Here is a 57,049-nt window from a genome sequence, read left to right on the forward strand (position 1 = left end):
GGTGCCTCCTATTGGGTGACTGCTACGGATGGCCAGCAGTTTCTTTGGAGCCTGACCGGTAAGCAGGCTATTCAGGAAATAGACAGTTCCCAGCAAGCATGGACAATCTATTTTGGCCGTCTGGATGATCCGACTATAAAGGCAAGATCAGAAGGAATTAAGGATTTCTATGGTAAAGCGGTGCCTGGGCAAGGCAGCGACTGATCAGTGTATTTTTAATACCCCATCTGGATTCGGCTTTACTACTTAAAGAACTATAACTGCACTACAAATGCGCTATAAAAATAGTGCGTTTGTAGTGATAAAAAGTGCTAATTTAGAATCTTACTTGCCGTCCAGGGTTCATTGTTACTCAGGTCAGTGCCGGTCATGGTGTTATTGGTGATGGTGTGAATGGTGTATTTTATGCGGCACTCTGTGCGGTGTAGCCCAGAGAAACCATAGGTGCAAAATGTATGCTCACCATTCTCTGTGACATCATGGTTCACGATGTTATAGAGGTCGTTATTCTCAGTCTCTATTATCCCTTTTCCGCCCTCCGTCGTATTAAATGTCACCCACTTATACCTGTTGTTATTGGTATACACCATCTTCCATCGCGTCCCCTCCAGGTCCTCAAAGTTCTGCAGAACCCTGTTTTCCTGCAACCGATACTTAACATCACCGGCTCCCTCCAGCCAGATTAAATCCACCCGGTAATCCCCGTTCAGGTCTTTCAAGTCAAACTGCCGCACATTCTCTCCTTCCAGCAACACCTGCGCCTCTCCAAACACCGGCTGGGTCTTATCCTCACTGGCAGACACACCACTGACAGCCCCCAGCAAAACCACAGAGGCCAAACCGCTAACAACCGTTCTTATCATTATTCATTTCCTTATCACCACTGAGCGGGCTTTGCCATTGTTTCACAAAAAGCTATTAACGCAACTGATGTAACAGGGATGCCCGGAATCAGCCCGGCATCGCCTTAGAGAGAAGCAAGAACGGCAGGTATCGTCGGTATTGCTGTCAGAACAAGCAAAAAGGCACAAACACAAAAAGCGGTTTTGGGGTATTCGTGGCTAACTTTGATCAACTTGGGTAGATACTTGATCATGGTCTATTCCTATCCTGTTTCTGGTGGTCTCGGTCGGAGATTAATTGCGATCTCCTGAACTGTGTGATGATCATCCCTTCAGTCAGAAGATCTTTCATTGATATTTTTTTGTTGGTTTCTTATCAGGTTTTTCAGCTTTAAAAATGCGGCAAAAAACAAAAAAATGTTATGGATTTTTTTCTGAAACCGGAGAAATCAGAGTAAAGGCGGGGTTCTGATTTCGCATAGCAGAAATGGCATCCGAGCTATGGGAGCAATACGACACATCCAGGACAGCAATGGCCATGAAGATTATTTATAACGACTGGACAGCGACTTCTGGGGGCAAGGCCGGTACTCACTGACAGAAAAAGCGGATTAATCAGTAAGGTGATGCTGATTAATCCGACTTCACTGGCAGGCCAATGAGTAACAAACTGATAGCTATCAAGGCGGGCAGTGCAACTTTCGCCGGAGCCTTTCGCTATGCGGCCTATGCCCATTTTTCCTGTGCTCTTTCCCCTATAGAATATATGCCTTTGAATCAGGAGCGGGCATGTAGTCTTCATCCTCCAAAGCCGTCAGGACCTTTTTGCCCCGAAATATCCGATAACGCCGCGTACGCGGTCTAATAGCTGTTATATCCCTTCAACTATAGAGGAACTAAAATGAAAATTCGCAATTCAGTATTTATCATAGGACTTATGATCTTCAGTTGTTCAATCTCAGCTGATGATATTGAAATATACGATCAAGATGGAAACTATTCATATGGTGAGGTTGATCGTAGCGGAAACATTGAAATATACGATCAAGATGGAAACTATTCATATGGTGAGGTTGATCGTAGCGGAAACATTGAAATATACGATCAAGATGGAAACTATTCATACGGCGAGGTTGATCGTAGCGGCAACGTGGAAATCTATGACCAAGATGGGAATTATTTATATGGTGAGCTTGACTAGACATAACAAGTAGCTTTTCCGGAAAAACAACGGAAGCTGGGGTCATATGGTTCGCCCCGCGATGCAAGGAAAAGTTTTCAGTAATAGCTAAAGAGCGTGAAACCGGGGTCGCGTGAAACCGGGGTCGGGTCTTGATTCTTGAATCAACTTCTATCAAGAGGAAAGACCTGCCCCTGATTTCCGACCCAAATAACTAAAGTCAGTGTGATTTACCTATAGAAAACAAGCAACTCGTACTGCTATTCTGCCAATTTACATAAACCTGACAAACATGAAAAGATTTATAATTGCTGCTATTGCCACGTCAATGTTTTCCAGCACTGTTTTTGCAGGTGCAGAACAATACTCAAGTAAAAGATGGTTATCATTTGGTAGCTATTCTTCAATAGTTTTACCTTACGAAAACAGTCAGGATGACTCCAAGTTTTATGGTTTAGTTGTAGATTGTTCTCCGTCTCAAGGTACATACAGAATTTTTGTAAAAGATATATATTCGAAACCAGGAGAAATGATTAGGTGGGAAACAGATAAGGAAATGGGAAGCATTTCTAATAAATCAAGTATGGTACTTAACTTTAGAGTTAGTATGACATGAACGTTTGGTTATATTTTAAAAATTGTGTGCAAAAATACATCCAAACGTTTTTTCAGATTCGGTATTATTCTTGATTATTGCGTTGTTGCCGCTATTTATGCCGCTTTTTTCTTTTCTTTGACTATTCCGTCAGTCAAACTATTAAAATTGAACTCATATTTTTGGCTATATCGGTTCCAGCCCTCACGAATAGGTAATCTGGGGATAATTCCTGCGAGTGCAAATCTTAGCATGCCAGCGGTGGTTGTATCCTGATCCCGCCAAGGAATCCTTGAAATGCCCACGCTTGCTTGATTTTTACAGACGGTCAACAGTTGCAATAATGCGTATCCAGCCATCTTCAGATGCATCCACCGCAACAGAGTTCTCAGCTTTTGCTGCCATAACTGGCGGCAACCAAATGAATGTTTAATTTGCTGAAACATGGGTTCAACCGGCCATCTTTTCGCATAAATACGAAGGATGTCTATACCTTCAAGTCCAGTATTGGTTGCAATGAATATACGGCTTTCTGTCAGTCCTTTATCATTTTCAAACCGACCCCAGACAACCCGAACCTTGCGGCCTTTCAGGAAGCGAGCCCGACATACCCGGGTGCGATAACGTATCTTTCGAAATCTGCCGTATATTCTTACGGTTGTTTGATATTCCGGTAGCTTCTCCACTTCCGGGGGCGTCATTTTGATGCCATACTTTTTGGGTCGCCCACGTTTTTTTGCAGTGGACTCCAACGGTAAGGCATACAATGCCCGGTTTAACGGGATTTGCCCTACTACTTCATAGCCCATTTCCAGAACGGGTTGCATTAGCGTCCAGTTCATATACCAACAGTCTGTCAGCAAGCGCAGTCCTTGCACCTTCACCTCTTGCCTCACTACTTTTAGCATGGCAACAGCGATTTTTAGCTTACTGGCATTGCCTGAAGCAGGAGATGGAAAGGAAAGCACAGGGATGGCAGTAAATACTTCATCTTTAGCCCGCTCAAATACAACAGCCAGGGATACCCAGCATTGTCCCCAGATATACGTTGGCCGGTTCCTTTTTTTACTGTGCTGGTGATGGGTTCGGCAAGCGGGAGCCTTGTCAGAAAAACGCTCCACCACCCAATCATCAAGACCAATGTTGATAAGTTCACCCCGTGGTACTTTTGAGCATACCAGCTGAATGAGCCGGCATGCGAGGCTCCTCCACCGCCACTTGCCTTGAGAGAGCCAATGGTGGTAACTGCTCCATACGCATTGAAAGTTATTAATAGATAACAGCGCCTGAGTGACAAAGCCTTGCCCGGATAGCATGCAGCCAAAAAGAAGTTCGCAGAACGTAGGTACTGCTGTTGGGGATAGCGCTGAAGCAAGAAACGTTGTATATAAGGCAAGCTCCCGGAGGATCTCTTTATGATCTGAAGTGAGCATAGCAACCATCTTTGTATTTTGTTTGGAGATGGTTGCTATTAACCGATTTCAGATGAAAATCGTACTATTGTTCTTTGGTAACTCTAAAGTCGAGGTATGGTAGTAAGAACCAAAAACCAAGATGTTGCTCTCAACAACCGTATCGTTAATGCAATCAAAAGTGGCAACTGGATAGAATTTGAAAATACTGTTACAGGAAGTAGAGCTAAATACACATTAAAAGGTTCTACAAAAGCAATAAACAGTATTGTTTCATGTAAATATTAAAAAATAGAGTTGCATCGGGGAAGCTAAACCGCGCCCATTTAGAAAACCGTAGTTTGATAGATCAGTGTAAGGGCGCGCTTTAGTATAAAAAGTATGTCATTCTATCTCGATAAATACGACCTGTCAGTCAAGTTAAAATCAGTAATATAGCGCTTTTTGCCTGCTTGACCATGGTATTGAAAGTCTCTCCAGAAAAGTGGAATCAAACCAGGGATTGCCTGCTTCAGCAATCCATACATGCTTCTCATCCCCGTACACGTGAGCGTTTTTCGGCGCTTTATCAAGTTTCTCAGGGAGACTCAGCCTCTAACGTCGCTAAGCAACTGGGGCGTCGCCTTGATACCGTCACGAACTGGATTCACCTCTACCATGATAGCGGGCCTGAAGCCATGACTTATAAACGGACAGGTGGCCGCCCCCCTTTTGCCAAATAATCAGTAAAGCAGCCGCAGGCCTGATTGACAGAAATTTAGAAAAAGCTGCTTCTCAGGAATACTCTCCCATCCGCCCTCGCTGGACTTTAAAGTATCTGGTTCAGTGGTGCTGGGATCAATTTCAGGTACGGTGTTGTCGTGAGACCATACGACAAGCACTCAAACGACTGGGATATTCATGGAAGAAAGCCAAAAAACTGCTTAATAAAGCCGATACCGGCAAGCGGGCTGATTTTTTGGAAACATTGAAACCACTGCTATCGAAAGCCATGTTCCAGAAACGCCTACTGGTTTACATTGATGAGGCTCATATACATCAGGAGACGGACATTGGATATGGCTGGTCTCGCAAAGGCGAACGCTTCTGGGTCAGCTCTCACTCGCCAAAACTGGCTGATAAGATTACGTTCTATGGTATTTATTACTACAACCTGGGACAGGTTAGAATCTGGCCTTATCCCTGTGGACGAAAAGAGCACACAGTCAATGTACTGGAACGCATCAGGCAAGAACATCCTGACAGGGAGATTGATATTGTTTGGGATGGTGCCTCCTGGCACACCGCTCATGTTGTGAGAGATGCAGGGCTTCGCCTCAACCTGAATATTATCCAGATGCCGGCGTATAGCCCCGACTTTATGCCTGTGGAAGCACTGTGGCGCTGGTTACGAGAAGATATCACTTATCACCATTGCCACAAAACGGCAGAAGACTTACTTAAGGCAGTCAATAGCTTCACTCACCGTATGAATCAGAACCCTGAAGAAATTGCTGATAGATTATGGGTCAAAGACAGCCTGAATGATGAGGAGGAGTCCATGAGGTCAGTCAGGCTGTCAGCCGTCTCATAAAAGTCCGGTTTTCTAAATGGTTGGGGTTTAGCTAACAAAAAATTCCAGCGGACGCCTACGGCGACCGCTGAATTAGGCGTTAACACTACAAAATTGAGGTCATCATCTATTGGACATAAGAAAAGATCTAGAACCTGTTGATACTTATATTTATAGGCTGCTCGAGATTGCAGACCAATTCAATAAAAATGTTGAATATTGGTCTCACCTGAAGAATAAGGAAGACTTTAGAGAAGTTATGCAAATACCAGAATCCGAACGCTACAAAGTTGAAAAAGTGTATTCGGATGGAAAAGATATGGCTCTTTTTATGAAAAGTGCTCTATTTGGAATAAATCATGACTTTAGTGAATACCCAACTCTGACCTCTATAACTCGACTTTAGAGTTACCAAAGAACAATAGTACGATTTTCATCTGAAATCGGTTAATAGCAACCATCTCCAAACAAAATACAAAGATGGTTGCTATGCTCACTTCAGATCATAAAGAGATCCTCCGGGAGCTTGCCTTATATACAACGTTTCTTGCTTCAGCGCTATCCCCAACAGCAGTACCTACGTTCTGCGAACTTCTTTTTGGCTGCATGCTATCCGGGCAAGGCTTTGTCACTCAGGCGCTGTTATCTATTAATAACTTTCAATGCGTATGGAGCAGTTACCACCATTGGCTCTCTCAAGGCAAGAGCGCGAACAGGGGTCGGGTCTTGAATCTTGATCAGTCTGCCCCTGCTGCCATACCCTCGCCGGGTGGGGGTATGGCAAGTTTCCTAACTAAGAGACATTTCCGTCCCTCTCATCCCTGCAAACCCAATTAAAGGAGTTATCAAAACCTGATGGCCAGAGTCAGGTCAGGCAGGCACGATGCCGCGCGGGGATTACCCTGCTTTGCCGTCAGTGGTCACGGTTGCCGCTGATGCAGGCATGCAGCCGGACAACCGTGACCACTGACGGCAAAGCCCATGGCCCACCGTTGCTTGTGGGGTTGGGTGGCGCGCCTCCGCAGCCAGCCCGCAAAAAATGCCGGAAAATCCTGTGCCTGCGCAACATTCCTAATCCCTTATATTGCTCGTCCCTCACAAAATAAGGGATTAGGAATATTGCTTCATCCAGTGTCGTGCAAAAGCATTTTTTGCACGCTGGCACTCCGGCACTGCCACCCAACCCCACAAGCAACGGTGGGCCATGGGCGCGGCATCGTGCCTGCCTGACCTCCAACCATCGTGCAAGCTGAGGGAACGGAAACCGGTAAATACGGATAAAACCACAAACCTGATTTATCCGTTACCCTGCTTACGGTTTAAACCGCATCCCCCCGAAACATAATCCCAGCTAAAAACGGTGGTCGAAACCAGGGTCGGGTCTTGGATTTTGAATGGCATAGGTGTTTGAAGATTTAAGACCCGGCTCCCAACATTTACAAAGTTCAGCGCAATGCTCGGGGCAGTTTATGAAATATTCGGGTTAGGTGAGTGATTTTTACTCAGGGGTTTATAGAGTAGGATTTATAGGATGGATACTTATAAAATAGACTGTCGTTGACAACGAATATTTGTCAGGAGTCAGTGATTTTACTTTATCCATTATGCATGAGAACCAACCCTGATGTTTGATAACATAGAAGCACTAAAAGCCCAGCTGGATGCCATGCGGCCTTTACCCCGGCATACTGTCAAATCTCTCAGGGAGAATCTCGTTCTTGAGTGGACTTATAATTCCAACGCCATAGAGGGCAATACGCTTACCCTGAATGAAACTAAGGTGGTGCTGGAAGGGATAACGGTGGGTGGCAAGAGCCTTAGGGAGCATTTTGAGGCTATCAATCATAGGGAGGCTATTTACTGGGTAGAGTCGCTGGTGGCTCACAGGGAGCCATTGTCAATATACTTAATCAGGCAAATCCATCAGATTGTATTAAAAAATATTGACGATAATAATGCCGGAAAATTCAGGAGTGAGAATGTTGTTATTTCTGGCGCAAGTCATACTCCACCGGACTTTACAAGGGTTTCTGAGCTTATGGAACTGTTGGTGGCTGGCTACGGGACCAGCGGCTTTCATCCCATAGAAAAGGCCTGTAGGCTCCATACTGATTTCGTAAATATACATCCCTTTGTGGATGGTAACGGCAGAACAGCAAGGCTTCTTCTCAATTTGTCACTGATTCAGGATGGCTGGCTTCCTGTTGTCATAAAAGCGGTGGATAGGGCCAGTTATTATGATGCCTTGGATGTAGCCTGTATCTCTGATGATTACAGTCAGTTTGTTGGGATGGTTGTGGCTTTGCAGGAAGAGACCTTAAAAAAGCACCTCTCACTTTGTGTGTAAAAAGGAATTTAATGTACTCAGTATGCCGGGATAAAAGAACAGGCTGGGTATATTGAATACGTCAATGCCTATGACAAAGACTATGTCCCCCAACGACTGATTACTGTCTATTTGGTCATGAACCCAGAGCCGGATCTTGAATTTTGACCGGCGCTGGTCGTGGCAGTTAATGGCCGTTCTCGCTATCCGACACTGGACGGGTATACCAGGCGATAATCGCTGACAGTATGAATGAACTCTACCGCATAAGTGCCTTTTCCATCAGGTGTTCAAGGCGCTCAAAACGCTGATTTATCTTCTCTTCCATGTGCTCAAAACGCTGGTTTATCTTCTCTTCCATGTGCTCAAAACGTTGGTTCATATTTTCTTCCAGTTGTTCAAAACGTTTATCCACTTGTTCAAAACGATGGTTCACCTGGTTAAATCGTAGCTGGACTTCATCACGCAACCCTGTCAGGCCATCGTGGTTTTTCTGGCACAGCGCATGGATGCCTTCCTGCATTTCGTTCCAGACCTGGTGCTTGATCTCATCTTTCTTATGGACAAGCTGGCGCAGGGCAAAGACTTCTGTTTCCAGCTTTTCAACACGGGCTTCAATTTGACTCATGGTAAATGCTCAATGGTGATATTTTGCTTATTGGTCAGGGGATTATAGCCTACGATGCCGGGGTTGCTTGAAGCCGGAGTCAGGTTTTGAGTTTTGACCGGTATAGGTGTTTGAAGATTCAAGACCCGACCACCAAAACGCTTTGACCAAGAGAGCCATTCTGGCTTTGGAAGATGATACCATCTTCCAGGGCACTGCCATCGGAGCCGATGGCGAAACCTGTGGGGAAATTGGTGGATGTCCTATAAACCCGTCCTTAAACCCGAAATTGAGCTATGGTGCTTTGGTGACTCTAAACTAGAGTTGATAGTATTCGTAAGCAGTAAGACCGTCTTTATCTTTTATGGTGCCATCGGCCCCTTGATCAAGCCACCATTGGAGAAGCTCATCGTCACCGTTTATTCCTGCATGGTGAAGGGGAGTTCTGCCTCTATCGTCAGGAGCGTTGGGAGACGCTTTGTGAAATACCAGTCTTTCCAGTATTTCAGAATAGCGTGCTTTAGTAGCGACTATAGCGGCTGTTTCACCTTTCTGGTTTTGACTATTGATTTTACCCCTGATGACCCCTTGGTTTTCTGCGTTAAGTAACATATTCGTTATTTTAACATTACCTTGAGAAACGGCTGTATGAAGCAGTCGAACATCGATTGTCGTATGGGGGTATAGTGCAGCCCTTTTTTCAAGGCATATCTGAACTGCTCTTTTATGACCATTTTCAACTGCTCTTTCTAATAAATGGAGCAGATTGTGTTCTGTGATATCCTGATCAACAATCAATTTATAGATATCATTTTTTTTGTCTTCATTTGGTGTTAGGAGGGCGTCAATGATTCTTGGTTCTAACCTGTCTAAGCCACTAGCTAGGAGTGGGTGTTTTAAAAGCTGCTTTGCTTGATCTATTTGATTGGAGTTGATTAAATGTTTTAATAGCTCTACTTGTAGGTAATAGTTTCCGGCCATATCTTTGCATTTGCGTACGATATTTCTTATTCGCTTGCTTTTTGAAAAAAGTAATGCGTTTGCTGAAACTTTAGCGTCTAGAGTGGATGCCCCTATAGAAAGGAAAGTTTTGGATAATAAGTCTGTCAGCTCTCTGATCTCTTCTATACCCCTATCAGTTATTATTTCCTTTAAGGCTCTAATACTTGTATTTGGTTGCCTTACTTTAAGTGGATTGACTCTTTTAATCCATGCATTAGCAGGATGATCTAGAAGCATGGATCTTGCTTCTCTAGTCATAAAGCCCATTGTATCTTCAGGGGATGTGAAACCTTCATCATCTTCTATAGGTGGCGACATAGTGTGATCTTTGCCAAGTAGTCTCAGGAATTTAAAATATCCATTTTGTGCAGCCAGGTGACAAACGGTCGTATTGTTTTCATCCTTTATTCTTGCGTTAACATCTGCCTCGGCCTGAACTAGAGAGGCCAGTGCTTGAAACTGAGGGGCTGAAAGATCTGTACGTTTAATATGTTGAGAAAAGTACTCCCAAAGATAATAAAGAGGGGGGAGATTCGTTTTTACATTTCACATTTGGGTTTGCACCACGGTTTACTAACAAAGTAATACAGTCTGTGTGCCCGAATAACGATGCATAGTGTAAAGCTGTTCGTTTTTTGCAATCTTCTTTGTTAAGGTTTTCAGGAAACAATGATAGGTATCTTTCTATTGTACTGGGTTTATTTTGCACTGCTAAAAAATGCAGGATAGGCATGGTTTCAAAGGTTTCTTCCTCATCAAAAACATACATGCTCCATTTTTTGTTAAAATTAATTTCGTTAGGAGTTATGCTTCGTAAAATCTTACGATCGTACTGATGAATACAATTAAGTAGGTCATAGTTTGGTTTCAAATAAACTGGATGTTCGGCCAGTACGAGAAATCTACTTCTTGATCTAACGATCAGATAGCTATTGAATGATACATTTACTCTATTATAAAGAGAGTACTGGTCTTTAAATCCCTCTCCCTAAGTAGGTCATAGTTTGGTTTCAAATAAACTGGATGTTCGGCCAGTACGAGAAATCTACTTCTTGATCTAACGATCAGATAGCTATTGAATGATACATTTACTCTATTATAAAGAGAGTACTGGTCTTTAAATCCCTCTCCCTATGAAGTACGTCACTACAATCACTGATGAAGCTGTTTTATTAACTTTGAAATTCGCCAAACACTACGGACCTCTGAGATGTATAAGGGAAAGAGCCCATAGCCTTTTATTGAGCAATCGTGGCTTTACCCTTGAGCAAATTGCCGAAATACTTGAAATTAGATATCAAACTGCTTCTCAGTGGATTGATGATTGGGAAGAATATGGTATTCGTGCCTTGTACAAGGGGCATGGTGGCGGTAGGCCGTGCATATATGACGAATCCGAAGTGCAACGCATAAAAGAATTAGTGGCTGAAGAGCCTCGTCGCTTATCGTATGTCAAATCCAAGATCGAGGATGAAACCGGTAAATCTTCATCAAAAATTACTCTGGCAAACATTGTAAAAAAGCAGGGCTGGTTTACAAAAGACTCCGTAAATCATGCAAACATAAACGGGACGAAGAGCAATTCCATGACTGTAAAACTGCTCTGAAAGATGCCCAGGAAGCCGAGAGCAAAGGGTTAATCAATTTATTTTATTTTGATGAGTCCGGCTTTACCCAGGAACCTTGTGTGCCATACGGTTGGCAGGAAAAAGGAAAGCAGCTCAGAATACCATCAGTCAAAAGTAAACGCATCAACGTACTGGGGTTTATGAACCGAAGCTGTGAGCTATTTCATTATCCTGTTGTGGGTTCAGTGAATAGCGATACGGTGATTGCGGCCTTTGATGACTTTGCAGAGAAAATGGCAGATGAAAAATACAGCTCAAATGATCGTTACACGGTAGTTATGGTGGATAATGCCAGCATTCACACCAGCAAAAAGTTTTGTGCCAGAATTGATGACTGGATGATTGAAAAGAAATTGCTGGTCTGCTTTCTGCCAACATATTCACCTGAGCTCAACCTGATTGAAATCCTGTGGAGGAAAATAAAGTATGAATGGCTCAACCTCTTGTCAATCAAGAGCTTTGCGGAATTTGAAAAAGAAGTTGAACGGGTGCTTTTTTCATTTGGAGAGGAGTATATGATCTCATTTTCTAATACTGTCCGACTGGATGGTTAAATTATTCGAAAGCAATCTATACACTACTTATCTATATCTTTTTCATCTGTTTGGAAAGGTTCCTGCCAATCTTCGTGATCGAGTGCTAACTGAATGGTAGCTAGTACTATGCAAGTATCACAGCCTTCAGCAGCTGATAGCGTCTGTTGGTTTTGATATTGCTTCTTTTCACAGCTTTCACAAAGGATAGCCTTTGCCTGATGGCAGATGATTAATAAAATTGGGAATATTATTGTATATAATGAAAATAATTTGGACATGTGCTATTTACTCAGCCTATTTGTACGTGTCATTAAGAATTTTATGATTTTCTATGGGGTTGTCATATGCCTGAAAAGCTTTAACTTCATCATGAGTATAGCGGGGTTTGGATCTACAGTTTGTAATAGAAAAACGCAGAAGTCATAGAGTGGGAGGAACCTTTGAGCAAGAGCAAATTGATGGCTGTCCTATAAACCCACACCCATCAAATACACATTATTAGCTGTATACTTGCAGTTTTTTGTCATCCATCAATTAGGTGTTGATATTTTTGAAAAAAGTTGGAGGGTGTCCCCAACCCCTTTCTCTGAAACTCACAAAGGAATATCAGCAAAGCTTGCATTCGCCCAACATATCTATCAATAGTTAACTGGTCAAAATTAAAATAACCGGGTTTAAAAAAACAACACGCAAATCCATTGAAAGAGAACGAAACACCAACAAAATGACAATTAATTACATCTTCAGCTCCCTGAATATAAAGACTGTTTTTATTATAAACAAAATACATCGAAATTCCTCCAGACCCAAGATCAGTCACCAATGAGCGACAAACAGGCATTGCAAACTGTATACAACTCATACCTGCCCTCTGACAATAATCATGCAAAAAATTCGTGCAATTATTAATATTTAAAGTTGTATGCGATTTTAAGTACAGTTTTATTTCAGATGAAGCGTGAGGTAACAAAAAACAAACACGTGATTCATTTTTGCTTTCTGAACTATGCATGGTCTGTTCTACTATATTTTTTTCCATACCATTTATCAATCTCATAATGTCTAAAAAGGCATATGACCGTTCTTCATCGCTACTGTCATGAGAGTGGATTTCTAAAAAAAAAGGACAGCGCTTATTCCATGGAGAACCATCAGCACATTGGTAGCCATAAAATAAAATGTTTTGTGGAAAGTTTCTAAAAAATAATGATTTTTTAACCTGGTTATAATTACCTAACTCTTTTCTCCAATCAGTAATAACAAATTTATCAGGGTACACAGTAGCTAGACGCAGACATCCCTCACATAGCACTCCTATAGAGTTTGGAAATATTGGGATAACTCGATTGGAAGGTTTAATACAGTAAGCTTCCCAAAAAACACCAAAAGAAAGGGGAGTCCAAAAATAGAAAACTAAAATTAAAAGAATTGTAAATTTTTTTAACATCACACTTTCCCTACCTCATTCATATGAACTACTTGATTGCGCAGTAAGCGGTAGATATAGAGATAGATTTCTTGCCTTCAGCTACTATAGATCAAGCAGCACCTTTTTCTCCAGAAGAGGTTTGGAAACCGGGGCGGGTCTTGAATTTTGACTGGCATAGGTGTTTGAAGATTCAAGACCCTACCCCTAACATGTGTTTTGGAAAGTGGATTTTTTGGGATGTTCATGGGATTGGATTGGTTGCTAGCCCCAGGGGAAATCCTGTCAAATGATGATATTTTTATAGGTATGGAAAGGGCTAAAAACCCGCTAAGATAGTCAAAAAGGCACTTTAGGCACGGAATTAACTTGAAAAATCATATCTACTTCCTGAGTCGATTGAGGCTCAGGCGGTCATTCGAAGGAGTGGCCACCTGGTTAGAGTTATCTGATCAGGACACAATCATTGAAGAATGCAAAAAGGTCTACCCGTAGACACCATCGCAACCGTTTAAAAAAGGCCAGAAAGAAATACTGGGGAGGCATGGCATCGAGAAATTCAAAGTCGATCAGTTCATGCGCTAGAACCCCCTGCCTATGCTCTTGCTGGATGTGTGGAAATCAGAGAAAGCTCTGTGGGCTGACCAAGCAAGAAAAAGTGGCAAATGAAGTTTTCTGTTCCTACTATTCGGAATTGAAACCCTAACATTCAGAGAATCACATGAAACTGATAGAGGGCTATTACAGCAAAGACATTTTCTAGTTTATTTCAAACTGGAAAATGAATATGTCTACCTATAACAAGATAATAGATAGAGACAAAAATAGCTGAATCCGGAGAAAGTATAGAAGAAAGGATCAATACTGGCCTGGCACTGGAAGTACTCCCAAGTGGTGGGTAAAGCTGTATATGACCAGACCAAAGCGCAGAAAAATCAAAGCTCTTTGTAAGGAAATAAATCGCGGAGCTGATCCTGATAGCTTGATTTTTCCTTTAGGAAACCGTAAGCCTCATGAGTACTACTGGTGATAGCGGAAACCGGGGGCGGGTCTTGAATCGTGCAAACCATATTCTGACCCTTAACTCGCCTTCTAAATCGCCTATTGCGCTGGCCATCTGAACAGAAGCCCTGCGTTGAAGTTCCTTGCCATAACCAGGAAGGCATATCGCTGCTGCGGCTATGCCTCGTCACTTTGTCCGGTGTAACTAAGCGTTAATATCTATATAAGATAAGCACCTCGTTCCCAGCGTCCCGAGGGTTTCGCGACAACCTCTCCCCGCTGGGAATGCATACGGGTATTTCAACTTATTCAATAACTGCATGGATATTCACGCTTCCCTACACTAGGGGCTTGTCTTTTCCTTCAGCTAGCCGTGCTTATAGCGGGTTGGAATGTTTGATGGGTGAAAGCCACTGGTGGCAAATAAAAGTTGATAAAGGTTATTTATTTGTGCTGAAATAGCAAAAATTTGCATTATAATTGTTGCGTTGGCGGCGACAAACAAGCACATAAACATAATAAATAAATGTAAATGTGCCAGAAAGCGAGATAGCTGCACCTGCATTATCTCGCTTTTTTTGGATCTACAGTTTGTAATAGAAAAACGCAGAAGTCATAGAGTGGGAGGATCCTTTGACCAAGAGAGCCATTCTGGCTTTGGAGGATGGTACCATCTTCCAGGGCACTGCCATCGGAGCCGATGGCGAAACCTGTGGTGAAGTGGTTTTTAATACAGCCATGACAGGCTATCAGGAAATACTCACCGACCCTTCTTATTCCCGTCAGATCGTCACCCTTACTTATCCCCATATTGGCAATACCGGCACTACTCCTCTCGATCAGGAGTCAGAGTCCGTGCATGCCGCCGGCCTTGTTATCAGGGATCTGCCCCTGGTGGCCAGTAACTGGCGCAATAAACAGCCCCTTGCTGAATATCTTAAGTCCAGAAATACCCTTGCTATTGCCGGTGTTGATACCCGTAAATTAACGCGTATTTTACGGGACAAGGGAGCGCAGAAAGGCTGTATCGTTGCCGGGAATGCCATTAACCAGGAGGAGGCCATAAAAAAAGCACAGGCCTTTCCGGGCCTTGAGGGAATGGACCTGGCCAAGGAAGTTACGACGGCAAACAGCTATGACTGGCATGAAGGGATCTGGCAATTGGAATCTGACAGCCATCGAAGGGGTGGGCAGTTTGCCTGGCATATTGTGGCCTATGACTTTGGTGTGAAGCGCAATATTTTGAGGATGCTGGTGGAAAGGGGGTGTCGGATCACGGTGGTACCGGCACAAACGCCAGCCAAGGATGTGTTGGCAATGAACCCTGATGGTGTCTTTTTGTCCAATGGTCCTGGAGACCCGGAACCCTGTAGCTATGCTATAGAGGCCATTCAGCAAATTCTGGAGCGGCGGTTGCCGGTATTCGGTATTTGTCTCGGGCATCAATTGTTGGCATTGGCCAGTGGTGCCACAACAGAAAAAATGAAATTTGGTCATCATGGTGCTAACCACCCGGTGCAGGATCTTGATACCGGTGCTGTGATGATAACCAGCCAGAACCATGGTTTTGCTGTGTCAGAGCACTCATTGCCTGACTGCTTAAGAGCAACCCATAAGTCACTGTTTGATGGCAGCCTGCAGGGGATAGAGCGGGTGGACACACCGGCCTTTAGTTTTCAGGGACATCCGGAAGCCAGCCCTGGCCCTCATGATGTGGCGGTTCTCTTTGACCGTTTTGTGACCATGCTTCAGTGTGGCTCCAGAAGGGGTTAACCCGAATATTTCAGGATTGATGCGAGAATAACCATGCCAAAACGAACTGATATCGACAGTATCCTGATATTGGGTGCGGGTCCTATTGTCATAGGTCAGGCCTGTGAGTTCGACTACTCTGGAGCCCAGGCCTGTAAAGCCCTGAAAGAGGAGGGATACCGGGTTATTCTGGTGAACTCCAACCCCGCCACCATCATGACAGACCCCAGTATGGCGGATGCCACCTATATTGAGCCAATCCGCTGGGAAACCGTTGAAAAGATTATTGAACAGGAAAAGCCAGATGCCATCCTTCCTACCATGGGAGGGCAGACTGCGCTGAACTGCGCCCTGGATTTATTCCATAAAGGGGTTTTGGAAAAGCATCAGATCACAATGATCGGTGCTAACCGGGATGCCATTGATAAGGCTGAAGACCGGGAGTTGTTTGACCGGGCCATGAAAAATATTGGCCTTGAAACGCCGAATTCTGGCATCGCCCATTCTATGGATGATGCCTTTGCCGTGCTTGAGCTGGTAGGCTTTCCCTGCATAATCCGCCCCTCTTTTACCATGGGAGGTTCTGGCGGGGGCATCGCTTATAACAAAGAAGAGTTTGAGGAGATCTGCAAAAGAGGGTTGGATCTTTCACCCACCAGTGAACTGTTGATTGATGAATCCCTGATCGGCTGGAAAGAGTACGAGATGGAGGTGGTTCGTGATAGAAACGACAACTGCATTATTGTTTGCGCCATTGAGAACTTTGACCCAATGGGGGTTCATACCGGTGACTCAATTACCGTGGCGCCCGCGCAGACCTTAACGGATAAGGAATATCAGATTATGCGCAATGCCTCCATTGCGGTATTGCGTGAGATCGGTGTTGAAACCGGGGGTTCTAATGTCCAGTTCGGGATATGTCCTGATACCGGTCGCATGGTGGTGATAGAGATGAACCCCAGAGTTTCCCGTTCCTCTGCCCTGGCTTCCAAGGCAACCGGGTTTCCCATTGCCAAGGTGGCGGCAAAACTGGCAGTGGGGTACACCCTGGATGAGTTGCGCAATGATATCACCGGTGGCTTGGTGCCGGCTTCCTTTGAGCCTGCCATTGACTACGTTGTGACTAAAATTCCCCGCTTTGCCTTTGAGAAATTTCCCAGGGCAGATTCACGGCTGACCACCCAGATGAAGTCTGTGGGTGAGGTAATGGCTATTGGTCGTACGTTTCAGGAGTCCGTTCAGAAAGCGCTACGTGGGCTGGAAACCGGAGCCACCGGTTTTACACCCAGGGTGGATACAAAGGCAGAAGATGTGCTGGACACTATTCGGGCTGAACTGGTGACACCCAGGGCTGACCGGATTTTCTATGTGGCAGATGCTTTCCGGGCGGGTATGTCTGTGGAGGATATCTTTCAGGCCTGCCAGATTGATCCCTGGTTCCTGGTTCAGATTGAAGACCTGGTCAATGAAGAACGGAATCTTGCCGGGTTAGGGTTGATAGAGCTTGATGCAGAGTTGCTGTTCAGGCTCAAGCAAAAAGGCTTTAGTGATGCACGCCTGGCGCAGTTGCTAAACGTCAAGGAAGCGGACCTTCGTCGGCACCGCCTTGAGCTGGGTATCAAGCCTGTCTACAAGCGAGTGGATACCTGTAGTGCCGAGTTTGAGGCCACCACGGCTTATATGTATTCCACCTTTGAAGAAGAATGTGAATCCCAGCCATCAGATAACAAAAAAATTATGGTGATTGGTGGTGGGCCTAACCGGATTGGCCAGGGGATAGAGTTCGATTACTGCTGTGTTCATGCGGCCCTGGCGGCCCGGGAAGATGGTTATGAAACCATCATGGTTAACTGTAATCCGGAAACTGTATCCACAGACTATGACACCTCTGACCGGCTCTACTTTGAACCGGTTACCCTGGAGGATGTGCTCTCCATTATTCAGGTGGAAAAACCTTTTGGGGTCATCGTTCAATACGGCGGGCAGACGCCATTAAAGTTAGCCCGGGATCTGGAGGCAGAGGGTGTGCCCATTATTGGCACCAGCCCGGAGGCCATTGATCAGGCAGAAGACCGTGAGCGCTTTCAACAGATGATCTCTCGTCTTGGACTGTTGCAGCCAGATAACGCCACGGCCCGATCCGCTGAAGATGCCATTAAGAAAGCGGCAGACATTGGTTATCCGCTGGTGGTGCGGCCCTCCTATGTTTTGGGTGGCAGGGCTATGGAGATCGTTGCAGACAAGGCAAGTTTAAATCGCTACATGACTGAGGCGGTTCAGGTTTCCAATGACAGTCCGGTATTACTGGATTATTTCCTGAACCGTGCGGTGGAAATTGATGTGGATGCCGTCTGTGATGGCAAGCAGGTGGTGATCGGTGCCATTATGCAGCATATCGAGCAGGCGGGTATTCATTCGGGAGATTCCGGTTGCTCATTGCCTCCCTATAGCTTAAGTCCCGGAATACAGGATGAAATTCGCCGACAAGTCACCAGCATGGCACTGGAGCTGGGTGTTATTGGATTGATGAATGTCCAGCTGGCTATCCAGGATGGCAAGATCTATGTTATTGAGGTAAATCCCAGGGCATCAAGAACCGTACCTTTTGTATCCAAATGTATTGGTCGTTCACTGGCAAAAGTTGCGGCCAGGGTCATGATGGGGAAAAGTCTGGAAGAGGTGGGGTTTACGGAAGAAATTATTCCACCCTATTACTGTGTCAAAGAGGCTATATTTCCATTCAATAAATTCCCGGGGGTTGACCCTGTCCTTGGGCCAGAGATGAAATCCACCGGTGAGGTGATGGGGGTGGGTGCCTCTTTCCCTGAGGCTTATCATAAAGCGCAGCTTGCTGCTAAAATGCAATTGCCAAAAAAAGGGCGAGTGATTATCAGTGTTCGGGATTTTGACAAGCCTGAAGTGCCGATGTTAGCCCGGCTACTCATGGATACTGGTTTTGAGTTACTGGCCACCAGGGGGACTGCCAAGGTAATAGAAGAAGCGGGTCTGCCTGTGAAAGCGGTCAATAAAGTGAAGCAGGGACGGCCTCATCTGGTGGACATGATTGTCAATGGTGAGATAGCCTTTGTTGTTAATACCACTGATGGTCGCCAGGCCCTATCGGATTCCTATACAATCCGTCGCTCCGCTCTCACCAACAAAGTGCTTTATACCACCACTATGGCGGGTGCGGAAGCTATTGCCAGGGCCATAGCCTTCGGTTCAGAGAAGGTGGTCAGGCGGCTTCAGGATTTACATGCCAAATATGGTTTCTGACCTCAAGGTAAGATTGGATGAATCGAATTCCTATGACTGTGGAGGGCGAAAAAGCCCTCCGTGAAGAGCTCACCCGACTGAAAGGTGTTGAGCGTCCCCGTATCTCCCAGGCTATTGCCGAGGCGAGAGAGCTGGGTGACCTGAAAGAGAATGCTGAATATCATGCTGCCCGTGAGCAACAGGGGTTTGTTGAGGCGCGCATCAAGGATATTGAAGGCAAGCTCTCCCATGCCCAGGTTATCGATATTACCACTATCACCAAAACCGGTAAGGTTATTTTTGGTGTGACTTTACAGCTGGTTAACCTGGAAGATGACCAGGAAGTGGAGTACAAAATTGTCGGGGATGATGAGGCTGATATTAAAGCGAACAAAATCTCTGTGAACTCTCCCATTGCCCGTGCGCTTATCGGCAAGGAAGAAGGTGATGTGGTGGTTGTGAACACACCTTCTGGCCAGGTTGAGTATGAAATTGATGAGGTTCAGCACGTCTGATTGAAGCTGGCAGCTGCTACTTGCTGTGGTAGCTGTCTAAGTCAAATCACGCCACACTGCTTCCCGGTAAAGTGACTGCACATTAACCTTCTTATTGAGCTAATAATGCATTGACTACTTCAAGCATGTGGGCGAAGTCTTCTTTTCCGTTTACTTTTGGTAGCATTGTCCGGTCTATAAGGTATCGTCCATTGACTAACATGGCAGGGATTCTGGTCACTTGAGCCTTTTCAGTGAAATCTGCTAATGATTGAATGGTGCTGTCCTCAACGGGGTTAATCCCCTGGCTTGACAGGTACTCTTTGCAATGGTGCCATTCTTCCAGTGACCCAGGCATAAGTTCGCTGGAGCTGGCCATCATGGGTGGGGCAGTACTACTGGAACCTGTCACTTCTTTCCAGCATTGTATAAATGTACTTGCTATTTCAGTACGTTTTGATTTCACTAACTCTTTCTCATTCCTCCCACATTGCGTTCTGATATTTTGCAAAAACTGAGACCATTGAACATCTTCTATGCTCGCTCCTCTTTGATAATAAAAATCAAGACTGTGATATAAAAGCGCAAAGGGTGAATCATATTTATTATAGAAAGCAGAATTAGTCTCATCACGCTGAAGCCGGTGCACCTTTATTACTTTTGCCTGCTGAAATAAGTTTTTCCAAACTTTTGCTTTTGACAGACCTTGAGTCTCACGCTCTAACTCCTCATCCAGTTTTGAGCAAAGAGGGCAGTTAAGAGAAGTAAATTGAATGACTGTCGACGTTTGAGTTGAACTGCCTGAACCCAGTAAATAATGAAGGGTTTTTGGCAACGCTACTCTGGTCTCAAGCCCCCTGTAGTCTCTGCCTTTTACCGGAATAAGTGCAAAGGTGAGAGATGAGGACAGTAGAGAGATAGTGAAAGCCAAGGTGAACGCTAACCCATGTGTTGCAAACATAGCCAATATCTCTGATGCTTCTTGAAAGCTATTTTATCGGTATAGCTGATGTGGGTTTTTTGGTTAGACTGATTCTTCAGGAAAAATTAAGTGGAAATATCTTCGGGTTAACTTGTTTTTTTGGTCGATAAAAATAGATCATATCTGATGTTATCAGGAAGAAAGTCCACTGATAATCCGCTACCAGTCAGGTAGCGGATAAGGGTTCGTTTAAGAAGGGCGGGTTAAATTGGACAGCATAGGGTTCGGCTCTGCCGCTGACTTGTAGATCAGGGCGATCTTGCCAATGGTCTGTACCACTTCAGCTTCGGTTTTTTGGCACAGTTCTACAATCAGCTGCTGTTTCACTTCCCGGTCACCCACAGCAAATTTAACCTTGATCAGTTCATGATCGTCGAGGGCGCGAAGGGTTTCGGTAATAACCCCCTCAGTGAGTCCCTTGTCAGCAACAATGACAACGGGTTTGAGGTTGTGGCCAATGGCACGAAACTGCTTCTTTTTTGCGGCGGTAAGACTCATTTTTTGCAATCCTGGAACGAAAACGGGCGATTTTACGCTGATCTGGCTAAAATTACAGTCCGGGTTGGCAGGCCAATCTCATTTGGCGCTTCAAATAGATTGGGTGAAAGTCTCATATTGACCACAACTAAACACTGCCACCTTTCTCAGGGAATGGTATGACATTGCTTGTAGCAGCCTTGGTGACTTTCTCGCAATAAGTTGCAGCAAATAACTTCCAGCCATTTTCAAACCAGTGGCTCTGAACTAATGACCGAAGCGTCAATATGCCCTGACCACCCGGATTTCTCCAGCGCATACCTGAGCACTTCATCCGCTGGGTAACCAAGGTTTTACAGGCTGCCTCTACCACACCAGAGCCGATCGGAAGGTTATTCGACAAGTGTTCAGCATAGCGCATACGCTGGCGATTTTTTCTGAAATACTCCAGCTCGGTCTTTAATTTTGAGCGGCGCGGATGCTTTTTATGCTGATAAGCCAGGGCTTTAATAATGCGCTCAACCCCATCAAGTTCCTCTTTGAGGACGTGTCGGTAAGTGACAAACTTTTCTTTGGACTTGATGCTGTTTTCTCCATAAGCCTGGTCAAATGCTTTCTTCAGGTGATCGGCTGCGTGGTAGTAATCAATAACCTCAACACCCGCTGGTAGTTCCCGGGAAAGGTATGACCAGTTGTCCTTGGCGCCATCAGCGACTTTGACCAGTGACAGCTGTGGCTTTTGTCGCAACGCTTCTTGCAATAGTGCTGACAAAGACTGCTTGAGTGTGAGTTTTTTAGTTTCTGGCATTCGTCCTATGCGGACTGTTGATAAACGCTCCCCCTGTTGATCGTAAAACGACAAAGTTCCGCAACTGGCCTCCTTGCAACCTGTTGGCCCTTGAGTCCGTTTGCCTTCAGAAGCGCTCCTGGCTCGCTTTTCTACTCGTTTGCCATCTTTCATGGGCAGCATAACGCCATCCAGGGAGGCGGCTACTGTGACCGCATTGGTGGGCACGTTAAGTTTCTCAATAAGCATCTCTTCAAAAGGCTCACGGTGCTGTTCCCACTGAGTATTAAATTGCCTGGGGAAACGAGCAAGACTGCTTTCTGAGGGAGACATACCTCCCATGAGATCAAGGAGGCTTTTTGCTTCACCGGGAGACATTTGAGCAACAACCCAGGCAGCTTGCTTTGCAGCCCGAGGCGTCCAGAAGCCTTCCACGATCCCGGCTTTCAACTCCATGGGCACGATACACGGCTCTTTGCCGTTACGGTAAAGTGTTCGCATAACCCGGACTGAACCAACCGCTGTCTGGTAGGTTTTATAACTGCGCAACACCTGCTTATAAGTGATCCCGCTGACCTCAATAGCTGGGGTATCAATATCAAGCTCAGCCAGCGCCTCTGCTAAAAAATCTTGCTGAGCTTGATTAAAGAGAGCATTAACGGTCTGCTCAAACTCTTCAAAGTGCCTGATAGGATTGCCAGACTCTCGCAGAGCCTGCAATTGGTGGCCTAACCGTTGAATCGCATCACAAGAAATGGTGGCGGCTTCAGTCCGTAGCTGACATACTTCCATGGGGCGGCCTCTCACTGGCAAGGTGTTGTGTGCTATCAACATCATACCTGTGATTGGCTGCCTTCTGTTTAAGCATTGAAAAAATAGCTGCCTACTACTTTCCCCGGTTGGCAAGCTGAAGAAGCTCGGTCAATTTGAGACTTTCACCCAATAGATTCCTTTCGTTGTATAAATTTCAGATCTTTGGGCTTTATAAGCTTATGGGAAAATAATCTAGTACATTGGTACAAATACTGATTTCTGAATACGTGGTGATACTCCAATAATCATCGGTGATAAAGTCCTTTTGATGTCGCGGAAAAACAACACAATTTTTCTATAGATATCTGTAATGTAAAAAGACCCAGTGGAATAAAGTAAATGTCTTTTGCAGTTATTGCCAATATCCTGATTATGGTAGGACTTATAGCCCTGCTTTATCGTTTCCAGAAACAGTATATGCCTTTTACCAGGCGGGTATTTATTGCCCTGGGCATGGGTATTGGCTTTGGTGCCTGTTTACAGATGTTCTATGGCTCTGGCTCTGATGTGGTAACCCACTCCATAAGCTGGTTCAATATTGTTGGCAATGGCTATGTTGGCTTATTGAAAATGATCATTGTGCCACTGGTCATGGTATCGGTTATCTCGGCCATTCTGAAACTGAAAGGTGCGGGTACCTTAGGTCGAATCAGTGGCTGGATTCTTACGTTACTGATGGTGACGGTCTCTATTTCTGCGGTGATAGGCATACTATCAGCATTAGGCTTTGGCCTGAGCGCTGAGGCAATCACGTCCGGTGCCCGAGAGGTTTCCCGTGGCGAGCATCTGATTTCTACGGCAGCTACCATTCAGGATCTGTCTATTCCCAATATGCTGATCAGCCTTATCCCCTCCAATCCCTTCCTGGATATGACCGGAGCGCGTAGTACATCCATTATTGGTGTGGTTATTTTCTCTGCTTTTATCGGTGTTTCCGCTTTGGGCTTACATCGCAAAAAGCCTGAGCTTGCCGCTCGTTTTGACAGTACCGTTGAAGTGGCCCATGCCCTGGTTATGCGAATGGTGACTCTGGTTTTAAGGTTGACGCCGTTTGGTGTCCTGGCCTTAATGACCAAAGTGGTTGCGGGCAGTAATATCAGTGACATTATGCAGTTGATTCGGTTTGTGCTGGCATCCTATGCCGCCCTGTTTGCCGTATTTGTTCTTCACCTGGTGATGGTTGCCATGACCGGAGCCAGCCCGCTGCAGTTCGTGAAAAAAATTCTGCCGGTGTTGACCTTTGCTTTTACGTCTCGCAGCAGTGCCGGCACTATGCCGCTATCTATCCAGACACTGACACAACGGTTGGGTGTTTCTGAAGGTGTGGCCAACTTTGCGGCATCTTTTGGTTCAACCATCGGCCAGAATGGCTGTGCGGGCATTTACCCGGCAATGCTGGCAATCATGATTGCACCTACTGTGGGTATTGATCCCACCAGTATTAGTTTTATTGGTACTTTGGTGGTCACTATTGCCATTGGTTCTTTTGGTGTTGCCGGTGTGGGCGGTGGTGCAACCTTTGCCGCCTTGATTGTGCTATCAGCCCTTGGAATGCCTGTGGAGCTTGCTGGCCTGTTAATTTCCATTGAACCTTTGATTGATATGGGGCGAACAGCCATCAACGTCAGTGGTGCCATTGCTACCGGTTTTGTGGGTGGCCGGGCCATGGGCGAGGTGGATATGGATGTGTTCAACAATAACGACTCCTTTGAACTGGATATGGATGCTGTTGCCTGATGACTCTACCTAACCATAATCAAAATGCCCCTCTTGAAATTGTGATTGTGGGTGCTGAGGCGGCAGGAATGAGCGCCGCAGCCAAAGCGCGCCGGGTGGCCAAAGATGCCCGCATTACGGTTTTTGAGCAGTCTACGGTTATCTCCTTTGGTGCCTGTGGACTGCCCTACTATATCGGTGACTTTTTTACCGATGCCCGTGAGATGTCAGAGTTTTCTCCCGATGATTTTGCGGCTAAGGGCATCGACGTCAAGGTTAAGCACAAAGTGCTATCCGTTGATTCTGAAAGGCAGCGGGTCAAAGTCTGTAATTTGGCGGACGATACTGTTTTTGAGCAGCATTATGATCGCTTGTTGCTTGCTACAGGTGCGACACCTGTGGTTCCTCCAGTACCTGGCTTGGATGAAGGGTTAAGGCAAGGCCGGGTGCATTGTGTCAAGACTATGGAGGACGGTATCCACCTGAAAGAAATAGTCGGCAGTGACCAGGTGACAGATGTGGCTGTTATTGGGGCTGGTTACATTGGTCTGGAAATGGCCGAAGCTCTAGTCAGGCAGGGAAAAAGAGTTCGTATTATAGAAAATGCCAGCCAGCCTCTGGCGGGTAGCTTTGACGCTGAGGTTACCGATCTGGTGGCTAACAGCCTGGAAAAGGCGGGTGTTGATTGTTGCTGGCAAGAATCACTGCAGCATTTGATCATCAATGATCACGGGGATTTGCAGCTGATTACCGATGGGGCAAGTTATCGAGCCGATCTGGTTGTACTTTGTACAGGTGTCAGACCGAATACTCACTTTGTGGCTGACCTTGGTCTTGAGAAGCTGGGTAATGGCGCCATTATAACTGATGACCAGTGTCGTACTAACGTGTCCAATATTTTTGCAGCGGGAGATTGTGCCACTGTACCTCATGCCCAGCTACAGCGGCCAGTATGGATTCCATTGGCAACCTATGCCAACAAAATGGGACGGCTGGCTGGCGAAACCATGGGCGGATTGGCTAAACAGTTTCCCGGAGCCTACGGTTCAGCCTGTTTGAAGGTCATGGATCTGGAAGCGGGACGAGTGGGTTTGACTCAGGCAGAGGCTGAAAGGGAAGGGATTGATGTCAAGACTGTGGTTATTCGCGATAAAGACCATACCAGCTATTATCCTGGCCAGGCAGATATTCTGGTTAAGCTCGTTTATGAGCCTGATTCCAAAAAACTGCTCGGTGGTCAGGTGGCCGGTGGTCAGGGTGCCGTACTGAGGGTTGATGCTCTGGCAGCGGCCATAAAAGGCGGACTGACAACCGAGGATCTGGGGATGATGGATTTCTGCTACGCGCCACCCTTTGCCAGAACCTGGGATGCCCTTAATGTGGCAGGGAATGTTGCCCGGTAGGGGAGGCTTTGTTGTGTCTCGTTCCCAGCGTCCCCGCTGGGAATGCACACGAGCAAACGTCAACAGCCCCTAGCCTGGCAAATTTGTATAATTCCAGCATGAAATCGTACAATTGCTCACCTATAGTTTCTTTGCTGTCAGTTAGCACGGCATTATTTTTATCGGAATTTTAGCGCTCTTTCGGGCTTTTTCTCCTAAAGAGATAGTATGATGGGCGACTCAGGGTTATACAGGCAAGTACAGTTTTTATATGGCAAGATCAAAAAGCAGTGGTCAGTGGCTCAGGGAACATTTTAATGATCAATACGTCAAGCTTTCCCAGAAAGATGGCTGGCGTTCCCGGGCTAGCTACAAACTACTGGAAATACAGGAGAAAGACCGGGTTATCAGGCCAGGAATGAAAGTGGTTGACCTGGGAGCCGCGCCAGGTGGCTGGTCTCAGGTGGCGGTTAAGCTGGCCGGTGACAAGGGGCGAGTGGTGGCTTCTGATATTCTGCCCATGGATCCCATAGCGGATGTTGACTTTGTTCAGGGTGATTTTACGGAAGAAGCGGTACTTGACAGTATTCTTGAAACCATCGGAGGTGATCAGGTAGACCTTGTAATTTCAGATATGGCCCCCAATATGAGTGGTATGCTGTCAGTGGATCAGCCCAAATCCATGTATCTGGCGGAGCTGGCTCTGGATATGGCCAGGCGGGTGCTCAGGAAAAATGGAACTTTTTTAACAAAAGTTTTTCAGGGGGAAGGCTTTGATGCCTACCTTAAGGATATGCGTTCTTCCTTTGGTCGGGTGCAGACCCGTAAACCAAAAGCATCCCGTCCACGGTCAAGGGAGGTTTATCTCCTTGCCAGGGATTTTAAGGGGTGAGAATGGTAGTCATATAAAATATTGATGTTTTCTACTAAAAATAGACTGACGACTGTCGCCTTAGCAACCATTCGTGTATGGTTACGGGTGAGTATTAACACGCATAAATATAGCCAGGCCGTGCCGTGCCTTCCCCGAACGATCACCTCTGGCTAAAGTAGGCTCAAGAGAGGGTAGCCCCTTGAATGATATGGCAAAAAACTTGATTCTCTGGGTCATCATCGCTTTAGTGCTGTTGACCGTATTCAAAAATTTCGACGGGATGCAAACGTCTACCCAGAAAGTTAGCTATTCCGAGTTTGTCAACATGGTTGAGAATCGTCAGGTCAGCAAGGTGGTGATCGACGGCTTTACAATTACGGGCATGCAAAATAATAGCGAGCGGTTTGAAACCAACTTGCCCCCAACTATTCCTGATAACCAGTTGATGGATGAGCTGCTGAGAGGCAATGTCCAGGTTGACTCCAAGCCCATCGAGAAGCAAAGCATCTGGACTCAGTTGTTAGTTGCCAGCTTCCCGATCCTGGTGATTCTGGCTGTCTTTATGTTCTTTATGCGTCAGATGCAAGGTGGCGGTGGCGGCCGTGGTGGCCCCATGAGCTTTGGTAAAAGCAAGGCCCGCTTGTTACCTGAAGACCAGATTAAAACCACCTTTGCTGATGTGGCAGGTGTAGAAGAAGCCAAGGAAGATGTACAGGAGCTGGTGGATTTCCTGAAAGATCCCGGCAAGTTCCAGCGCCTGGGTGGCCGCATTCCCCGTGGCGTACTGATGGTTGGCCCTCCGGGAACCGGTAAGACCCTGATTGCCAAGGCCATTGCGGGTGAAGCTAAGGTTCCTTTCTTTACCATTTCCGGCTCCGACTTTGTGGAAATGTTCGTGGGTGTGGGTGCATCCCGTGTACGGGACATGTTTGAGCAGGCCAAAAAGCAGGCGCCCTGTATTATTTTTATTGATGAGATTGATGCAGTGGGTCGTCACCGGGGCGCAGGTCTCGGTGGTGGTCATGATGAACGTGAGCAGACTCTGAACCAGCTGCTGGTTGAAATGGATGGTTTTGAAGCAAACGACGGTATTATTGTTATTGCCGCCACTAACCGTCCTGATGTCCTTGATCCTGCCTTGTTGCGTCCCGGACGTTTTGACCGTCAGGTTGTGGTGGGTTTGCCGGATATCCGTGGTCGGGAGCAAATCCTGAAAGTGCACATGCGTAAAGTACCGGTTTCCGGTGATGTACAGCCTGGTGTGATTGCCCGGGGTACCCCAGGGTTTTCCGGTGCTGATCTTGCCAATTTGGTTAATGAGGCGGCTCTTTTTGCTGCACGCTCTAATAAACGCACAGTGGATATGCGAGAGTTTGACCTGGCAAAAGATAAAATCATGATGGGGGCTGAGCGTAAGTCCATGGTCATGAGTGATAAAGAAAAGAGCAATACCGCTTATCATGAGGCAGGTCATGCCATTGTTGGTCGACTGGTTCCGGATCATGACCCGGTCTATAAGGTGAGTATTATTCCCCGTGGGCGAGCGCTGGGTGTAACCATGTTCCTGCCCGAGGAAGACCGTTACAGTCAAAGCAAGCAGGCGTTGATGAGCCAGATCTGCTCACTGTTTGGTGGTCGTATTGCTGAAGAGATGACGCTGGGTAAGGGGGGTGTAACAACCGGTGCCTCCAATGATATCCAGAGAGCAACCCAGATCGCCCGAAGCATGGTGACCAAGTGGGGACTTTCTGACAAGCTTGGTCCGCTGCTTTACGATGAAGACGATGGTGAAGTCTTCTTGGGTAAAAGCTATGGCAGCAGTTCAAAAATGAACGTTTCCGGAGATACTGCCAAGAAGATTGATGACGAAGTACGTCATATTATTGATGACTGTTATCAAACGGCTGAGAAGCTGCTTCGGGATCACCGGGATAAGCTGGACTTGATGGCAGAAGCCTTGATTCAGTACGAAACCATTGATAGTGACCAGATCGACGATATTATGGAAGGTCGTAAACCAAGGGCACCAAAAGACTCTTCAAATGGAGATGGTCAGGGAGGGGCTAAGCCTGCTTCTGCAGACGATTCCCAGGATGAAAAAGAGGATGGGACTATTGGAGGGCCTGCCGGAGAGGTTTAAGCTAAGCTAGTTGGCAGTAAAAAACGGGCAGGTTTATCTGCCCGTTTTTTGTTTAAAGCATCATACCAATCAAACGACGTCAGGAGTATTTGATGAGCAAGGGCTTTGAGCTGAACTGTGGTGGCAAATTACTGGATCTAAGTCGACCCCGGGTAATGGGCGTTCTTAATGTGACACCGGATTCGTTTTATGCAGGCAGTCGCTGTAGCAGTCTTGATCATACCTTGCAGCGAGCTGAGGACATGATCAATAGCGGCGCTGATATTCTTGATGTGGGGGGTGAGTCAACCAGTAAAATGGTTCAGCGTTTTGGTTATGTTGGTGACAATAACCGCTATGTGGGTGGCCAGCTTGCTGAGCAAGATCAAGCGGATACGGCTTCCTGTCAGCAGGAACTGGAGAGGGTGATACCTGTGGTTGAGGCGCTGGCAAAACGATTTGATTGTGTGGTTTCAGTGGATACCAGTTCAGCCCTTGCTATCAAAGAAGCAGCCCTGGCAGGTGCTGGTATGATTAATGATATCCGTGCACTTCAGCGGCCAGGTGCCCTTGATGCGGCGGCGGCAACGGAGCTGCCGGTAATCCTTATGCACTCATTGATTGATCATCCTGAGCCGGGTTTTGTACCTCATTATAATGACGTGATGACTGAGGTGCTGGACTATCTTAAAGAACGGGTTCAGTGCTGTGAGCAGGTGGGCATAGACAAACAGCGACTGATTATTGATCCCGGTTTTGGTGGGGGGCTTTTTGGTAAGAACCCCGGCTATGACCTGAGTATGCTAAAGCACTTTGAAGGTTTTCATGAGCTTGACCTTCCGGTTCTGGCAGGAATGTCGCGAAAGTCTTTTATCGGTGCAACCCTTAATAAAGGCCCTGATGAGCGCCTGGCTGGTAGTTTGGCTGTGGCACTAATGGCTGTTCAGGCAGGAGCTCATATTCTCAGGGTTCATGATGTGGCTGAAACTTGTGATATTCTTCGGATGGTCGAGGCGGTGAGAATGGCTGTATAGATTTTTAAAGAGACCATGACCTGTAAGTATTCCTGTATCACTAAGCCAGGTTATAGAAAAAATGCTGGCTTTGGATTGAGGGGCGGGAACCCTTTGGGTTTTGTTGTCTGTTATACAGAGTATTTTTTAATGTGTAGACTCGTTCCCAGGCTCCAGAGACTGTCGCGAAACTGAATGCAGCGTGCACAAAACGAGATTGATTCTCTTTTTTTTAACCACGGAGACACGGAGGCACAGAGTTTTTATAACTTTAAACTATAAATCTCCGTGCCTTTGTGTCTCCGTGGTTAATAAAAATAACTTTTGCGACATCCTCTCCAGCCTGGGAATGTATACCTCTCAAGGCCGGAGCAGTTAGAGATATCCGTATGCATTCCCAGCGAGGACGCTGGGAACGAGGGGTTCCCTAATGGTCTGCTAGAGCATGTGATTGGTATAAAACTCTTATCTTTTCAAAAAGGAATTTGCCTGATAATAGGCAAGCTTCAGGAGTAGTTCTCAGATGGCACGTAAATATTTTGGTACTGATGGTATCCGGGGTAAGGTGGGGGAGTTTCCCGTGACTCCAGATTTTGTCCTCAAGCTGGGCTGGGCGGCGGGTAAAGTTCTCGCTGCTGAAGGCCAGGGAAAGGTAGTGATTGGCAAAGATACCCGTATCTCTGGATATATGTTTGAATCTGCTCTGGAGGCGGGGTTGTCAGCTGCCGGGATTGATGTAGTGCTTACCGGGCCTATGCCTACTCCAGCCATTGCCTATTTGACCCGAACTTTTAATGGGCAGGCGGGTATTGTGATTAGCGCTTCTCATAATCCTTATTATGACAACGGCATCAAGTTTTTTGCTGGTGACGGAACTAAGTTGCCTGATGATGTGGAGTTGCGCATAGAGGAACTGCTGGAAGGAGAAATCGATGTGGTTGAATCAGCACAGCTGGGCAAGGTAAGTCGTTTAAATGATGCAGCAGGACGCTATATTGAGTACTGCAAGGCCAGCACTGCGCCGCAGCTGGATTTGTCAGGACTCAAGCTGGTTGTGGATGCCGGGCATGGTGCAACTTACCAGGTGGGTGCGGCCGTATTCAGGGAATTAGGAGCAGAGGTCATTGCCCTTGGTTGTGAACCGGATGGGTTGAATATCAATAAGGGCTGTGGTTCAACCTGTCCTGACCTCTTGGCGGAAAAAGTGCGTGAAACCGACGCAGATCTCGGCATTGCTTTTGATGGTGATGGCGACCGGGTGATTATGGTGGACAACCAGGGTTGTATTGTTGATGGCGACGAGTTGCTGTTTATTATTGCCGTGTGTCGTAAGCAGCGGGGCGTTCTGAAAGGCGGTGTTGTTGGTACCTTGATGACTAACCTGGGGATGGAGAAAGCGCTGGAGAGACAGGGTATTCCTTTTGCCCGGGCCAAGGTGGGAGACCGTTATGTTAATGAGCTGATGCTTGCCAGGGATTGGGAGCTGGGGGGCGAGTCCTCCGGACATATTATCTGCCGCGATGTATCTACCACAGGAGATGGCATTGTTGCGGCACTTCAGATTCTTAAGGCAATGAAATTAGCGGATAAAAGCCTGAGTGAACTAAAACTGGGAATGAGTAAATACCCACAAACCATGATTAATGTACGGGTGGAAAAGCATCAGGATATTTCCATTATTCCGGCAATTAGCGAAGCAGTGAGTGCATCAGAGGCTGAGCTTGCCGGACGTGGTCGGGTATTGCTGAGGCCTTCTGGCACAGAACCCGTCATCAGGGTTATGGTTGAGGGTGAAAATGCTTCTGAAGTACAAAAGCACGCCCGGCAGCTGGTTAAAGTGGTAGAAAAAGAGCTTGCTTGATTTCGCTTGTCCATAGCCAGGAAATGATTGCTATGGATTATGTCAGTATCTTCTCGTTTCTAGCGCCCTGAGGGTGTCGTAAAAGATGTTTTGATTCACCACAGCACTCTAAAGGGCGTAATAAAGGGACAGAGGACACAGAGTTTTCATACTCTTAAAGCATAAACCTCTGTGTTCTCTGCGCCTCTGTGGTGAAAAAAAGAGTACAAAACCAACTTTTTATTTACAGAATTGAGTTTCGCGACAGCCTCGGGACGCTGGGAACGAGATGCTTATCTTGTATAGATGTTAACGCTTAGCGACGCTAGTAATAACCAATTCCTCCTTCCACTTTAGCTTCAACAAATGTGCCTGAATCGCGGGTAATAATTTCTGCCGCTTTGTCCAGTGCGCCTATTGCTGCAAATTTTCCTCCAGAGCGAACAAAACGACAGACGGACTCTACTTTTGGGCCCATACTGCCAGCAGCAAACGGGAACTTCTCAAAAGCATCAGGTGTGGCTGAACGAATTTTCTTTGAATCCGGCTGGCCATAGTTGGTTTCCACGGCGGGCACATCGGTTAATAGAATCAGACCATCGGCATTAAGGCCTTCAGCCAGAACTGCCGAAGCCCTGTCTTTATCAACCACAGCCTCCACGCCAACCAGTTTTCCTGTTGCATCCCTGGTGACCGGAATACCACCACCTCCTCCGCATATAACCGTAATATCACCAGAGCCAACGATATGTTTCAGTGAAGGTAGTTCAAGCACTTCCTTTGGCTGCGGGGAGGGAACCACCCGGCGGTAATAGTTGCCGTCTTGCCTAATAGTCCAGTCGGTATGGGATTCACTGAGTACCTCGGCCTCTTCCCGGGTATATACCGGCCCTACAAATTTATCCGGGTTCTTAAAGGCGGTGTCGTCTGTGTTGACAATAGTTTGAGTGGATACTGTGCATACCTTGCGACCAGGCATATAGTTTCGAAGTTCCTGCTCAAACATAAAGCCAATCATTCCCTGGGTTTGCGCGCCCAAGGCGTCAAGGGGATAGGCCTGAACCTCTTTATAGGCCTGATTCATAAGTGCTAACAACCCCACCTGGGGACCATTACCATGAGTTAATACCACCTGATGCTTGAGGGCAACCCTGGCGATTGACTCGGCGGCAATACGGATATTTTCCCGTTGTAGGTGGGCTTCCAGAGGTTGGTTTCTTTGCAGGATAGCGTTGCCACCGAGGGCGATTACAAGCAGCATGGTTTAATCTCCCAGGGTTGCAACCATAACTGCCTTAATGGTGTGCATTCGGTTTTCAGCTTCGTCAAAGGCAATACAGTGTTCTGACTCAAAGACCTCTTCAGTGACTTCAAGCCCGTTTTTCATGCCATACTCTTCACCAATCTGTTTTCCCACTATGGTTTCATCATTGTGAAAGGCGGGGAGGCAGTGCAGGTATTTGACCTTGGGGTTTCCGGTTTTACGGATGGTGTCCATATTCACCTGGTAAGGCTTCATAAGATTAATGCGTTCTTGCCAGGCTTCCTTGGGATCACCCATTGAAACCCAGACATCGCCGTATAGATAGTCAGCACCCTTGACTGCCTCTGCAACATCTTCAGTGAAGAGAAGCTTTGACCCGCTTTTTTCGGCAATCTTACTGCATTGGTCAATAAGCCTTTGCTCAGGGTAATAGCCTTTAGGCGCAGCAATTGCGAAATCCACCCCCATCTTTGCACTGCCAACCAGCAGTGAGTTACCCATATTGTTTTTACCGTCTCCAAGGTAGCAGAGCTTCATTTGATTCAGGTTTTTGCCCTGGCCATGTTCAACCATGGTCAGGAAATCAGCGAGGATCTGGGTGGGATGCCATTCGTCCGTTAAACCATTCCATACCGGGACTCCGGAATATTCTCCCAGTTCCTCAACGGCTTTTTGTGAAAAGCCCCTGAATTCAATGCCATCATACATTCGCCCTAAAACACGGGCGGTGTCTTTTACGGACTCCTTGTGCCCCATCTGCGATCCACCGCTGATAAAAGTGACATTGGCACCTTGATCAAAGGCAGCCACTTCAAAGGCGCAGCGGGTTCGGGTTGAGGTCTTCTCAAATATCAATGCAACATTCTTCCCTTTTAGGTGTTGCTGCTCTGAGCCTGCATATTTTGCCCGTTTCAGATCCCGTGAGAGATCCAGTAAAAACTGTATTTCTTTGGGGGTGAAGTCCAGTAGTTTCAGAAAGTTTCGGTTACGAAGGTTATATGCCATGACCTTAGCCCTCTGGCTGAAAAACTTGGATAGGTTATTGGTAAGGACAAACAGGGAATAGAAACCCAAACCATTTTCTATTTTCCTGCTAAATTCCATCTCTCAGGATTGGGCAGCTCATGCAGCGGGCGCCACCACGCCCCCTACCAAGGTCCTCTCCGGGAATGGTGATTACGTCAATGCCGGCGGCTTCCATTTTCTTCAGGGTATGGACATTCCGCTCATACCCAATCACTTTGCCGGGGCTGATTGCCAAAACGTTATTGGCGTCATTCCACTGCTCGCGTTCCGCTTCAAAAACATCGCCTCCGGTGGGGATCATTCGGAGACTATCGATGTCCAGGGCTTTTGCCAGGGTCTTGAACAATCCGGCTTTCGTCCGTTCAGCAACAACCCTGCCTTCATCGCCAGGACGAAGCTCCCAGCATGGGCTGGTATCCAGGTTGACTCCGGGGTAGTAGCTGAAGCAGTCATGGGTCATATGGGTGAAGACAGTATCCAGATGCATGCAGCTGCGGTCTTTGGGGAGCATAACGGCAATCACTTTTTTTGCCTGGCCGGACTTAAACAGTGCCTGGGCAAGATTTTCTATTCCCTGCGGTGAAGTTCGCTCGGATAAGCCTATGAGTACCGAGCCTTTGCCTATTACCAGGACATCCCCGCCTTCGATGGTTGCGTGATCATAATTAATATCTTCATCACCATAATAGGTAATGAAATCCGCATTTCTGAACTTTGGATGAAAGCGGTAGATGGCTCTTAAATGGACGGTTTCTCTTTGCCTGGCCACTTTAGCCATTGGGTTAAGGGATACACCGCCATAAATCCAGCAGGATGTATCCCGCGTAAATAGGTGGTTAGGGATGGGGTCAATGACAAAATCTGTTTCTTTAAGGGTATCCAGGGTCAGGCTGTGACTTTTATGGTCCAGTTCGCTCACTGTCATGCCGCCGATAAGGTGGAAGGCCATGTCGTCAAGGTCCATGTCATTCAGGCTGGTAAGCACCTCCCTTTGAAGAGCTTGTCCATAGCGCCACGGGCTGAATTGCCTTTCCATGATCCATTCTTTTCCTTCAGGGGTGGCAAGGGTTTCGGCCAGGAGAGTATGTAGCAGCAAGACTTCTACGCCATTATCCCGAAGGGCCTTCTGGAACGCGTCATGCTCCTTGCCCGCACTTTCGACACGGAGTACGTCATCAAAAAGCAGGTCTTCACAGTTGGATGGAGTCAGTCGTCTAAGGGCGAGCTCAGGTCGATGTACTATGACCTGTCTGAGTTGCCCGATTTCAGAGCCTACGCTGAGTTGTGTCATTACACACCTCTCATTAAGGGAAAGTAGGGGACGGTTAAACAAGGCAAATTAGATAATCATCAGTAGTGTAGGCAGGGATTTCAGGCTCAACAAGTGTGGGCATTTCTTTTTTAATAAAAAGGATGGTTATGGCTATCCTATAATCGTTTCCGTAGTTGTCATTTTTTCTATTGCCCTCTCCGGCATTATTTTTTTGCAAGACTTGCGAAGGTGGATTGATTATGAAGACGTTCAGGTTTCCATCTGCATATACGATTCTGTTTTTAATTATTGTATTTGTTGCGATTCTCACCTGGATCGTACCTGCAGGTAAATACCAGGTTGAAACCAATGAAGCGTTGGGGAAAGAGGTGCCTGTAGCGGGTACTTATCATGAAGTGGAGCCTAATCCTCAGGGAATTGAAGAGGTTCTTTTGGCCCCGGTCTCCGGTTTCTATGACCCGGACTCCTACCAGGCCAACGGGATTGATGTGGCTTTTTTTATCCTGGTTATTGGTGGATTCCTCGCCGTAGTGACAAAAACAGGGGCTATCGATTCGGGTATCGCCAAAGTGACTGCGGCTCTTGAGGGGCGAGAGCAGTTAATGATTCCCATCCTGATGTTTCTGTTTTCACTGGGTGGCACTATCTATGGGATGGCAGAAGAAAGCCTGGCCTTTTATCCTCTTATTTTACCGGTGATGATTGCTGCCGGGTACGACTCGATAACAGCCGTATCCGTTATATTGGTGGGTGCGGGTATTGGTACGCTTGCCTCTACCGTTAATCCTTTTGCAACAGTGATCGCGTCAGATGCAGCGGGGGTCAGTTTTACTTCCGGTATGACCTTGCGTTTTATCCTTTATTTCCTAGGGCTTGCCATTTGTATTGTTTATGTCATGCGCTACGCAGCCAGGGTAAAAGCGGATCCTGAACGCTCAATTGTTGCCGAGATGCATCAATCCAATCGCGACCATTTTCTTTCCCAGCGTGATGAAACCATTTCTTCAGAGTTAACCGGTTCCCAAAAATTGATTTTGCTGCTATTTCTCGCTGCTTTTGGTGTGATGATATATGGCGTTTCTGTGGCAGGCTGGTGGATGGCCAGAATGTCTGCCCTGTTTCTGGTGGCCTCAATTTTAACGGCGTTTATTGCCAGGATGAGCGAACAGGAATTTACAGATACTTTTGTTGACGGTGCCAGGGATCTTTTAGGTGTAGCACTGGTGATTGGCATTGCCAGGGGCATTGTGACCATCATGAACGATGGCATGATTACCGATACGATTCTTTATTGGGCAGAACAATCTGTCAGTGGTCTGTCATCTATTGCATTTATTAATGTGATGTACTGGATTGAGATTGTGCTTTCATTTTTTGTGCCTTCCAGTTCCGGGCTTGCTGTGCTGTCCATGCCGGTAATGGCGCCATTGGCGGATTTTTCCAGTGTTGGCAGGGAGCTTGTGGTAACAGCCTATCAATCAGCCAGTGGTATTGTTAATTTTATCACGCCCACATCAGGGGTTGTGATGGGTGCTTTGGCCATGGGGCGAGTGTCTTATGAGCGTTGGCTCAAATTTGTTTGGCCCTTATTGTTAATCTTGACGGTGTTTCTGACGATTGCCCTGAGTGTGGGGGCATTTGTTGGATAGGCATAGGTAATGGGGCCAGGAGCCTGTCGGACTTAAGCTTGTTCTATGCGGCAACGCCGGGGCTGTTGCCGAAAGCCAAAAAGGATAAACAAGGTGAGAGCGAGTTTGTGAAATATTTGGGTTAAGCCCGACCGGTTCCTAATCTTTTTCCACCCTGATAATGTTTCCGTTAAAGGCATCCGTAACAACGGTCACTTTCTGTTTGTATTTGCCTGTGCAGTAGAGTGTTCTGATCAGTCGATTTTCACTGTACTTTAACGTTGTCTTGTTTATTTTTTGGATGGAGTACTTTTGTTGTAACTCATTTTTTAGTATTCCCAGGTCGTATAGGGATGTTTTTTGTGGGTTCCTGTAGGGGTGGTCTTGAATGATCTCTCCTGTTTTAGCGTTGATTGTCATTGTGTACGTGGTTTTGTCGGGGGGCACTTTGTAAAGAATACGGTCCTGGTTGGTGTGATCGGTGGGTTCGAAATGCTTGATAATTTGCATGTTCGGGTGTGCGGCTTTTGCTTTATCAAGCTTGAGGAGTTTTTCTGTGTGAGTGGGGATGTCGGCATAAACCCAGCCGTGACAGGGAATAAGTAAGGCCATTAGCCATACTCGAGAGGGTCGTTTGATGATCATGGCAGGAAGGTCTGTATTTGGAATGTCTTGATGGTAATATGCCCTGAAAGCGTAGACCTGAAGTCACGGTATTACAAACGGGGCTGGCTTTAAGGGATAAGTGGTCTGTATGGTGTTTATGCTTTTCTCTCAGAGGTGCATTGCTTGATTGGGAACGCTTCTAAGTAGTTGTATCGGCTTGTGGTCTAGGTTATCATTCGCACCCCCGCGAGTGATGAGGTGAGCAGTATGCGTCAGCCGCTAGTAGCTGGAAACTGGAAGATGAATGGCTCTTCCCAAAGTATTCGAGAACTTCTCGACGGTATCGTTTCCGGACTGGAATCCAAGGCCGAGGTGCTGGTTTGCCCTCCTGCTATTTATATTCAGCAGGCTCGCGAAATGCTCAGCGGTACAGCTGTGAAATGGGGGCTTCAGAACGTCTCTGATAAAGCGTCCGGTGCTTTCACGGGTGAAACATCTCCGCTGATGGCAAAAGATCTGGATTGCAAGTACGTGATTATAGGTCATTCCGAACGTCGCTCTATTTTTGGAGAGACTGATAAGGATGTTGCCGCGAAGTTTTGTGCTCTTGTTGATCAGGGTATTGTACCTATTCTATGTGTTGGTGAAACTCTGGAAGAGCGTGAAGCAGGAACAACCATGAAGGTGGTTGAAAAGCAGATAGAGACTGTGCTGCAGGAAGCAGGTTCAAATCGCTTGGGTAACTTTGTCATTGCCTATGAGCCGGTTTGGGCTATTGGTACTGGTTTGACTGCGACACCTGAACAGGCTCAGGAAGTTCATGCAGCTATTCGAGAGTTGCTTTCCCGGACTGATGAAAGTGTGGCTCAAAAGACCAGAATACTGTATGGTGGCAGCATGAAAGCAGCCAATGCAGCTGAGTTGATGGCCAACCCTGATGTGGATGGCGGTCTTATTGGTGGGGCTTCGTTGGTCGCTGAAGATTTTAAGGCGATTTGTCACGCTGCGGGATAGCAATGGAAACAATAGTTCTTATTGTGCATGTTCTTGTCGCTGCTGGAGTGATCGGATTAATTCTGATTCAGCAGGGCAAGGGCGCTGAAGCGGGTGCCAGTTTTGGTGCCGGCGCCTCTCAGACGGTGTTTGGGAGTCAAGGTTCTGCCAGCTTTTTGAGCAGGACAACAGCAATATTGGCGACGGTCTTTTTCTTGACCAGTTTTGGCCTGGCAATGGTGGCCAGACAAAAAGCTGATGCTGTAAGCGGTGCGGGTATACCGGCTGTAGTTGTTGAAGAAACCGTTTCCGGTGATGCTCCAATTTCTGCAGAAAAAAATACTGTTGAAACTGATGCGCCTGTGATAGAATCGCAGCCAGTTAAGAGCGACGAAGAAAGCAAGTAGTCGTCTTTTTTGTCCGGGTTTGCGGACAGAATGGTGTAGCCGAAGTGGTGGAATTGGTAGACACGCCATCTTGAGGGGGTGGTGCTCTATTGAGCGTGCGGGTTCAAGTCCCGCCTTCGGCACCAATAGTTTAATGGCTGTATAACGATGGGTCGTTGAATATAAATTGGAATGATTTAGGAGAAAGTTGTCAGTTATCATTAGTAGCGATATACTGATAAACGCTTTGATGCGGGGTGGAGCAGTCTGGTAGCTCGTCGGGCTCATAACCCGAAGGTCGTTGGTTCGAATCCAGCCCCCGCTACCAATATAAAACCCCCGTTTGAGGGGTTTTTTATTAGGTGGTGCAATTTTAAGTGCAGCGGCAGTCTGTGAGTGTCTGTGCTGCATATAAGCACAGGGCTTTCATAGCCCTTTTTTTGTTTTTATAGCAGGTGTTTCAGTCGTGGCAGGCAAGCAGTCGCAACTGGAGATAATGATAGAGCCGATTGTAGCATCGCTCGAATACCGCCTTTGGGGTATTGAGTTTCTGTCTCAAGGGCGTCATTCATTACTCCGGATATACATAGACAGTGATGGTGGTATTACTCTTGATGACTGTGAAAAAGTCAGTCGTCAGGTGAGTAGTGTCTTTGATGTTGAAGACCCCATCACTGAGGAGTATACACTGGAGGTCTCCTCTCCTGGTATGGATCGCCCTTTATTCAGGCTGGAGCAGTACCAGGCCTGGGCCGGATCTGAAGTATCGATTCGGTTGCGCGTACCCTTTGAAGGACGGCGAAAGTATAAGGGCGTTATCAAAGGGGTTGAGGATCATGATGTTGTTATTGTGGCCGATGGTCACGAGCTTCTGTTGCCTATCGAGAGTATCGAAAAGGCGCAGGTGATACCACAGTTCGACTGAATTAATCAGGCCGGACAATCGTACCGGTTTGCGGCCAGAGAAGTGTTGGCATAAGCATGGACTGGTTCAGCATAGACGAGGCAGAGCATGAGTAAAGAGATTCTGTTGGTCGTAGAGTCCGTATCCAATGAAAAGGGAGTGCCGCCCGAAGTTATTTTCGAGGCGATTGAAATAGCACTGGCAACGGCGACCAAGAAACGCTATGAGAGCGAGGTCGATATCCGTGTGGCTATTGACCGGAAAACAGGGGAATACGAGACTTTCCGTCGCTGGACGGTTGTGGCTGATGAGGATTTCGAATTCCCTGGCATGCACTTGACCCTGGATGAAGGCCAAGAAAAAGAAGAAACCATCGAAATCGGTGGTATCTGGGAAGAAGAAGTAGAATCCGTAGGCTTTGGGCGTATTGCAGCACAAACCGCCAAGCAGGTTATTGTACAGAAGGTCCGTGAAGCTGAGCGGCTCCAGATGGTTGAAGCTTACCGGGATAAACTGGGTGAGCTGATTTCGGGGACTGTGAAGAAAACAACCCGTGACAGCATTATTATCGATTTAGGTAATAATGCTGAGGCAGTGATGCGTAAAGATCAAATGCTGCCCAGGGAAAACTTTAGGGTAGGAACCCGGGTTCGGGCATTACTGCACGAAATTTCCACAGAAGGCCGTGGGCCTCAGCTGATGCTTTCCCGGGCTTGTCCGGCCATGCTGGTGGAATTGTTTAGAATCGAAGTTCCTGAAATTTCAGAAGAAGTTATTGAAATTAAAGGTGCGGCAAGGGATCCGGGGCTTCGTGCGAAAATTTCGGTAAAAACCAATGATGGCCGTATCGACCCGGTAGGTGCCTGTGTTGGTATGCGCGGAGCACGGGTTCAGGCCGTTTCCGGAGAGCTTGGGAACGAGCGTGTTGATATCGTGCTTTGGGATGAGAATCCAGTGCAGTATGTCATCAACGCCATGCAGCCTGCCGAAGTGGCCTCCATTGTGGTGGATGAGGACTCCGGGGCAATGGATATTGCTGTTGCGGAAGATAATCTGGCGCAGGCTATTGGTCGTAACGGCCAGAATGTTCGCCTGGCCAGTGAGCTGACAGGCTGGAACCTGAACGTGATGACTGAGTCTGATGCTGCAGAAAAGCAGCAAAAAGAGACCGGACGCGTTGTCCAGAGGTTTGTTGATCAGCTTGGCGTTGATAAGGAACTGGCCGAACTGCTGGTGGAGGAAGGGTTCTCCACCATGGAAGAAATTGCTTATGTACCTATCGATGAGATGCTTGCAATCGAGGGTATGGACAAAGAAGTGGTCGACGAGCTGCGTACACGCGCCAAAGACAAGCTGCTGACTGAGGCAATTGCTCAGGAAGAAAAAATCGACGGAGTCCAGCCTGCTGATGATCTGCTAAATATGGATGGCATGAATCAGGAATTGGCACTTGAGCTGGCCAGTCGTGGTGTTGTGACCATGGAAGATCTTGCTGAGCAGTCTGTGGATGAATTGCTTGAAATTGAAGGCATTGATGAAAAGCAGGCCGGTGAGTTGATTATGACCGCGCGCAAACCCTGGTTCGAGGAAGCGGGTAACTGAGCGGGCCACTGAGAGGAGAAGTGTGAATGGCAGAAGTAACCGTAGAACAACTCGCTGCAGTGGTCGGTGCCCCGGTCGAGCGATTGTTGCAGCAAATGCAGGATGCCGGACTGCCGCAGACCAGTGCGTCTCAGCCGGTAAGCGATGCTGAGAAACAGCAGTTATTGGCGCACCTGAAGCGCAGTCATGGTGGTGGCTCATCCGCTGAGTCTGGCAAGATTACCCTGAAGCGTAAAACTGTCAGCAAGATGAAGGTTTCTGGCAGTACCGGGAAAAACAAGGTTGTCAATGTAGAGGTACGCAAAAAGCGTACCTACGTTAAGAAGGAAGAAGAGTCCGAAAACAAGCGCAGGGACGATAGGGGGGCAGATGCCCGTTCTCGTCGTGATGGGGACAGTCGTGGTCCTCGTCGTGATGGAGATTCCCGTGGTCCTCGTCGTGAAGGGGACAATCGTGGTCCTCGCCGTGATGGAGACTCTCGCGCTCCGCGTCGTGAAGGGGACAATCGTGGTCCTCGCCGTGAGGGTGATAATCGTGGCCCACGCCGTGAGGGAGATTCCCGCGGCCCACGCCGTGATGGACCTCGCGCTCCAATGATGGCAGCTCCTGCAGAAGTTCCAGCTCCGTTGCCGGATGATGGCCGGAAGAACCGTAAGCGGGGTAACAAGAAAGATCGTCGTTCTGACTCCGATGATCTGCCACGCCGCAATGGTGACAGAAGGGGTGGACGTGATAACCGCAGGGATGATCGCAGGGGCGGAAGTCGTCGTTCCTCCCGTACGGTGACTCCTGAGTCCATGGTGGCTCACGGCTTTACCAAGCCGACAGCGCCGGTTGTGCGTGAGGTTTCCATTCCTGAAACCATCACTGTGGGTGAACTGGCCCAGAAGATGGCGGTGAAAGCTGCCGATGTCATCAAGACCATGTTCAAGATGGGCTCCATGGTGACTATCAACCAGGTCATCGATCAGGATACTGCCTCCATTATCGTTGAAGAAATGGGGCACAAGTTCAAGCTCACCAAGGCAGACGCCATTGAAGACAGCCTGGTTGACGATACCGGTGAGGTTCAGGGTGAAGAGGCACCTCGTGCACCGGTAGTGACTGTGATGGGTCACGTTGACCACGGTAAGACTTCTTTGCTGGATTACATTCGCAAGAGCCGGGTACAGGCTGGCGAAGCCGGCGGCATTACCCAGCATATCGGTGCTTACCATGTTGAAACACCTCGTGGCATTGTATCCTTCCTGGATACTCCGGGACACGCGGCGTTTACAGCGATGCGTGCCCGTGGAGCCCAGGCAACGGATATTGTTATTCTGGTTGTTGCCGCCGATGACGGTGTGATGCCTCAGACTGAAGAGGCGGTTCAACACGCTAAAGCGGCAGGTGTACCCATTGTTGTTGCTGTTAATAAAATGGATAAGCCGGAAGCGGATCCTGACCGTGTCAAGAATGAACTGTCTGCACGGGAAGTTATCCCTGAAGAGTGGGGTGGTGATACTCAGTTCATGCCTGTATCTGCCCTCACCGGTGAAGGTGTGGATGAGCTGCTGGAGGCCGTTCTTCTACAAGCTGAAGTACTTGAGCTGAAAGCTGTGCATGACGGTCCGGCTCGTGGTGTGGTTGTTGAATCTCGCCTGGATAAAGGTCGTGGTCCGGTAGCAACGGTTCTGGTGCAAAGTGGTGAGCTCAAGCAGGGGGATAACATCCTGGTGGGTCAACAGTATGGTCGTGTTCGTGCCATGCTGAATGAAAACGGCAAGCCTATTAAGACTGCCGGTCCTTCTATCCCTGTTGAGATTCTGGGTCTGGATGGAACACCGGGTGCCGGTGATGAAATGCAGGCAGTGAGGGATGAGCGCAAGGCCCGTGAAATCGCCATGTTCCGCCAGGGCAAATTCCGCGAGATCAAGCTGGCCAGACAACAGGCAGCCAAGCTGGAGAATGTCTTCTCCAGCATGGGCACCAGTGAGAAGAAAGTGTTGAATATCGTTCTCAAGGCCGATGTTCGAGGCTCTCTGGAAGCGCTGACTTCTTCCCTGCAGGAGCTGGGTAATGAAGAAGTTGAAGTGAAGGTCATCTCTGGTGGTGTGGGTGGTATCACCGAAACTGATGCTAACCTGGCACTGGCCTCCAATGCCGTTATTGTCGGCTTTAACGTCCGTGCTGATGCCTCTGCCCGTAAGGTAGTTGAGGCAGAAGAGCTGGATATGCGTTACTACAGTGTCATCTATGACATTGTTGATGATGTCAAGAAAGCGCTGGGTGGTATGCTGGGCTCCGATACCCGTGAAGAGATCGTGGGTGTTGCGGAAGTTCGGGATGTATTCCGTTCACCGAAGTTTGGTGCGGTTGCTGGCTGTATGGTGGTCGAAGGCACTGTTCACCGGAATGAGCGCATCCGTGTCCTGCGTGAAAACGTGGTTATTTACGAGGGTGAGCTGGAATCCCTGAGACGCTATAAGGATGATGTCAATGAAGTTCGTAACGGCATGGAATGTGGTATTGCGGTTAAGAGCTACAATGATGTGAAGCCTGGCGACAAGATCGAGGTTTATAAGACCATCGAAGTGCAGCGGACGCTCTGATCCCATGGATTATATGAGTTGATGTCAAGCCCGCAGTGTTTAGCTGCGGGCTTTTGTGATTTGTAGGAGCCTGTTTGTGCCTTATGAATGAAATCATAGGTTATGGATGGGCCCATAGAACAGAAAGTTCAGATGGCCAAAGAATACAGTCGTACCCAGAGGGTTGCGGACCAGGTTCAAAAAGAACTGGCCCAGATCATTCAGCTGGAAATGAAAGACCCTCGCTTGGGGTTGGTAACCGTCAGTGCTGTTGATGTCAGTCGTGACCTGGCATTTGCAGATGTCTATGTTTCTTTTTTGGGTGTTGATGAGCAAAAGCACATTGATGAATCTGTTGAAGTGCTGAATCACGCGGCAGGCTTCTTGCGGAGCCAGCTGGCGCGAGCAGTGAAGCTTCGTTTTACTCCTCAGCTTCGTTTTTATTACGACAGCAGCCTGCGCAGGGGGCAGTACCTGAGCTCTCTTATCGAGCAGGCAGTCGCAGAAGATAATCGTCACGGGGAGTAACAGAATGGGTAAGCGCAGGCGTAGTCGTGGCCGTCCGGTCAACGGCATTATTGTTGTGGATAAGTTCAAGGGTGCCAGCTCTAACGATGTGCTGCAGAAGGTCAAGCGCATCTTTGGTGCAGCCAAGGCTGGCCATACCGGGAGCCTGGACCCTTTAGCCACTGGCGTTCTTCCCATTTGTTTGGGGGAGGCCACCAAGTTTTCCCAGTTTTTGCTGGATTCTGATAAATCATATAGAACCACAGTCCAGCTGGGAGTGAAAACCACCACCGGTGACGCTGAGGGAGAAGTGGTTGAAGAAAGACCTGTTCAGGTGACCCGTTCTGATGTTGAGGCAGTACTGACTCAGTTTCTTGGTGAGATTGAACAGATTCCCAGTATGTACTCTGCTCTGAAGCACAAAGGGCAGCCACTGTATAAGCTGGCTCGGGAAGGTATAGAGGTTGAACGGCCTGCCAGGAAAATCACTATCCACAGAATTGAGCTGCTTGATTTTGAGGCAGATCGTTTTGTACTGGAAGTGGACTGCACCAAAGGGACTTATATCAGAACCCTGGCAGAAGATATCGGTGAGGCCCTTGGCTGTTTGGCTCATGTTGCAGAGCTACGACGCCTGAAGGCCGGGCCTTATGCCGAACAGGTAGCCTATTCTATTGAACAGCTGGAATCCATCAAGTTTGAAGGCCGTTCCGGGATGCTAACCGGTGAACAGGCTGATGAGCTTGAATCCCTGTTTGCCAGAATGGATGAGGCAGGCCGGGACAGTCTCGAGGATGATGAGCTAGAGCGGTTGAAAGAGCTGAGTTCCCGGCGTAACCGTGGCGGCAACCAGGCTTTGGATACACTATTGTTGCCTCTGGATACATCGGTGAGTAACTGGCCAGAGGTGCGTCTTGGGGTTAACAGTAGCTTTTATGTTTCACAGGGCCAGCCGGTTCTTGTACCCCAGGCGCCAACCAGTGGCTATGTCAGAATCTATGGTATGGTAGAGGGAGGCGGTGAAGAGTATTGCTTCCTGGGGGTGGGTGAAGTGCTGGATGATGGCCGCATAGCACCAAAGCGGTTGGTGAGAAGCGCAGCTTAGTGTTAGAATTCGCCTTTTGGTAATTCCCGCTATAATTCCCTGAGGAAGTGGTGGGAGTGAAGGCTGACTGTAAATATGCACGGTCACGCCTGATTTTTTGTTGCCTTGGCCTTGCCAGGCTTATGCATATTAACTGGAGTATTTTTCATGGCTTTGACTGCTGAAAAGAAAGTAGAGATTATCAAGGAATTCGGTCGCTCTGAAGGTGACAGTGGTTCTCCTGAAGTACAGGTTGCTCTGCTAACAGCAAACATTGAAGGCCTGCAGTCCCACTTTAAGGCTAACCACAAGGATCACCACTCCCGTCGTGGTCTGATTCGTATGGTTAACCAGCGTCGTAACCTGCTTGACTACCTGAAGCGTAAGGATGTTGAGCGTTACCGTACTCTGATTGGCCGCCTGGGTCTGCGTCGCTAATCAGTTGTTATGGTTAGTTCAGGGCTGGATGCTTAGCGTCTTGTCCTGCAGTCGAAGCACCGCGAGTTGCATAGCATGTGACTGGCGGTGTTTTGCATTTTAGGGGCTGCGAAATTTGAATCATTTGAACCGGCGAGCTGTCAGTAAGGGGTGCAATCCCAAGTTTTTCTTGAGGACTTGGGATTGCATCCATCTCTGTGGCAGTAAGAGCCTATTCATAATTTTTTGTGAACAGGTTCAAGGGATGCTGGTCGGATGATGTAGATATTCATTTAATCAGGAAAATAACGTGAATCCGACAACAAAGTCTTTTCAGTTCGGTGGCCAGACGGTCACTCTGGAAACCGGGCGAATCGCACGTCAAGCCTCTGGTGCTGTGTTGGCAACCATGGGTGAGTTGGCGGTTCTGGCTACTGTAGTGGGAGCCAGGGAAGCCCGTGAAGGTCAGGGCTTTTTCCCTCTGTCTGTACATTACCAGGAAAAAGCCTATGCCGCAGGTCGCATTCCTGGTGGTTTTATCAAGCGTGAAGGTAAAGCCTCTGAAAAGGAAACCCTGACCTCCCGTTTGATTGACCGGCCTATTCGTCCCCTTTTCCCAAAAGGGTTTATGAATGAGGTGCAGGTTGTTATTACGGTTGTTTCTGTAGACAAGCGTAATGATCCGGATATGCTGGCAATGATTGCCACCTCTGCCGCACTGGCTATTTCAGGTATTCCATTTGATGGCCCTATTGGTGCTGCGCGGGTTGGTTTTACCGAAGAAGATGGCTACATTCTCAATCCAACCTATGAAAAGCTGAAAGCTTCTGAGCTGGATATGGTGGTTGCGGGAACCAGTGAAGCGGTGCTGATGGTTGAGTCCGAAGCCCAGGAACTGTCTGAAGATGAGATGCTGGGAGCAGTGTTATTTGCCCATCAGGAATATCAGCCAGCGATCCAGGCCATTAAAGAACTGGCAGCGGAAGTGGGTAAGCCTCGCTGGGACTGGCAGCCAGAGCCGGAAAATGAGGTGGTGAAAGCAGCCGTGAAGGCTCAGTTTGAAGAGGCTATTCGTGAAGCTTACCAGGTTACTGTCAAGCAAGATCGAAACACCAAGCTGGCAGCCCTGCGTGAGGAGGCTGTAGAAGCACTGGCAGGTGAAGGTGAAGGGAAGTTTCCAGAAGCTGAGCTCACCAAGATCTTTAGCAAGCTGGAAAAAGAAATTGTTCGTGGCAACATTCTGGAAGGAAAGCCCCGAATTGATGGCCGTGATACCAAGACTGTGCGTTCCATTGACGTTGAGGTAGGTGTTTTACCGAAAACTCACGGCTCTGCACTGTTTACCCGTGGTGAAACACAGGCCATGGTCACCACGACTCTGGGAACTTCCCGGGATGCTCAGATCGTTGACTCCCTTGAAGGTGAATCCAGGGATGCCTTCATGCTGCACTATAACTTCCCTTCCTACTCCGTTGGGGAGTGTGGTCGCATGGGGCCTCCGGGACGTCGTGAAATTGGTCATGGTCGTCTGGCTCGCCGTGGTGTGCAGGCTGTCCTGCCAACAGACGCTGACTTCCCATACACTATCCGTGTGGTTTCCGAGATCACTGAATCCAACGGCTCCAGCTCCATGGCCTCTGTGTGTGGTTCCAGTCTGGCCCTGATGGATGCCGGTGTACCCCTGAAATCACCTGTGGCGGGTATTGCCATGGGACTGGTGAAAGAAGGTGAGCGCTTTGCCGTACTGACCGATATTCTCGGTGATGAAGATCACCTTGGGGATATGGACTTTAAAGTGGCAGGTACTGCTGAAGGTATCACCGCGCTGCAGATGGATATCAAGATTGCGGGCATCACCGAAGAGATTATGGATATTGCCCTTGAGCAGGCCATGGATGCCCGTCTCCATATTCTTGACGAAATGAATAAGGTGATCAGTACATCCAGAGAGGAACTGTCTCCTAACGCGCCCATGACCATGAAGATCAAGATTGATCAGGATAAGATCAGGGATGTCATTGGTAAGGGTGGTGCAACCATTCGTTCCATTTGTGAAGATACTGGCGCTTCCGTTGATATTGACGACGATGGCACGGTGAAAATCTATGCTGAAACCAAAGATGCCTGCCAGGCAGCTTATGACCGTGTATACGGCATCACTGCCGAAGCAGAGATTGGCAAGATTTACGAAGGAACCGTCACTCGCATTGTAGAGTTTGGTGCCTTTGTGAATATTATGCCAGGTCAGGATGGTCTTGTTCACATTTCCCAGATTGCAGATCACCGCGTAGAGAATGTGAGTGATTATATGAAGATGGGAGATAAGGTGAAGGTTGTGGTTATGGATATAGACAACCGTGGCCGTGTGAAGCTGAGCATGAAGGAAGCTGCAAAGATGGTGCAGCAAGAAGCCTGATTGGTTATGCTAATCTGAAATAAAAAAGGCAGGTAAGTCCTGCCTTTTTTTATGAAAACCGGTATTTTGAACATAAGACGATCCTTCGCTTCTACCCATGCCTGTGCCTTCCTGCATTGATTGGTATTATTTGCTGACGATTTCCAGAATTTGTTGAACCATATTGCGGGTTTCGGCATTTTCCTTCTTGAGTTCTGCCTGTCCCTGCTTCAGTTCACGAATATCTGACTGGAGGTCGGTGATTAACTGACTATGGTGGCTCTGCTCCCGGCGTAGCTCCATAAAGGAGGTTTCCAGCCTGGCCTGATTCCTTCTGATTTCAATAAGGCTTCCCTCTGTTTTTCTAAAGCCATCATCCACCCGCTCAACCAGCGCATCAAAATCTGACTTGGGTACAAACACTTCTTCTGTCTGACTCATGGTATTTTCTCAGGGTTTTTTGTTGTGACCGCCTCAGTCTAGATATTTTACTGTCGCCTATCCATATAAAACCTTGAGGTTTAGTATTGTTGGTCAAAAATAGAATTAAGGCTGGCTAAAAATAAGTAAGTGCTGGTGGGTATGGGCTTTAAATAATAGTAAGTTGTGCGAGTGTTCCAGGTTTTATTTTAAACATGGATTTTATATTTAGGGTTAAAAAACTGGCCTCTTATTTAATTAACAGCTACTTTAGAGTAGAAATAAAATATGTTGTATATGGCATGATGTATATGAATAAATTTATTTTTATTATACTGCTATTATCTTCTAATATTACAGGTGCAATCAATTTTACAATAAAGGAAGATGATAAAAAGGTGGGAGCTTTTGATTCAAGTACGGAAAAAGTATCTATGGTTATAGATGTGTCAGAAAGTGATTTTATTGGTTCTGTTGTACCTGCTGTTATAAAGAAGGTTTTAGCTGAAGCGGGTGATTTAGATAAATTAGCAAATAGCGCATATACTCCTCATACATGTCCAATAAAACGTCAGTCAATAGCGATACAGTCTTTTCAAAACACCCACTTTTCCGGATCAATAACAACTGTGCTTAATGATACAATTTCAATAGATGGAACTGTTAAGATGCACTTTTCAATATATATACAGGATGACTATTACACTATCCAGTTAACTGGTACGTATACTTCATCAGATTCAGAGTCAACTATAGTGGAATGCTCGGCAGATAGTACTACAGGAATATAGATACAGGTGTTAGAGCATATAAAGCAGAGGGCAGCTCTTGCATTGTGCATATTCCTCAGTAACAGCTGCACGTTGCAAGAAATGACCACTAGGCTCCTCACTATCCCCTCCTCTGTTAAGTTTTGGAAAACCGGAAGAGGCAGCAATTATGCTGGCACAGGGGAATTCTTCTATAAGAAAAAATAAAGCGCTTAGTAAGAGTCAGTAACAAACCGGTTAGTAACGCTTAGGTTAACGGAACGAATATCTGATAAATCCATCCTATCAGTAATAAAAAGCAAACTAACCGGAGATTTAAGTCCTATGTTTTCAATACCAAAATATTTACGAATGATGCTACCTGGTAATACTTACGGCCTTGCCAAAGAAACACCAGTGCAAAATCATCCAAAACCGTCTACAGTATCCCACAATGAAAACGGTAAAAGTTTTTTTAATAATGTGATGGAAAAGGGGCGTGTAATTGCTAAGTCTTTACGGGAAAGAGCGAAACTCATTTCTGTTTTCCCTGTAAACTATCTAAAAAGAGCAAACGATGATTCATTAGAAAATAATGAGTTGCCAGCTAAGAAAATAAAAAAACAGCCTACTCCTGAGGCTTCGACAAGCAGTATTTCAGATAACACTGAAGGCCAAGCTATGACATCAGGGAAAGAGGTAGAAGGAAGAACTGATACTCAAAATATACCTGAAAAAAAAGAAATCAGAGCGATTAAAAGAGCTAGCAGTGAACCAATAGAATGCTGTTCCCCGGAAAAAAAAGCAAACCGGATTCCTGAAAGGACTCAAGAAAAACCTGTTGCAGTAGTTCCTGCTACAAAGCAAACCTTATGTACACCTGATATCAGCCTTCAAGAAACATCGAGCAGTAGCCAGGCTCAAGCTGGTATATCAGAAACTAAGGCTTCAGATGATGTAGCCCCTGAGCCATCAAGAATTGACCTTCAAGAAAGTAGGGAAGAGAATGATTTATCAACCACTGGAAACCTCATTGTTGACTCGATGAATATCATTAATAATTATGGGCTATCATCAGCTATTCCCGCATGATGAACGTCGATGATCGTTGGTATTGACAATAAGGCAGCAAAAATAATGAAGCCGATCAAAACTGAGCCGCCAATTAACAAAGCGGAGCTTTAAAGAAAAAATGTCACCCCTGAACGTAGCTACGATATGGCCGGTTATGATGTATCGAATGGAATCACCCTTTTCTCTTCAATACCATGAGTTACTGTGTAAAAAAGCCCCTCCCACGTTTTTATCAGCCAATGCAAAAAATAGCCCTGTATCCATTTCCATAATGCTATACGGACTCCTTTTGAGCGGGTTCTTAAAGCTTCCTGAAACTGGGGACAGCACAGTTCCTGTATTTGATCTACGAGAAAAGCAAGCATCGTCAGATAGGCCAGATTTGTGGCTAAGTGCTTCTCACCGTGACCGTAGTTATGTTCGAGATCGTAGCCTTGATTTTTCAGGGTGTTAAACGTCTGGTTCTCAATATGCCATCGGCAGCAGCTATTCCCGTGACATCAATTAAATCACTGCAACAGCAAGGCTTACAGTAAATTCCAAATGGAGTGATTTCGCACAAAATAACGTCTACTTTTGATAGGGATACTTTATCAATGGCTGTCTCTCATGGCTTATCCATTCCAAAAAAGTCGTAAGCATCTTTGTGCAAACAGTTTAATTACTACGATTTCTGAAAGTTATGAGCAAATTCCAGATGTCCGACCAAACAAGGATTCCAGAAAAATAACAATACATGATGCCTCCATGTCCGCTTTTGCCATGATGCATCTCAAGTACCCATCGCTCCTCTCGTTTGAGCGTGATAAAACAGAGCAAGAAGTAAGGCATAACCTTGAGCACCTGTATCAGATAAAAAAACGTGCTCCCTGTGATACCAGTATGCGGGAAATCCTGGATCCAATAGATCCCGTAGAGTTCAAAAAGCCTTTTAAGACATTGCTGTCTAACGTCCAAAGGGGCGGATTACTGAAGGCATTCGAATTTCACTGCGGGAACTTGAAAAATCACTACTTGCTCCCGATCGATGGAACTGGGCTATTTTACTCCTGCAATAATAAAAAACCTTGTCAGGAGTGCTGTACTAAAAATAAGGGAAAGGCCAACGAAGCTCACTACCACCAGTTAATGGCAGCATGCATTGCTCACCCGGATCAAAAAACAGTCTTGCCATTGGCACCGGAAGCCATAGTTTGCCAGGACGGTTCGACCAAAAATGACTGTGAAAAAAATGCCATTAAACGGTTGTTTGCCACCATACGAGAGCATCACCCACGTCTAAAGTTCGTTATTCTTCTGGACAGTCTTTATGCTGACAACCCCACTGTCCAACTGATTAAGAGTTATGGCTGGCATTACATCATTGTCGCGAAAGATGGCAACCATGCCTCGCTGGTTGAAGCGATGGATGAGCTGGATAAAGAAGGAAAAGTTCACCGTGCTGAAAAAGTTAATGAAGAGACTGGAATTAAGTGGTGGTTTCGCTATGCCAATGACGTCAGGCTGAACAAGGCAAAATATGCAGAACAGGTTAATGTGCTTGATTTTGTCGAAACCGATAAAAAAGGTAAACAGCATATCTGGTGCTGGGTGACTGATATTCCGCTTAACGAAGAAACCATAGAACCCGTCATGAAAGGAGGGCGCTGCCGATGGCATATTGAGAACCAGACGTTTAACACCCTGAAAAATCAAGGCTACGATCTCGAACATAACTACGGTCACGGTGAGAAGCACTTAGCCACAAATCTGGCCTATCTGACGATGCTTGCTTTTCTCGTAGATCAAATACAGGAACTGTGCTGTCCCCAGTTTCAGGAAGCTTTAAGAACCCGCTCAAAAGGAGTCCGTATAGCATTATGGAAATGGATACAGGGCTATTTTTTGCATTGGCTGATAAAAACGTGGGAGGGGCTTTTTTACACAGTAACTCATGGTATTGAAGAGAAAAGGGTGATTCCATTCGATACATCATAACCGGCCATATCGTAGCTACGTTCAGGGGTGACATTTTTTCTTTAAAGCTCCGCTTTGTTAATTGGCGGCTCAGTTTTGATCGGCTTCATTATTTTTGCTGCCTTATTGTCAATACCAACGATCATCGACGTTCATCATGCGGGAATAGCTGCATCGGCAGCGCCCTCCTTTCATGACGGGTTCTATGGTTTCTTCGTTAAGCGGAATATCAGTCACCCAGCACCAGATATGCTGTTTACCTTTTTTATCGGTTTCGACAAAATCAAGCACATTAACCTGTTCTGCATATTTTGCCTTGTTCAGCCTGACGTCATTGGCATAGCGAAACCACCACTTAATTCCAGTCTCTTCATTAACTTTTTCAGCACGGTGAACTTTTCCTTCTTTATCCAGCTCATCCATCGCTTCAACCAGCGAGGCATGGTTGCCATCTTTCGCGACAATGATGTAATGCCAGCCATAACTCTTAATCAGTTGGACAGTGGGGTTGTCAGCATAAAGACTGTCCAGAAGAATAACGAACTTTAGACGTGGGTGATGCTCTCGTATGGTGGCAAACAACCGTTTAATGGCATTTTTTTCACAGTCATTTTTGGTCGAACCGTCCTGGCAAACTATGGCTTCCGGTGCCAATGGCAAGACTGTTTTTTGATCCGGGTGAGCAATGCATGCTGCCATTAACTGGTGGTAGTGAGCTTCGTTGGCCTTTCCCTTATTTTTAGTACAGCACTCCTGACAAGGTTTTTTATTATTGCAGGAGTAAAATAGCCCAGTTCCATCGATCGGGAGCAAGTAGTGATTTTTCAAGTTCCCGCAGTGAAATTCGAATGCCTTCAGTAATCCGCCCCTTTGGACGTTAGACAGCAATGTCTTAAAAGGCTTTTTGAACTCTACGGGATCTATTGGATCCAGGATTTCCCGCATACTGGTATCACAGGGAGCACGTTTTTTTATCTGATACAGGTGCTCAAGGTTATGCCTTACTTCTTGCTCTGTTTTATCACGCTCAAACGAGAGGAGCGATGGGTACTTGAGATGCATCATGGCAAAAGCGGACATGGAGGCATCATGTATTGTTATTTTTCTGGAATCCTTGTTTGGTCGGACATCTGGAATTTGCTCATAACTTTCAGAAATCGTAGTAATTAAACTGTTTGCACAAAGATGCTTACGACTTTTTTGGAATGGATAAGCCATGAGAGACAGCCATTGATAAAGTATCCCTATCAAAAGTAGACGTTATTTTGTGCGAAATCACTCCATTTGGAATTTACTGTAAGCCTTGCTGTTGCAGTGATTTAATTGATGTCACGGGAATAGCTGGGCTATCATCTGATACATCTTTTTGCGAAGCCACAATTCAGAAAACTGAGAATCCAGAGGATAAAAAGCTAATGTTTTCATTTGAAGATAGTGATACAGAGGATGGTTTTGATGAGGTGTCTAATGTAGTGCAGAGTATTATTGATGATGAAAGGCACTGGGAAATATAAGAATATTTAACTGGAGCCTGTAAATAATCCTGAAAATTTATAGCGCTAAAAGTAGGGGGCAGATCTTGTATTGTGCATGCTGTTCAGTAGTAGCATAATTTGTACCATGCAAGAATTGCCCCCTAAACACTATATAAGTTGTTACAAAAGCAGAGAGACGCTGGGAGCGAAGCCAGCTCTTATCTGATTATATGTCTGACTTCTTTAATGGTGTAATTTCTTGCAGGCCAATGGCTGAGTTGACCAGCTGGAAGTGGTAGTCATACTTTGATGCCATTGCTTGTAAGTCAAGTTTTTGCAAATCTCCAATGTACCACTTTATAAAGTATTTCTTTCCACATTTTTTTAAACATACTTCTCTTTGGATTTAAAGATATTTCAATATTAATTAGGCGTTGATTTTAAAAGGAAATTTTTGGGTGTTCTATATCTCCAATACCTGCTCCAGTGAGCCGCCCGATGTGGAACTGCATGCCGGGTGGTGTGGGGAGAGCTGGAAAGAGACCCGCTTTTACCCGATTAGGCTACGACGATGAGGCAGGAAGATTAAATTTGAGAAGCATTACCAAGCACATCGGCAGCCCATTGATTAAGGCTTTTACCTTTGGCTTTAGCAGCAATAGCAGCGGCGGCATGGACTTCAGGAGTTACCCGTAGCATAAGATTACCAGAATAAGGTCTTTGAGCTGGACGACCTGTCTGTTCGCTGATGGCTATATACTCATCCACTGCCTCATGGAACGCGGTTTCAAGCTCATCGACAGAAGAACCATGAAAACCGATAATATCATTGATTCCTGCTAAATGGCCTACAAAAATACGATCTTCATTATCAAATTCTATTGTGGCTATATAACCTCTATATTTCATCATATTCATGGTGTAATTCCCGCTTGTTCCAGAAAACGTCGAGCATCTTTAATGCGATACCTCAGCGATGCCTTATCCGGATGTGGCCTATGGAAATCTGCTCGGATGCCATTGAGCACGAAACTAACCGATGATTCACTTCCTGTGGTACGTTTAGCCCCTAATGACAGAAACAATGCCTCCACCTTGCGCCACTCGATATTGCCATTTATTGGGTCTGCAAATATTGACTTTAGCGTTTTTTGGTTTGCATTGTTCATAACGATAAATGATAGCGTAATATGCAAGCATTACAAAAAATATTTTCAGGAGCCTAACGCCTACTCAGGAAATTTATAGGTGTCTTATATTTCTCATTGAAGGCTTGATTTTGAAACTTTTCTCCTTTACGAGACTCTTTAATAGGTCTACTATCTGGTCATATAGAAAAGGAGAAAACCCATGGCTTCACATATTTTGACAGATATTGTTGCAAGCATTTCTGAGCTTAAAGCCAATCCCATGAAAGTTGTGGCCAGTGGTGAAGGCTTACCCATTGCTGTGCTTAACAGGAATGAGCCTGCATTTTACTGTGTTCCAGCTAAGGCTTATGAAGCAATGATGGAACTCATCGAAGATATGGAACTTTTAGATCTCGTTAAAGAAAGAGCTGATGAAGAATCTGTGAAGGTTTCACTCGATGATCTATGAGCTTGAGTTCAAAAAATCTGCCCTGAAAGAGTGGAATAAGCTCAATCCTACGGTGAAAGATCAATTTAAGAAGATTCTTGAACGCAGATTGAGCGATCCACATGTCCCTTCTGCAAAAGTTTCTGGTGCTCCAAACCTTTACAAAATCAAACTAAGGCAACTTGGCTTTAGGCTTGTTTATTCTGTTTCAGATAAAAGCATCACCGTTTCTGTTATTGCAATTGGAAAACGAAATAGAAATGAAGTCTATCAAGTAGCTTTATCTCGACTGTTGAATTAGCAACATAACGCCGCACTTTGCAGAGAATGGTGAAGTTGATTAGACACCCATTAATTGGGCTTTGATTTAAACAGGAAATTTATGGATGTCCCTATATTTCCCTTCATACTCTTTCCCTGGGAGAGCTGGAGAGAAGTCAGCTCTTACCCGATTATGCCCCGTTAAAAAATACAGATGGTGAGATTTTGAAACGCTGTGAAAGTGCTTGAATATGATCTCTGGTAAGGTTTCTTGAACCATTAAGAATCATAGATACAAGACTTTTACTTCCTAACTCATTTTTCAAGTCATCAGCTTTCAGCTGATATTGATCCATTATTGTTCTTAGGATCGCCACACCATCATCAAGTGCTGCAATTCTTTTATTAAATGCAGAGAACTGTTCTGATTCATCTTCCCATTTCTCGATTGAGGAAGACAGAACCTCAATGAGTGGGAGATATTTATCATAGTCCTCAATGAGCTCATCCATTAACTCCAAGGCTTGTTCGTATTCAACCTCATTATGAATACGTCCGACAAAGCTAGCTTCAGAGAAGAAGTCTACAGCTTTTTGCTTTAGATTTGAGAATCTCATGAATCTGCCTCCTTTGCGTACTTCTTGCATAATTTGTCGTATTCAGCGTGAGTGACAATATGTTTTACATACATGCGACTATCCCTGAACTCAATAAAAGCAATGAGCCGGAGGTTATTGCCACCCATATCAATAATCCACCATTTATCTCTGTACTTGAAGTTATCCAGGCTTGGAAATAGTGATTTAAGCTCGTCTGGGCTGTGAAAACCACCATTTCTCAATGACTTATAAGCAGCATCAATGGCAGCTGCATCATTTGGGTACTTCTTTGCAGCTTCGTTAAACGGCTTTCTTGAGATAACGTGCATAGCAGTCTCTGCATTCACTTATTGTGAACTTTAGCATGCCTTAGGTTGATTTACAAATTGTGAACTATTGGCTGCGGTGAGGGTTTGAAAATTGGTGAAAATTGGGGCATCCATAAAATTTTCGTTGTAAATCAAGGTCAAATTAATGGATGTCCTAAAATTACCCCAGAATAAGGTCTTTGAGCTGGACGACCTGTCTGTTCGCTGATGGCTATATACTCATCTACTGCCTCATGGAACGCGGTTTCAAGCTCATCGACAGAAGAACCATGAAAACCGATAATATCATTGATTCCTGCTAAATGGCCTATAAAAATACGATCTTCATTATCAAATTCTAT

General features: G+C 46.4%; 56 protein-coding genes and 2 tRNA genes (2 of these 58 only partly in view). 37 read left to right on the top strand and 21 right to left on the bottom strand.

Annotated elements, in window-relative coordinates:
• A protein-coding gene (locus MJ595_RS07995; protein ID WP_263081924.1) for a hypothetical protein crosses the window boundary here: on the top strand, window positions 1-204 show its final stretch. It extends 693 nt beyond the left edge of the window; 204 of the gene's 897 nt are visible here — the last part of the coding sequence; its start codon lies beyond the left edge, outside the window; it ends in the stop codon at window positions 202-204.
• Window positions 205-311: 107 nt separating this feature from the next.
• On the opposite strand, the gene MJ595_RS08000 is transcribed toward MJ595_RS07995, so the two are convergent.
• Window positions 312-863, bottom strand: a complete 552-nt coding sequence (locus tag MJ595_RS08000) for a hypothetical protein (RefSeq protein WP_263081925.1) — start codon at window positions 861-863, stop codon at window positions 312-314.
• A gap of 880 nt (window positions 864-1,743) precedes the next feature.
• Here MJ595_RS08000 and MJ595_RS08005 point away from each other — a divergent pair.
• Window positions 1,744-2,043 (top strand): hypothetical protein, encoded by a 300-nt coding sequence (locus tag MJ595_RS08005; RefSeq protein ID WP_263081926.1) that lies wholly within the window; start codon window positions 1,744-1,746, stop codon window positions 2,041-2,043.
• 271 nt (window positions 2,044-2,314) lie between these two features.
• On the top strand, window positions 2,315-2,638 hold the full coding sequence (locus MJ595_RS08010) for a hypothetical protein (protein ID WP_263081927.1): 324 nt from the start codon (window positions 2,315-2,317) through the stop codon (window positions 2,636-2,638).
• 95 nt (window positions 2,639-2,733) lie between these two features.
• Here the strand turns inward: MJ595_RS08010 and MJ595_RS08015 are convergent, their stop codons facing one another.
• Complete coding sequence (locus tag MJ595_RS08015; protein ID WP_263078492.1) at window positions 2,734-4,059, bottom strand: transposase; 1,326 nt, start codon at window positions 4,057-4,059, stop codon at window positions 2,734-2,736.
• 428 nt (window positions 4,060-4,487) lie between these two features.
• On the opposite strand from MJ595_RS08015, the gene MJ595_RS08020 reads away from it, so the two are divergent.
• The 5 genes from MJ595_RS08020 to MJ595_RS08040 all read left to right on the top strand — a co-directional run bounded on the left by MJ595_RS08020 (window position 4,488) and on the right by MJ595_RS08040 (window position 7,928).
• Entirely contained in the window at window positions 4,488-4,751 is a 264-nt protein-coding gene (locus MJ595_RS08020) for a helix-turn-helix domain-containing protein (protein ID WP_263078558.1), read from the top strand.
• 23 nt (window positions 4,752-4,774) lie between these two features.
• Entirely contained in the window at window positions 4,775-5,602 is an 828-nt protein-coding gene (locus MJ595_RS08025) for an IS630 family transposase (protein ID WP_263322473.1), read from the top strand.
• A 109-nt stretch (window positions 5,603-5,711) separates the two neighbouring features.
• A complete protein-coding gene (locus tag MJ595_RS08030; protein ID WP_263081928.1) occupies window positions 5,712-5,987 on the top strand; it encodes a hypothetical protein in 276 nt (91 codons plus the stop codon).
• A 74-nt stretch (window positions 5,988-6,061) separates the two neighbouring features.
• Window positions 6,062-6,418 (top strand): hypothetical protein, encoded by a 357-nt coding sequence (locus MJ595_RS08035; RefSeq protein WP_263081929.1) that lies wholly within the window; start codon window positions 6,062-6,064, stop codon window positions 6,416-6,418.
• A 787-nt stretch (window positions 6,419-7,205) separates the two neighbouring features.
• The gene (locus MJ595_RS08040) at window positions 7,206-7,928 is read left to right on the top strand and encodes a Fic family protein (protein ID WP_263081930.1); all 723 of its coding nucleotides are present in this window, start codon (window positions 7,206-7,208) and stop codon (window positions 7,926-7,928) included.
• Window positions 7,929-8,166: 238 nt separating this feature from the next.
• Here MJ595_RS08040 and MJ595_RS08045 read toward each other — a convergent pair whose 3' ends face one another.
• From MJ595_RS08045 to MJ595_RS08055, 3 genes are all read right to left on the bottom strand, one after another.
• On the bottom strand, window positions 8,167-8,535 hold the full coding sequence (locus MJ595_RS08045) for a hypothetical protein (RefSeq protein ID WP_263081931.1): 369 nt from the start codon (window positions 8,533-8,535) through the stop codon (window positions 8,167-8,169).
• A gap of 297 nt (window positions 8,536-8,832) precedes the next feature.
• Window positions 8,833-9,834, bottom strand: a complete 1,002-nt coding sequence (locus MJ595_RS08050) for an ankyrin repeat domain-containing protein (protein ID WP_263081932.1) — start codon at window positions 9,832-9,834, stop codon at window positions 8,833-8,835.
• 166 nt (window positions 9,835-10,000) lie between these two features.
• On the bottom strand, window positions 10,001-10,387 hold the full coding sequence (locus tag MJ595_RS08055; RefSeq protein ID WP_263081933.1) for an ankyrin repeat domain-containing protein: 387 nt from the start codon (window positions 10,385-10,387) through the stop codon (window positions 10,001-10,003).
• Window positions 10,388-10,649: 262 nt separating this feature from the next.
• On the opposite strand from MJ595_RS08055, the gene MJ595_RS08060 reads away from it, so the two are divergent.
• Complete coding sequence (locus MJ595_RS08060) at window positions 10,650-11,123, top strand: helix-turn-helix domain-containing protein (RefSeq protein ID WP_263078037.1); 474 nt, start codon at window positions 10,650-10,652, stop codon at window positions 11,121-11,123.
• On the top strand, window positions 11,045-11,698 hold the full coding sequence (locus MJ595_RS08065) for an IS630 family transposase (RefSeq protein WP_263322427.1): 654 nt from the start codon (window positions 11,045-11,047) through the stop codon (window positions 11,696-11,698). The genes MJ595_RS08060 and MJ595_RS08065 overlap by 79 nt, the downstream gene beginning before the upstream one ends.
• Before the next feature lie 23 nt (window positions 11,699-11,721).
• Here the strand turns inward: MJ595_RS08065 and MJ595_RS08070 are convergent, their stop codons facing one another.
• Together MJ595_RS08070 and MJ595_RS08075 are read right to left on the bottom strand one after the other, a co-directional pair.
• Entirely contained in the window at window positions 11,722-11,958 is a 237-nt protein-coding gene (locus MJ595_RS08070) for a hypothetical protein (protein ID WP_263081934.1), read from the bottom strand.
• A gap of 245 nt (window positions 11,959-12,203) precedes the next feature.
• On the bottom strand, window positions 12,204-13,130 hold the full coding sequence (locus MJ595_RS08075) for a hypothetical protein (protein WP_263081935.1): 927 nt from the start codon (window positions 13,128-13,130) through the stop codon (window positions 12,204-12,206).
• Between the two features lie 1,611 nt (window positions 13,131-14,741).
• Here MJ595_RS08075 and carA point away from each other — a divergent pair.
• The 3 genes from carA to greA are packed head-to-tail and all read left to right on the top strand — an operon-like array spanning window position 14,742 to window position 19,630.
• Window positions 14,742-15,881: a glutamine-hydrolyzing carbamoyl-phosphate synthase small subunit gene (carA, locus tag MJ595_RS08080; RefSeq protein WP_263081936.1), complete on the top strand. Its 1,140-nt coding sequence runs from the start codon at window positions 14,742-14,744 to the stop codon at window positions 15,879-15,881.
• Between the two features lie 33 nt (window positions 15,882-15,914).
• The gene (gene carB / locus MJ595_RS08085; protein ID WP_263081937.1) at window positions 15,915-19,136 is read left to right on the top strand and encodes a carbamoyl-phosphate synthase large subunit; all 3,222 of its coding nucleotides are present in this window, start codon (window positions 15,915-15,917) and stop codon (window positions 19,134-19,136) included.
• Window positions 19,137-19,153: 17 nt separating this feature from the next.
• Window positions 19,154-19,630 (top strand): transcription elongation factor GreA, encoded by a 477-nt coding sequence (gene greA / locus MJ595_RS08090; RefSeq protein ID WP_263081939.1) that lies wholly within the window; start codon window positions 19,154-19,156, stop codon window positions 19,628-19,630.
• A 91-nt stretch (window positions 19,631-19,721) separates the two neighbouring features.
• Here the strand turns inward: greA and MJ595_RS08095 are convergent, their stop codons facing one another.
• The 3 genes from MJ595_RS08095 to MJ595_RS08105 form a co-directional block, all read right to left on the bottom strand.
• Complete coding sequence (locus MJ595_RS08095; protein ID WP_263081941.1) at window positions 19,722-20,570, bottom strand: hypothetical protein; 849 nt, start codon at window positions 20,568-20,570, stop codon at window positions 19,722-19,724.
• A gap of 210 nt (window positions 20,571-20,780) precedes the next feature.
• On the bottom strand, window positions 20,781-21,089 hold the full coding sequence (locus tag MJ595_RS08100; protein ID WP_263081943.1) for a YhbY family RNA-binding protein: 309 nt from the start codon (window positions 21,087-21,089) through the stop codon (window positions 20,781-20,783).
• Between the two features lie 127 nt (window positions 21,090-21,216).
• The gene (locus MJ595_RS08105) at window positions 21,217-22,692 is read right to left on the bottom strand and encodes a hypothetical protein (RefSeq protein WP_263078329.1); all 1,476 of its coding nucleotides are present in this window, start codon (window positions 22,690-22,692) and stop codon (window positions 21,217-21,219) included.
• A 315-nt stretch (window positions 22,693-23,007) separates the two neighbouring features.
• Between MJ595_RS08105 and MJ595_RS08110 the strand changes: the two genes are divergently transcribed.
• From MJ595_RS08110 to glmM, 6 genes are all read left to right on the top strand, one after another.
• The gene (locus MJ595_RS08110) at window positions 23,008-24,405 is read left to right on the top strand and encodes an L-cystine transporter (protein ID WP_263081944.1); all 1,398 of its coding nucleotides are present in this window, start codon (window positions 23,008-23,010) and stop codon (window positions 24,403-24,405) included.
• Window positions 24,405-25,787, top strand: a complete 1,383-nt coding sequence (locus MJ595_RS08115; RefSeq protein ID WP_263081945.1) for a CoA-disulfide reductase — start codon at window positions 24,405-24,407, stop codon at window positions 25,785-25,787. The genes MJ595_RS08110 and MJ595_RS08115 overlap by 1 nt, the downstream gene beginning before the upstream one ends.
• A 250-nt stretch (window positions 25,788-26,037) precedes the next feature.
• Window positions 26,038-26,658 (top strand): 23S rRNA (uridine(2552)-2'-O)-methyltransferase RlmE, encoded by a 621-nt coding sequence (rlmE, locus tag MJ595_RS08120; RefSeq protein WP_263081946.1) that lies wholly within the window; start codon window positions 26,038-26,040, stop codon window positions 26,656-26,658.
• Between the two features lie 190 nt (window positions 26,659-26,848).
• Window positions 26,849-28,780, top strand: coding sequence for an ATP-dependent zinc metalloprotease FtsH (gene ftsH, locus MJ595_RS08125; RefSeq protein WP_263322474.1), 1,932 nt, complete (start codon window positions 26,849-26,851; stop codon window positions 28,778-28,780).
• 92 nt (window positions 28,781-28,872) lie between these two features.
• The gene (gene folP, locus MJ595_RS08130; RefSeq protein ID WP_263081947.1) at window positions 28,873-29,793 is read left to right on the top strand and encodes a dihydropteroate synthase; all 921 of its coding nucleotides are present in this window, start codon (window positions 28,873-28,875) and stop codon (window positions 29,791-29,793) included.
• A 502-nt stretch (window positions 29,794-30,295) separates the two neighbouring features.
• The gene (glmM, locus tag MJ595_RS08135; protein WP_263081948.1) at window positions 30,296-31,633 is read left to right on the top strand and encodes a phosphoglucosamine mutase; all 1,338 of its coding nucleotides are present in this window, start codon (window positions 30,296-30,298) and stop codon (window positions 31,631-31,633) included.
• A gap of 304 nt (window positions 31,634-31,937) precedes the next feature.
• Here the strand turns inward: glmM and arcC are convergent, their stop codons facing one another.
• From arcC to arcA, 3 genes are all read right to left on the bottom strand, one after another.
• Window positions 31,938-32,873, bottom strand: a complete 936-nt coding sequence (gene arcC / locus MJ595_RS08140; RefSeq protein WP_263081949.1) for a carbamate kinase — start codon at window positions 32,871-32,873, stop codon at window positions 31,938-31,940.
• Between the two features lie 3 nt (window positions 32,874-32,876).
• Window positions 32,877-33,881, bottom strand: a complete 1,005-nt coding sequence (argF, locus tag MJ595_RS08145; protein WP_263081950.1) for an ornithine carbamoyltransferase — start codon at window positions 33,879-33,881, stop codon at window positions 32,877-32,879.
• An 88-nt stretch (window positions 33,882-33,969) separates the two neighbouring features.
• On the bottom strand, window positions 33,970-35,193 hold the full coding sequence (gene arcA / locus MJ595_RS08150; RefSeq protein WP_263081951.1) for an arginine deiminase: 1,224 nt from the start codon (window positions 35,191-35,193) through the stop codon (window positions 33,970-33,972).
• A 221-nt stretch (window positions 35,194-35,414) separates the two neighbouring features.
• Between arcA and MJ595_RS08155 the strand changes: the two genes are divergently transcribed.
• Window positions 35,415-36,824 carry a YfcC family protein gene (locus MJ595_RS08155; protein WP_263081952.1) on the top strand — a complete coding sequence of 470 codons (1,410 nt, stop codon included), beginning with the start codon at window positions 35,415-35,417 and terminating at the stop codon, window positions 36,822-36,824.
• A gap of 138 nt (window positions 36,825-36,962) precedes the next feature.
• Here MJ595_RS08155 and MJ595_RS08160 read toward each other — a convergent pair whose 3' ends face one another.
• A complete protein-coding gene (locus MJ595_RS08160; protein WP_263081953.1) occupies window positions 36,963-37,448 on the bottom strand; it encodes a PepSY domain-containing protein in 486 nt (161 codons plus the stop codon).
• 228 nt (window positions 37,449-37,676) lie between these two features.
• On the opposite strand from MJ595_RS08160, the gene tpiA reads away from it, so the two are divergent.
• The 11 genes from tpiA (at window position 37,677) to pnp (ending at window position 48,288) form a co-directional block, all read left to right on the top strand.
• The gene (gene tpiA, locus MJ595_RS08165; protein WP_263081954.1) at window positions 37,677-38,423 is read left to right on the top strand and encodes a triose-phosphate isomerase; all 747 of its coding nucleotides are present in this window, start codon (window positions 37,677-37,679) and stop codon (window positions 38,421-38,423) included.
• Window positions 38,424-38,425: 2 nt separating this feature from the next.
• Window positions 38,426-38,809, top strand: a complete 384-nt coding sequence (secG, locus tag MJ595_RS08170) for a preprotein translocase subunit SecG (protein WP_263081955.1) — start codon at window positions 38,426-38,428, stop codon at window positions 38,807-38,809.
• A 38-nt stretch (window positions 38,810-38,847) separates the two neighbouring features.
• A tRNA-Leu gene (locus tag MJ595_RS08175) sits at window positions 38,848-38,934 on the top strand.
• Window positions 38,935-39,039: 105 nt separating this feature from the next.
• Window positions 39,040-39,116, top strand: a tRNA-Met gene (locus MJ595_RS08180).
• 138 nt (window positions 39,117-39,254) lie between these two features.
• Window positions 39,255-39,713, top strand: coding sequence for a ribosome maturation factor RimP (gene rimP / locus MJ595_RS08185; RefSeq protein ID WP_263081956.1), 459 nt, complete (start codon window positions 39,255-39,257; stop codon window positions 39,711-39,713).
• An 87-nt stretch (window positions 39,714-39,800) separates the two neighbouring features.
• Window positions 39,801-41,294 carry a transcription termination factor NusA gene (gene nusA, locus MJ595_RS08190; RefSeq protein WP_263081957.1) on the top strand — a complete coding sequence of 498 codons (1,494 nt, stop codon included), beginning with the start codon at window positions 39,801-39,803 and terminating at the stop codon, window positions 41,292-41,294.
• A gap of 26 nt (window positions 41,295-41,320) precedes the next feature.
• Window positions 41,321-43,885 (top strand): translation initiation factor IF-2, encoded by a 2,565-nt coding sequence (gene infB, locus MJ595_RS08195; RefSeq protein ID WP_263081959.1) that lies wholly within the window; start codon window positions 41,321-41,323, stop codon window positions 43,883-43,885.
• A gap of 132 nt (window positions 43,886-44,017) precedes the next feature.
• Complete coding sequence (gene rbfA / locus MJ595_RS08200; protein ID WP_263322475.1) at window positions 44,018-44,392, top strand: 30S ribosome-binding factor RbfA; 375 nt, start codon at window positions 44,018-44,020, stop codon at window positions 44,390-44,392.
• 4 nt (window positions 44,393-44,396) lie between these two features.
• On the top strand, window positions 44,397-45,476 hold the full coding sequence (truB, locus tag MJ595_RS08205; RefSeq protein ID WP_263081960.1) for a tRNA pseudouridine(55) synthase TruB: 1,080 nt from the start codon (window positions 44,397-44,399) through the stop codon (window positions 45,474-45,476).
• Window positions 45,477-45,623: 147 nt separating this feature from the next.
• Window positions 45,624-45,893 (top strand): 30S ribosomal protein S15, encoded by a 270-nt coding sequence (gene rpsO, locus MJ595_RS08210; RefSeq protein ID WP_263081962.1) that lies wholly within the window; start codon window positions 45,624-45,626, stop codon window positions 45,891-45,893.
• Between the two features lie 289 nt (window positions 45,894-46,182).
• On the top strand, window positions 46,183-48,288 hold the full coding sequence (gene pnp, locus MJ595_RS08215; RefSeq protein ID WP_263081964.1) for a polyribonucleotide nucleotidyltransferase: 2,106 nt from the start codon (window positions 46,183-46,185) through the stop codon (window positions 48,286-48,288).
• A 126-nt stretch (window positions 48,289-48,414) separates the two neighbouring features.
• Here the strand turns inward: pnp and MJ595_RS08220 are convergent, their stop codons facing one another.
• Window positions 48,415-48,708 carry a hypothetical protein gene (locus MJ595_RS08220; RefSeq protein WP_263081965.1) on the bottom strand — a complete coding sequence of 98 codons (294 nt, stop codon included), beginning with the start codon at window positions 48,706-48,708 and terminating at the stop codon, window positions 48,415-48,417.
• A 194-nt stretch (window positions 48,709-48,902) separates the two neighbouring features.
• On the opposite strand from MJ595_RS08220, the gene MJ595_RS08225 reads away from it, so the two are divergent.
• Together MJ595_RS08225 and MJ595_RS08230 are read left to right on the top strand one after the other, a co-directional pair.
• Window positions 48,903-49,478, top strand: coding sequence for a hypothetical protein (locus tag MJ595_RS08225; protein ID WP_263081966.1), 576 nt, complete (start codon window positions 48,903-48,905; stop codon window positions 49,476-49,478).
• Between the two features lie 303 nt (window positions 49,479-49,781).
• Window positions 49,782-50,528 (top strand): hypothetical protein, encoded by a 747-nt coding sequence (locus MJ595_RS08230; RefSeq protein WP_263081968.1) that lies wholly within the window; start codon window positions 49,782-49,784, stop codon window positions 50,526-50,528.
• Between the two features lie 134 nt (window positions 50,529-50,662).
• Here MJ595_RS08230 and MJ595_RS08235 read toward each other — a convergent pair whose 3' ends face one another.
• A complete protein-coding gene (locus MJ595_RS08235) occupies window positions 50,663-50,875 on the bottom strand; it encodes a hypothetical protein (RefSeq protein WP_263081969.1) in 213 nt (70 codons plus the stop codon).
• A 27-nt stretch (window positions 50,876-50,902) separates the two neighbouring features.
• On the opposite strand from MJ595_RS08235, the gene MJ595_RS08240 reads away from it, so the two are divergent.
• Together MJ595_RS08240 and MJ595_RS08245 are read left to right on the top strand one after the other, a co-directional pair.
• On the top strand, window positions 50,903-51,046 hold the full coding sequence (locus tag MJ595_RS08240; protein WP_263081970.1) for a hypothetical protein: 144 nt from the start codon (window positions 50,903-50,905) through the stop codon (window positions 51,044-51,046).
• Window positions 51,047-51,119: 73 nt separating this feature from the next.
• On the top strand, window positions 51,120-52,487 hold the full coding sequence (locus tag MJ595_RS08245) for a transposase (RefSeq protein WP_263078002.1): 1,368 nt from the start codon (window positions 51,120-51,122) through the stop codon (window positions 52,485-52,487).
• 108 nt (window positions 52,488-52,595) lie between these two features.
• Here MJ595_RS08245 and MJ595_RS08250 read toward each other — a convergent pair whose 3' ends face one another.
• Window positions 52,596-53,684: a hypothetical protein gene (locus MJ595_RS08250; RefSeq protein ID WP_263081971.1), complete on the bottom strand. Its 1,089-nt coding sequence runs from the start codon at window positions 53,682-53,684 to the stop codon at window positions 52,596-52,598.
• Between the two features lie 842 nt (window positions 53,685-54,526).
• The gene (locus MJ595_RS08255; protein ID WP_263081972.1) at window positions 54,527-54,859 is read right to left on the bottom strand and encodes a type II toxin-antitoxin system HicB family antitoxin; all 333 of its coding nucleotides are present in this window, start codon (window positions 54,857-54,859) and stop codon (window positions 54,527-54,529) included.
• 432 nt (window positions 54,860-55,291) lie between these two features.
• On the opposite strand from MJ595_RS08255, the gene MJ595_RS08260 reads away from it, so the two are divergent.
• Window positions 55,292-55,540, top strand: a complete 249-nt coding sequence (locus tag MJ595_RS08260) for a type II toxin-antitoxin system Phd/YefM family antitoxin (RefSeq protein ID WP_263081973.1) — start codon at window positions 55,292-55,294, stop codon at window positions 55,538-55,540.
• Complete coding sequence (locus MJ595_RS08265) at window positions 55,530-55,820, top strand: type II toxin-antitoxin system RelE/ParE family toxin (protein WP_263081975.1); 291 nt, start codon at window positions 55,530-55,532, stop codon at window positions 55,818-55,820. Before MJ595_RS08260 ends, MJ595_RS08265 begins: the two co-directional genes overlap by 11 nt.
• A gap of 151 nt (window positions 55,821-55,971) precedes the next feature.
• Here MJ595_RS08265 and MJ595_RS08270 read toward each other — a convergent pair whose 3' ends face one another.
• From MJ595_RS08270 to MJ595_RS08280, 3 genes are all read right to left on the bottom strand, one after another.
• Window positions 55,972-56,397 (bottom strand): transcriptional regulator, encoded by a 426-nt coding sequence (locus tag MJ595_RS08270; RefSeq protein WP_263081976.1) that lies wholly within the window; start codon window positions 56,395-56,397, stop codon window positions 55,972-55,974.
• On the bottom strand, window positions 56,394-56,708 hold the full coding sequence (locus MJ595_RS08275) for a type II toxin-antitoxin system HigB family toxin (RefSeq protein ID WP_263081977.1): 315 nt from the start codon (window positions 56,706-56,708) through the stop codon (window positions 56,394-56,396). The genes MJ595_RS08270 and MJ595_RS08275 overlap by 4 nt, the downstream gene beginning before the upstream one ends.
• 137 nt (window positions 56,709-56,845) lie before the next feature.
• On the bottom strand, window positions 56,846-57,049 hold the 3' portion of the coding sequence (locus tag MJ595_RS08280; protein ID WP_263081978.1) for a type II toxin-antitoxin system HicB family antitoxin. It continues 36 nt past the right edge of the window; only the last 204 of its 240 coding nucleotides appear in the window; its start codon lies beyond the right edge, outside the window; it ends in the stop codon at window positions 56,846-56,848.

Source organism: Endozoicomonas sp. Mp262, from assembly GCF_025643335.1.
GTDB lineage: Bacteria > Pseudomonadota > Gammaproteobacteria > Pseudomonadales > Endozoicomonadaceae > Endonucleibacter.

What these genes read in the sequence shown, in the direction of transcription:
- MJ595_RS08050 (WP_263081932.1), bottom strand. Translation starts at nt 9,834, where the DNA reads ATGTCGCCACCTATAGAAGATGATGAAGGTTTCACATCCCCTGAAGAT.
- MJ595_RS08255 (WP_263081972.1), bottom strand. Translation starts at nt 54,859, where the DNA reads ATGAATATGATGAAATATAGAGGTTATATAGCCACAATAGAATTTGAT.
- MJ595_RS08260 (WP_263081973.1), top strand. Translation starts at nt 55,292, where the DNA reads ATGGCTTCACATATTTTGACAGATATTGTTGCAAGCATTTCTGAGCTT.
- rpsO (WP_263081962.1), top strand. Translation starts at nt 45,624, where the DNA reads ATGGCTTTGACTGCTGAAAAGAAAGTAGAGATTATCAAGGAATTCGGT.
- MJ595_RS08005 (WP_263081926.1), top strand. Translation starts at nt 1,744, where the DNA reads ATGAAAATTCGCAATTCAGTATTTATCATAGGACTTATGATCTTCAGT.
- MJ595_RS08070 (WP_263081934.1), bottom strand. Translation starts at nt 11,958, where the DNA reads ATGTCCAAATTATTTTCATTATATACAATAATATTCCCAATTTTATTA.
- MJ595_RS08100 (WP_263081943.1), bottom strand. Translation starts at nt 21,089, where the DNA reads ATGAGTCTTACCGCCGCAAAAAAGAAGCAGTTTCGTGCCATTGGCCAC.
- MJ595_RS08225 (WP_263081966.1), top strand. Translation starts at nt 48,903, where the DNA reads ATGGATTTTATATTTAGGGTTAAAAAACTGGCCTCTTATTTAATTAAC.
- truB (WP_263081960.1), top strand. Translation starts at nt 44,397, where the DNA reads ATGGGTAAGCGCAGGCGTAGTCGTGGCCGTCCGGTCAACGGCATTATT.
- MJ595_RS08220 (WP_263081965.1), bottom strand. Translation starts at nt 48,708, where the DNA reads ATGAGTCAGACAGAAGAAGTGTTTGTACCCAAGTCAGATTTTGATGCG.
- MJ595_RS08160 (WP_263081953.1), bottom strand. Translation starts at nt 37,448, where the DNA reads ATGATCATCAAACGACCCTCTCGAGTATGGCTAATGGCCTTACTTATT.
- rlmE (WP_263081946.1), top strand. Translation starts at nt 26,038, where the DNA reads ATGGCAAGATCAAAAAGCAGTGGTCAGTGGCTCAGGGAACATTTTAAT.
- MJ595_RS08265 (WP_263081975.1), top strand. Translation starts at nt 55,530, where the DNA reads ATGATCTATGAGCTTGAGTTCAAAAAATCTGCCCTGAAAGAGTGGAAT.
- MJ595_RS08230 (WP_263081968.1), top strand. Translation starts at nt 49,782, where the DNA reads ATGTTTTCAATACCAAAATATTTACGAATGATGCTACCTGGTAATACT.
- MJ595_RS08115 (WP_263081945.1), top strand. Translation starts at nt 24,405, where the DNA reads ATGACTCTACCTAACCATAATCAAAATGCCCCTCTTGAAATTGTGATT.
- MJ595_RS08095 (WP_263081941.1), bottom strand. Translation starts at nt 20,570, where the DNA reads ATGTTTGCAACACATGGGTTAGCGTTCACCTTGGCTTTCACTATCTCT.
- MJ595_RS08245 (WP_263078002.1), top strand. Translation starts at nt 51,120, where the DNA reads ATGGCTTATCCATTCCAAAAAAGTCGTAAGCATCTTTGTGCAAACAGT.
- folP (WP_263081947.1), top strand. Translation starts at nt 28,873, where the DNA reads ATGAGCAAGGGCTTTGAGCTGAACTGTGGTGGCAAATTACTGGATCTA.
- MJ595_RS08000 (WP_263081925.1), bottom strand. Translation starts at nt 863, where the DNA reads ATGATAAGAACGGTTGTTAGCGGTTTGGCCTCTGTGGTTTTGCTGGGG.
- rbfA (WP_263322475.1), top strand. Translation starts at nt 44,018, where the DNA reads ATGGCCAAAGAATACAGTCGTACCCAGAGGGTTGCGGACCAGGTTCAA.
- MJ595_RS08040 (WP_263081930.1), top strand. Translation starts at nt 7,206, where the DNA reads ATGTTTGATAACATAGAAGCACTAAAAGCCCAGCTGGATGCCATGCGG.
- MJ595_RS08015 (WP_263078492.1), bottom strand. Translation starts at nt 4,059, where the DNA reads ATGGTTGCTATGCTCACTTCAGATCATAAAGAGATCCTCCGGGAGCTT.
- greA (WP_263081939.1), top strand. Translation starts at nt 19,154, where the DNA reads ATGAATCGAATTCCTATGACTGTGGAGGGCGAAAAAGCCCTCCGTGAA.
- infB (WP_263081959.1), top strand. Translation starts at nt 41,321, where the DNA reads ATGGCAGAAGTAACCGTAGAACAACTCGCTGCAGTGGTCGGTGCCCCG.
- nusA (WP_263081957.1), top strand. Translation starts at nt 39,801, where the DNA reads ATGAGTAAAGAGATTCTGTTGGTCGTAGAGTCCGTATCCAATGAAAAG.
- carB (WP_263081937.1), top strand. Translation starts at nt 15,915, where the DNA reads ATGCCAAAACGAACTGATATCGACAGTATCCTGATATTGGGTGCGGGT.
- argF (WP_263081950.1), bottom strand. Translation starts at nt 33,881, where the DNA reads ATGGCATATAACCTTCGTAACCGAAACTTTCTGAAACTACTGGACTTC.
- arcC (WP_263081949.1), bottom strand. Translation starts at nt 32,873, where the DNA reads ATGCTGCTTGTAATCGCCCTCGGTGGCAACGCTATCCTGCAAAGAAAC.
- arcA (WP_263081951.1), bottom strand. Translation starts at nt 35,193, where the DNA reads ATGACACAACTCAGCGTAGGCTCTGAAATCGGGCAACTCAGACAGGTC.
- secG (WP_263081955.1), top strand. Translation starts at nt 38,426, where the DNA reads ATGGAAACAATAGTTCTTATTGTGCATGTTCTTGTCGCTGCTGGAGTG.
- MJ595_RS08020 (WP_263078558.1), top strand. Translation starts at nt 4,488, where the DNA reads ATGGTATTGAAAGTCTCTCCAGAAAAGTGGAATCAAACCAGGGATTGC.
- MJ595_RS08275 (WP_263081977.1), bottom strand. Translation starts at nt 56,708, where the DNA reads ATGCACGTTATCTCAAGAAAGCCGTTTAACGAAGCTGCAAAGAAGTAC.
- MJ595_RS08235 (WP_263081969.1), bottom strand. Translation starts at nt 50,875, where the DNA reads ATGCTTGCTTTTCTCGTAGATCAAATACAGGAACTGTGCTGTCCCCAG.
- ftsH (WP_263322474.1), top strand. Translation starts at nt 26,849, where the DNA reads ATGGCAAAAAACTTGATTCTCTGGGTCATCATCGCTTTAGTGCTGTTG.
- MJ595_RS08250 (WP_263081971.1), bottom strand. Translation starts at nt 53,684, where the DNA reads ATGGCTTATCCATTCCAAAAAAGTCGTAAGCATCTTTGTGCAAACAGT.
- MJ595_RS08110 (WP_263081944.1), top strand. Translation starts at nt 23,008, where the DNA reads ATGTCTTTTGCAGTTATTGCCAATATCCTGATTATGGTAGGACTTATA.
- glmM (WP_263081948.1), top strand. Translation starts at nt 30,296, where the DNA reads ATGGCACGTAAATATTTTGGTACTGATGGTATCCGGGGTAAGGTGGGG.
- MJ595_RS08270 (WP_263081976.1), bottom strand. Translation starts at nt 56,397, where the DNA reads ATGAGATTCTCAAATCTAAAGCAAAAAGCTGTAGACTTCTTCTCTGAA.
- MJ595_RS08010 (WP_263081927.1), top strand. Translation starts at nt 2,315, where the DNA reads ATGAAAAGATTTATAATTGCTGCTATTGCCACGTCAATGTTTTCCAGC.
- MJ595_RS08060 (WP_263078037.1), top strand. Translation starts at nt 10,650, where the DNA reads ATGAAGTACGTCACTACAATCACTGATGAAGCTGTTTTATTAACTTTG.
- MJ595_RS08155 (WP_263081952.1), top strand. Translation starts at nt 35,415, where the DNA reads ATGAAGACGTTCAGGTTTCCATCTGCATATACGATTCTGTTTTTAATT.
- MJ595_RS08105 (WP_263078329.1), bottom strand. Translation starts at nt 22,692, where the DNA reads ATGATGTTGATAGCACACAACACCTTGCCAGTGAGAGGCCGCCCCATG.
- tpiA (WP_263081954.1), top strand. Translation starts at nt 37,677, where the DNA reads ATGCGTCAGCCGCTAGTAGCTGGAAACTGGAAGATGAATGGCTCTTCC.
- MJ595_RS08045 (WP_263081931.1), bottom strand. Translation starts at nt 8,535, where the DNA reads ATGAGTCAAATTGAAGCCCGTGTTGAAAAGCTGGAAACAGAAGTCTTT.
- MJ595_RS08035 (WP_263081929.1), top strand. Translation starts at nt 6,062, where the DNA reads ATGGTTGCTATGCTCACTTCAGATCATAAAGAGATCCTCCGGGAGCTT.